The following is a 57671-nucleotide window of genomic DNA, read 5'->3' as shown; positions in this document are numbered from 1 at the left end:
ATCTAAAAAAGTAAATTCTGAGCATAAAAGCCTACTAATCTATTATTATCATTATTTTCAGGGATTATATAATTTTAGTCTTAGGCGGTATGAAGATTCGTTGGCCCATTTTGAAAAAGCTGAAAAAAATTTGCACTTAATTGAAGATAAAGAAACATTGTCTGAATTCTATTTGGCTATTTCAACTGTTTTTTACAAAATGGATTTTTGCAGTAATTCCATAAGTTATTTAGAAAAGGCTTTGATGTTTTTCGAAAGACAAAACCAATATCAAAAGGAATGTACGGAGTGCGAGATACTTATTGCAAAAAATTACGTATCCTTAAATCAGCTGGACAAAGCACAAACTCATATTAATAAGGCATTCGAATACTCTAAGGATATTGAAGAAAATAACGTTGTAAGAAAGGTTTTTTTATACCAAGAGATTCTAAACACGAAATTAAATGGAAATAACAAAACTCCTGATTCGAGTAAGAAGGTTCCGAAACAAAATAAGGCAATTTATTTACTAAAAAGATAGAATTATCTCCTACCGGCATAAGAGGGCTGGTTTTTTTTACACCTTTTTTTATTTCTGTTAAGGTTGGTTTATTACCTAGATTCATGTATAATAATGGTAAGGTTTATTACATTTTTGAAGGGGGTTTGAATAAATTGGCTAGGCAGCAAAACTTAGATATTCCTAATGTTGTAGCAGATATGTACGATCGTTTAAAACATTGTACTAAAAAGAACAAAACAGATTTCTTAATTGAGTGGATCTTAGAAAGTTATAAAAATACATTTCCTGATCATTGCACGGTTATTCAGGATATTGAAATCTGTTTTGTAAAGAAATCTAATTTAGACAACATGCTAAAAGAAATATCTAAACTCGAAAAAAAGGGTTTAATTGTTGATGATATTCTTATCAAAAGCTTAACCGAAAAGTATCAAGGTTATCCTCTTGATTGGATTCGTTAATAGTTTAGAAAGGGGTGGTTGAATTGCCGGAAGCTACTGAGAATCTAGAGGTGCTTTTAAAATCTCAGCTGGATAAAGTCTTTGAAAAAGGAGGTGTTTTAGAAGGATATTTTGATGGTTACGAGCCTAGACCTAGTCAAATAAAAATGGCTAAAACGATTATTGATGCTTTAGTGTTAGATAAACACGCATTGATTGAGGCTGGCACAGGAACAGGTAAATCATTAGGCTATGCAATTGCAGCGGCCTTATATTCGATTTTTGAAAAGAAAACAATCATATTAAGTACACATACAATTACTTTACAAAATCAGTTAATTGATAAGGATCTGCCTCTAGTTCAGAGAGTGATTAAGGATTTAACAGGTGAGGAAATCAAATATGCATTGGCTAAAGGTAGAGGTCATTATTTATGTACCAGGAGGCTAGTCGATTACTTATCTGATGGTTTAGAAAAAGAGAAGCCTCACTTGGAGGAAGCTCAATTAGTAGCTAAACAATTGGGAAACATGAGAACAGGGGATAGAAGCGAAAGTTTAACTGATATTCCTTATGAACTATGGCAAGAGATCAGAGGGGAAAGTGATGATTGTCTAGGAAGTGACAGCCCTTTTTATAATGGCTGCTTTATCCAGGAAGCAAGAAGGAAATTGAAAGAATCTCAGATTATTGTTTGTAATCATGCTTTGTTTTTTACGGATCTTAATTTACGACAAAAAGGTCTTAGTGGGATTCTTCCTGAATATGATGCCGTTGTTTTTGATGAAGGTCATCGAATAGAGGATGTGTTCTCTAATTTTTATCAAAAGAACATATCATTAAAAGTGGTGTCTAATTTATTTGATCGTTTCCTCGATCGTAAATCTAAATGGATGAAAGAAGAAATAGAACCTTCGGATGAAAATGAAGAAGTTATTACTATTCCTGAAACATTCATCGAACGTGTCCAGGAATATAAACAAAAGATCTTGTCTGATTTACTTTTAATATTTGCTGCTGTATCAAAAGAAATGAAAAGGCATAAAAAACACCAGTATTTATTAACGAACTCGATTATTAAAAGTAATAAAAAAATTGATTATGCCTTCAATGAATATATCAAAGAGTTGAAAACACTAAGAATTTCTGAGAATTGGGATCGTCAGATTAATAGAGGGCTAGAAACATACATTGAATCAGTTATTACAATTAAAAAAGATATTTCACATTTACTATTAAATAAAGATTCGGATAAATGGGCTAATTGGGTAACTTATAAAGCCCGAAAAGACGATCCAGAAGAGGAAGATGACTTAAGTCTAGCTGCAAAAATAAAATTCACTGGTTCCCCCATTGAATCAAATACAGTCTTAGAAAATACTTTGTTTAAAGATGTTACTAGTATTATAGCAAGTGCAACTTTAACTACAGCTGGCAACTTTGATTTTATTTCTAAAAGGTTAGGTATCGGCAATGATTATATTGGTGTTCAAATAGATTCACCGTTTAATTATAAAGAACAAGCCCTTTTAATTATTCCGGAAAATGCTCCTAATCCAAAGCCTAAAAGACGTTTAAATGGTACTATGCCAAGGAAGGATCCATATAAAACATATATAACTGAAACATGTAAACAGATACTTGAATTTACAAAGGGGAGAACGTTTATTTTATTTACTTCTTATCGCCACTTACAAGAAACATTTAACGAGTTGCAGCCCTGGTGTGAAGAAAACGGCATAATTCCTATTCAACAAACAAGTGGGACCGACCGAGAACAAATGATACGTGATTTTAAAACAGAAGAAAAAGCCGTTTTATTTGGCGCTGAATCCTTTTGGGAAGGTGTAGATATTCCTGGTGATGATTTAGTATGTGTCGTTATTGTAAAGATTCCTTTTCCTGTTCCTTCGGAACCAATTGCTGAGGCTAGGATGGAAAAACTCAAAAGAGAGGGAAGCGATCCTTTTTATAATTATTCTTTACCTATGGCTATATTAAAAATAATGCAAGGTTTTGGCCGGTTAATTAGGCGTGTTACAGATAAAGGAGCTGTCATAATATTAGACTCCCGTACTATTAATTCCAAATATGGATCTAAAATTATTGATAGTTTACCGGATGTACCATTATCTTATGAAATTAAAGATATTCAAAAAATGATTAAGAAAGGTGATTAAAACTTGGATAAAGTGATTACAAAAAGGTTATTGATAACCATGATTGATAGCCTTATTTCTTCTTTGGAAAAAGAGAATCCAGAGTATTATTTTGCAAGTGGAATAGCAGAGAATCCAATTATTAAAATCATGTGTAGAGAGTTAAATTATAACGGCTATTTTTTTGCAAAACGATTAGATGAGGACGTTGTAACTTTTGATATTGAAAGGCTGGAAGAGGTCAGAGATTTATTAATGGATGAATTAAATATTAGAACCAAGAAAGGTATTTATGATGAAAAAATCAAGAATATCAGCTAGTGAAATAAATGAGTTTAACTATTGCCCTTATAGCTGGTTATATAGTCATAAGTTTGGTAAGAAGCATATTTCAAAGCAAAGTAGAAATTTTATGATGCAAGGTACAAAATATCATGTTAAGCACCAAGAGAAAGTAAAGAAACAACAGCCGGTTACATGGACTATTATAATCCTAGTTATTTTAGCTATAGTTTCTCTATTTTTCTTTCTAATAAATTAACAGAGGGGGGAGGAATCCGCTATTAAGATAGTCCTTTTTTTATTCCTAATTGGTTTGTGCTTTTTTGTATATCATTTGATTCTTAGAAACATTCGAGGAAAGTTAATTTACACAGATGAACCAGGAACAGAATTATTAGTTTCAGAAGTTTATCAAATTGATGGAAAACCGGATTATATTTTTAAACAGCCTTTTGGTCATTTAATGCCCCTGGAATTGAAAAGAAAAAAATTAATTGGTTCAGATCCTTATCTGGGTGATGTTATGCAGATGGCAGCGTACTTTTTATTAATTGAAGAAAATTATAAAAAGAAGCCTAGATATGGAATCATCGAATATAAAAATAAAAAATGCTTAATTCGTAACAGTTTTCTTCTTAGAAAAAGGCTCATACGTCAAATAAACGAAATGAAACAGGTTAAGGAACAAGAATATGTGAAAGGATTTAGGAAAAATAAAAATAAATGTACAAATTGCAGTCATAGGCCGATTTGTAAGGTATGATAAGGGGTGTTGTGATATAAATGGAGTAAGGACGTTTTTTCAGCCTATTGTAGAGCTTGCTAATGGCCGTATTAGAGGTTTTGAGGCATTGTTAAGAGGAAACATACCTACTGATGAAATCATCTTAAGAGCGCAAAAAACGAATGATATAGTTAATCTGGATCGATGGTCAATAGCTAATGCGATTAACAGTATCCCAAAACTAGATCCTGATCAAAAATTATATATTAATTGCCATCCAAAAACTTTAAGATTAACGAATGATTTGATAAATTATGATACGATTCAAAAATCATCCATTTTACCGGAACAAATTGTTATAGAAATTACAGAACATGAATTTTTGGAGTTAAGAACATTTTGGTACCATAAGAAAAAACTAAATGAAATCGGCATTAAAATTGCTATTGATGATTTTGGAAAAAATATTAGTGATCTTCAGTATTTAATTAATCTAAAGCCGGATATTGTTAAACTGGACAAGCTTTTTGCACAAGAGATTTTTGACCCGCTCCCCCAGAAATACATTAAAGAAATCGTACAGCTGCATAACAAGTTAAATTTTGAAATTGTAGCTGAAGGTATAGAAAATCATAATCAAAAATCTATGTATGAAATGTTAGGTATTGAATACGGCCAAGGTTGGCTTTTTGGCAAGGCGCAGCCGGAAATAGATAAACAGAAATATATAAATATATAGGGTATCATAGGTCAAGGACTGATCAGTTTGTAAAGGAGTAGAAAAGATGAGTAAAAATTTTGAAATTCAAGAAAAAATCCTAAATGAAGTAAAAGAGCAAAAAATACCGATTACTTTATTTCTTATGAATGGCTTTCAAATACAAGGTAGGGTTGAAGGGTACGATAACTTTTCAATACTTATTAATAGCAATGGTAAACAGCAACTAATCTATAAACATGCGATTTCAACAATTGTACCTGGTGAAAAAGTAAAAAAGAAGATATAAAACCAGATGGCCCCTTCCGGACTGACTTCCGGAGGGGCTTTTTCGGTCTGTAAGGGGTAGGGTTTGAATTTGGAAACTAGGGTGTAGCTTAAGTTAGAGGGGGAGACAAGTTTTAATGTTTGTCCCGCTCCTTTCTCTTAAAATTTGTTTTATACCTTGGGAACCAGAAAGATAAAAGAAGATTAAAACCAGATAGCCCCTTTCGGACTGACTTCCGAAGGGGCTTTTTAGTCTGTAAGGTAAAAGGGGGAAATGTTGATTTAATAGGCTTTTTAAATGAAATTAAGGTATATTAATCTTGTTTTTATAATGTATAAATGTTATAATACTAAGTAAGGAGGTAAGGAAATAAATAAAGGGCAAATATAAAAAAACGCTCAAAATTAAACAATCAAAACTAAAGAAGAAAGTTGGTATCGAGATAATGGAAAAGAGGATTCTAGCAGACTTACAAAACCCAGAGGAAGAATTTTGGTATGTAACATTAGAGGAAGGAAAGGATTTTCTTTCTAGGCTATGGGTAGATAGTGAAGATGATTTTGAAACTGAAGAAGAGCATGAGGACTTTATGGAAAAGATTGATAAAATAGATAACTGGAAAGAATTAGATGATAGGTTACAAGGTTGTGATTATGGTATTTTTGACAATGAGGAAGAACTAAAAAATTGGACTTTTGAAGAGGTAGCATAAATATAGTTTTAGAGGATGGATAAAAATATTTTATCCATCCCTTTATTTTAAAAAATAATTGAAATTCCTACATGAAATCATAAAAAACTATTGTTTTTATAATGTATAAATGTTATAATTGTATCATAAGGAGGTGAGGGAAAGCAATAAAAATAAAGGGCAAATATAAAAACCGCCCAACATAAACAATCAAAATTAAAGAAAAAAGGATGAAAAAACAATGGAAAAAATAAGAGAAATCGTAAGAATCAAACAAGAGGTAAAAAGAGGGGTTTCAAAATTTGATACGACTAAAATCAACAGTCCGCAGGATGCAGTGAAATTAGTCACACAAGTTATAGGGGATGAAGATAGAGAGGTTTTACTAGTCTTGGTGTTAAATACAAAAAATCAAGTAAATGCCATTCATAGATGTCATATAGGAAGTATAAACGCTAGTATAGTACATCCTAGAGAGGTCATGAAGGCAGCGATACTTAATAACGGAGCATCAATTATAATCGCTCATAACCACCCTTCTTACGACACATTGGAAAGTGAACAAGACAAGGAAGTTTCGAGAAGGATAAAGGAAGCCGGAAAGATACTAGGAATTGAACTACTAGATTCCTTGATAGTCAGTAATGATGAAGGGAATTACACTTCCTTAAAGGAAAAAGGATACATCTAAAAAAGCAAGGAGGAAGGAATCCCCTCCCTTCCTCCTTTATAAAAATTATCTCTTATAAAATTCCATTAGTTTTAATGAATCCTTTAAAAACGAAAAGGAGTAAGTACAATGAAAAATATTAACTTAGTTTTATCTGTAAAAAAAGATGATTTAACTTATGAGGTTGTGGAAGTACCTTTCCCGAATCAAACAGAATATCAAATTTTTACTATTTGGAACGAAACGCCCCACAAACAAACATACAATGGTTATTTTCTTGATAAAGACGAGGCTTTGAAAGAAGTATTCAGACAAACCGGAATTGCTAGAAATACAGATATGATCGGAGCCTAATCTACACTCAAAATTAAGGAAAGGTTTAAGAAAAATGAATGACACGATAAATATATTAGCTTCATTCCTAAATATAAGTGAGAATGATTTAACTTTGTGGAGTGATAATAGCATTACATTAAAGCACAATGATAGATTTGAATACATTGTAACCAGAAAAGAAAAAGATTGTTATATGGAGTTCTTAGGAAGTCACAAGGGATTTAACATTTATAAAAACTAAACATACTAAAATTACCTAAAGGAGATATTTTAAAATGAATTTAATAGATATTATTCAAGATGAAATGTTATCAGATGATGAATGCACAGAAAAAAGGACAGCTAATTTAATACAGCAATATGAAAATGCTACTCAATCAGAAAAAACAGTTATTAATGAATTGTTTATTACTCTAACAGGATGGTCATATGAATCATTAGTTGAAAAGTGCAAAGGATAAAAAATTAGAGCAGCTGTTTTGGCTGCTCTTTTGTTATAAGTTTTTACGAAAAAGAAATAAAAACACATGATTTTAATTGATTTAATGATGTATAAATGTTATAATTGTATTATAAGGAGGTGAGGGAAAGCAATAAAAAAATAAAGGGCAAATATAAAAACCGCCCAACATAAACAATCAAAATTAAAGAAAAAAGGATGGGTTTATAAATGAAGCATACTGTTTTTATTGGTTATGATATACCTGAAGCGTTAGATGTTAAGTATGACAAGGTTTTCCCGTTACTTGATAAAGAATTTAAGCAGATAGAATTAGAGGGTGATTTAGTTCATGTTATAGAAGGTGAATCCAGTATAAATTTTATTGAGGATATATTAAATGCTTTTAATACTTTTTACGATATTGGATTAACTTTAGATATTAGACCACTTTAAGCACCAGTTAAGGTTAGGGCTTTATGCTCTAACCGGTTTTACAAAAGTTCCAGGAGGAGGGAATGAAAATGGCTGTTAAATCTTTTTTTAGAAGAATGATTGAAGAAAAAGAATTGTTAGATGAAGTTATCCCTATTGAACACAATGGTTTTCAGCATATCGTAGAGGTTGGTTACTTACTAGAATTAATCGAAAATGCAAGTGAAAAAGAAAGGGAACAAATTAAAAATGCCTTCAGCTTAATTGATTATAGAAATGGTGATTTGATGCACTATTTAAAGTTTTTGGCCGGAGCGTACATATCTACTAACTTTTAAATATGGGGTACAGCCAACATTTCGGAAATTTTGTACGTTAAGCAAAATTCGACATAGCATAAGCCAAATACCTATACGCTAAGGGATTTGGCTTATGTTATGGATTAGTTTTTATTTAAGGCTCTTAATGAATTAGCTGGTAATCTATTTGAATTAAATTTATATTCTCCAAGGAAATTAATATGTTCCCATCCTAAAGGTGAAATGTGTGGAAGTAATTCTTCTTTTAGGACAATATTTTTCCTAAATTCCTTTGTTACTTCACTTAAATACACAGTATTCCATACGCTTATTGCATTGATTAATATATTTAATGCGCTAGCTCTTTGAAGTTGATCTTGTATGCCGCGTTCTCTGAATTCACCACGTTTACCAAAAAATAAAGCTCTAGCCAATCTATTCATGGCTTCTCCTTTATTTAGTCCACGATGTATCCTTCTTCTTAATGTTTCATTTGTTATATAGTCAAGAATAAAAATAGTCTTTTCAATTCTTCCAACCTCTCGAAGGGCTGTAGCTATTTTATTTTGTCTTGCATAAGAACCTAATTTCCCCATAATTAATGAACCAGAAACTTTTCCTTCTCGAATTGAATGTGCCAGCCTTAATATATCATCAAAATTCTCTTTAATAACGTTTGTGTTAATCTTACCTCGAAGTATGCCTTTTATGTTTGGAAAATCATTAGGAGAAGAAATGGTATATAATTTAGCGTCACTTATATCTCTTAGCCTTGGCGCAAAACGAAATCCTAACAAATGACTCAATCCGAAAACTTGATCCGTGTATCCGGCTGTATCAGTGTAATGCTCTTCAATTATAAGGTCAGATTCATGATGTAATAATCCATCTATCACATGTACGGCATCCCTTGCATTTGTATTAATAACTTTTGCATAAAAGGAAGAAAACTGATCACTTGTAAAACGATAAATTGTTGTACCTTTTCCAGTTCCATAATGAGGATTTGAATCTGCATGTAATGATGATACTCCGACAGGGACACGCATACCATCTGAAGATGATGCTTTCCCATCTCCCCAATATGATGCTAATGATAGACGGTGCTGATAATTTACCAGTGTAGCTTGAGCACGAGTCATAGCGTCTTCATGTAATCTCCATTGCATAACATTGGCCATTTGGCGATATGAAATATCAGGAGTTGCTTCGGCCATTTTAGTTAATCCAATATTTGTCCCCATCGCCATTAACGAAGCCATCGCAATAGACTTTTCTTCACCTTTAGGTGGTTGATTTGAGGAAGCGTGAACAAATGATTCATCAAATCCAGTCCATTCAGCTACCTCCATTAATAAATCAGTGAGTTTAACTCTTGGAAGCATATTATAAAGCGATAAGCTGAAATTTCTAGCTTCTTCAGGAGTATCAGCTTGAAGTCTCTCAACATGTATCTTTTGTTTTTCAATGTTGATACTTTCAACTTTATCAATATTTTTGGAAATCCATTGAAGTTTAGTATTTAAAGTCTCACATCTTTCCTGTATATACTGTTCAAAACTTACATTAACAGCTATATTAGTCCCTTTAATCTTTGCTTTTCCCCAATCATCTTTTGACACTAAATATTCTTCAAAATCCTTATGTAATCGACTACCTTCAACCCAAACATCACCAGAACGGATATAGTTTTTGAGTTCTGTTAAGGCAGCCATTTCATAATATTGACGGTTAATGTTACCTTCATCATCAAAAACATGTTTTTGCCAACGTTTAGGAACAAAACTTAAAGGTGAGCCATCAGGGATTTTCCTTTTTCCAGAATCATTTAATTCTCGTATGGTATCTAGTGCTTTCATTAAAGGTTCTGCTGATTTAGTAGATTTGAACTCTAAAGAATCCAACAGGCTTGGAGTATATTTTCTTAAATAGTTATATCGAGTTTTTATTAAATCGAGATAATCATAATCCATTGGTCTTGATAATAATTTAGCTTCTTCAATCGATTCTACAATTTTCTCCCAAGGCATTACTTGCTCTAGTGCCACATAGGGATCGATTCCTTCCTCTTTGGCATTAATTAAAGCCGTTCCTATATCTGCGTAATGCACAACTTTTTCATTTACTGACTTTCCATTTTGTTTTTGCATCTCCTCTTGAGTTTTTCTGCCTTTTGCTTGTAACACCATCATTTGTCTATCATGAATTTCAATGGCATGGTCAGTTAAGTCTTGGGAAAGAGTGATTAAGTGAGCAACTAATAGTGCATATCTTTTATCTTCTTTAAATCTTCTAAAAGAATGGGGTTCATACCTAGCCCCAATTCGTGCCAATTGTAAAAGTCTATTGGGGTGTATTAATGCCGTATCGGCTGCAATATTTAGTTCTTTAATGTACTTTAATCTTTTTATGACCTTTAAAAAAGAATCTGGTGACGACTGTCCTGGAATTTCCCGAAGCCAAGCTAATTGGGTTTTATTATTATTTACCGTTAGATCGATCAACTTTTCTAGTTCACACTTATGTCTTTCAGAAAGATTATTTGTTAGTATGGCATATATTTTTTTCTCTGCACGCGTTCTTGTTAGCCAAACCATCCTCTCGATTGTTGGTATTGCAGGAAGGATTATTTTTTCCTTTCTTAATAAATCGATTGCAGTACGTACTAGATACATTGAATTTCCATTTTCCAATGCGGACTTTAAAAGAACATTAGAAATCGTCCGATAATCACTGTTATTAAAGTTTCTATATCCATATACTTGACGTATTTCTTCTAAATGCTCACGCCTTGTTGTATCACGTTGAGCATATGAAGAGTAAACCTCAGGATCTACATTAATTTGATTAGCTACATATTTAATAAGGTTATCGGGTATTTCTAATATATTAATTATCGTGCAGCCGGGGTTTCTAAGAATGCATAATTGAAGTGCGAACCCCAATCGATTATGATCTCTTCTATGACGATTTATAACATCAATATCATAGTCCGATAGACTGTAATAAGAAGTAAATTCATATTCCGATAAATTATTAAGGTTTAAAATTTCCTTTCGCTGTTCTGGTGTCAGCAGTTCTTTCACACTCAAGTTAAATCAATCCTTATAAATATTTTTTGTATGAGTCTAATTTACTTTGTCTAAATATCTATACAGTGAAGTTTTGCTGATTCCCGTTGCTTCTGTAATTTCGTTGATTGTATAATCCTTACTTTTATACATTTTTATCGCCATTTCAACTTTGTCCCTTTTCTTCGATGGTCTGCCACCTTTCCTTCCTCTGGATCTTGCTGCTTGAAGCCCTGATTTTGTCCTCTCGCTAATAATATCTCGTTCTAACTCTGCAATATTTGCCATTGTACGAAAGAAAAACTTCCCCATTGCAGTTGAAGTATCAATACTGTCATTAATAGAGACAAAATCTACGTCCATATCATTGAATAATTCACTAAGTTCAATTAGATGTTTTGTAGAACGTGAAATACGATCAAGTTTATATACAACAATTTTGTCGCCACTGCGTAAGACTTTAAGAAGCTCTTCTAATTGGGGTCTATCTTTTCTAGTTCCAGTTAATTTTTCTTTATAAATCTTTTCTACTCCAAACTGAGTAAGTGTATCAATTTGCATATCCAAGTTTTGTTCTTCCGTACTCACACGCGCATAACCAAATATCATCATTCATCACCTGCTAAAAGTTGTTTATAACCCTATATTAGCACCAAAAACGATGTTAGTTATCATAAATGTTACTTTGTTTTTGGGAATGGGTTTTGGTTCTATTAATCAGCAAAAATAGGTTGTTTTCTGATAAAGTGATTAGTAGTACCGTAAACGACCGTTTATGGGGCCTTTTAGTCATAATACACTTGGAGATTGGTGGTGATTTAAAGAAGAGCTATAACGGAATGACTTAAAACATTAATAAAATAATAAAGACATAAAAAGAAGCTCGGTAATACCGAGCCCGTTTTGCTATTATAGTTAAGATTTTTCATCAAGGTTATGAAGAGTAGGCAATGTTTCACTCAATCGTATTGCTGCTATTAGACCTGCACTTAATGGTAAGAGAGCTACTAAACCGATTGCCCAATTAACGTTTAGTATATCAGTTAAGAGACCTGCAAATAATGCTCCGAAGGCATATCCACTATCTCGCCAGAAGCGATAAACACCCATTGAGGAGGCTCTCCATTCTGGTTGAGCCACGTCACTGATAGCTGCTTGTAAAGTGGGATAAACCATAGCAGTTCCTAAACCTAGAAGAATAGCTGCCACTAACCACATGCTATATTGACCTACAGATAAAATCATCCATAGTGAAAGGGCCTGAAGCCACATCCCACCAACAATTAACCACTTTCGTCCGATTTTATCGCTTAATGCTCCAGTGAATAGTTGGAAAAATCCCCATGAAGCTGGATAGATGGCAACCAGCACTCCAATTTCTGATACAGTTAAGCCAGCTCCAGTAAAGAACAAGGGAAATAACCCCCAAGCCATTCCATCTTTAAGGTTTGTGCTTAATCCTGCGAAAGTGATGCTTGATAAACTTTTATTTTTAAACGTTGTGTTTTTGAATACTTCTTTTGCCGATAAAGTTGTGCCTTTATTAGATGAGTTTGATTGTAGTTTAATATGTGCTTCTGTATCTTTTACAAGCAATGATAAGATAAAGCCTATTACCACAATTACAATCCCTATATAGAATGGTTCTGGACGATTTGAATAAGTGGAGGCAACAAAACCAGAAACAGCCGCCATAACTGCTACTCCTGTGTATCCTGCAAACTCATTTAATCCTACCGCAAACCCTCTTTGTGTAGGCTTAGAAACATCAATTTTCATATTTACGGTCATAGACCAAGCTAACCCTTGGTTTATACCTAAGAAAATATTTGCCACTACAATCATCCACCATGAAGTTGCGAAAATAACCAGTAATGGAACGAGTAAACCAATACCCCAACCAATAAGAAGGACTTTTTTTCTTCCTAATCGGTCAGCAATGGACCCTGCGAAATAATTAACAATCGCTTTTGAAAAACCAAAACTAATAATAAAAGATAATGCTGCACTTGCAGATGCTAATCCAAAGTCTTCTTCACCAATAATTGGGAGGATAGTTCTTTCCAAACCAACCATCGAACCGACGAAGAAATTTGTAACAACTAAAAGGATAAAGTTTAGTAAATTTTCTTTAATTCCAATTTGTACTTTATTCAATTCTGTTCACCTCCAAAAAGGAGAACCAAAAGAGGTTCTCCACTTTATTATTTTCCTTGATTTGTTTTTCTCATTTCTTTAAATCCTTCTGGTTGTGGTGGTACGTCCGTCGTCATGAATTCAACAAATTCCTTCTCGTTATCGAATTTCATTGCTTGATTGTTACGTTTTTCAAATCCAATGGTTGAAGAAGGTTTACCACTTAGTCCACGTCCGCAAACAGAACCCGAAAAAGCCCCCGGATACAATTCAATATGGTCATCTAATTGAATAATCTTTTGTAGACTTTGATATAAGTTCTTTGCACCTTCTTCTATAGAAGAAGCTAACTCAGTCCTACCGGCATCTCCAACCATTAACGTGTGTCCTGTTAAGACAAACCAAGGATCATCTATTCTGCTCTTATCAGAAACAACGATTGAAATATGCTCAGGGGTATGGCCAGGTGTATGCATAAATGTTAATTTTGTATTCCCTGCAAATAATTCGTCTCCATCTTCCACCGGAGTAAAGTCATAACTTGTATCTGCGGAAGAGTGAAGGACATATTTTGCTCCTGTTTTTTCAGCTAACTTTCTTGCACCTGATACATGGTCTGCGTGTAAATGCGTATCGATAACATAGACTATATTCATTCCTAATTTTTGAGCTTCTTCTACATAAAAATCAACTTGATCTTCAAGTGGATCAACGACTACCCCTGATGATAGGCTTCCACAACCAAATAAATATGATGCTGCTACTGGATTTGTATGCAAATATTGACGAAATAACATGTAAAATTCCTCCTTAACTTTAATGAATGTATTCAGATTGTTTCCACTCATTAACCCCTTCTTCAATTCGATAAGCATCATATCCAAGGGAGTTTAGAATTTCAACGGCTTGCGTAGCAAATATACAATATGGACCACGACAATAAGCAATTATCTTTTTATCTTTTGGAAGGGAAGAAATATGTTCTTCTATATTCTGAATAGGAATTGACATGGCACCTTCAATATGTTGATTTTCATATTCCTCTTCAGCCCTAACATCTATTAAGACGGCTTTTCCATCCTGTATCTCCTGTAATATATCTTTAAGTTCTACTATTTTAATTTTTTCATTTTTTCCAATATAGTCTTTCCTCCAATGTGTAATATCGGTAAAACGCATTTCGGCTACATTCCTAATTGAATGAATGACTTCAACCACATTGTCGTCTGCTAAAGAGTAATACACAAAATTCTTATCCTTACTAAATTTAACAAGCTTGGCTTCTAACAACGATTGAAGATGTTTTGATGTATTGGCTACAGACATCTTTGTTTCTTTGGATAGTTTCTCTACAGTTTTCGGGCCTTGTGATAAATAATCTAAAAGCTCAAATCGTTTAGGACTAGAAAGAGCTTTACTAATTCGAGCAAATTGCCCATATATAAGGTCTTTAAATTCTCTAGGATCCAAATTTATCACCTCTATTCTGTTCAACTAATTAGTTGAATAGTTGTATTGTATATTGTAGAATAAAAATTGTAAAGTGAATTGATTAAGACAAAAGGTGTTGATTGGCTTAGACACATCTTATTGCAATATTATTAGTTATTGATTATCGAATAAACTTGGAATAATTTCCATGGAAAGATGGGGTGATTGATGTGAATACAGCAGATGATTCAACCCGGAGTTACTTAGACTCCCCTGATAAACTACAAAAGTTATATAGACGCGTATTAATTGTAGTGAGTTTATCACAAATTTTTGGCGGAGCAGGTTTAGCAGCAGGAATTACTGTAGGTGCCCTTTTGGCTCAGGAAATGCTTGGGACAAATGCGTTCGCCGGAGTACCAGCTGCTTTATTTACTTTAGGTTCTGCAGGGGCAGCATTAATAGTAGGAAGGCTTTCTCAACGGTATGGACGTAGAACAGGACTTACAGCAGGATTTATAACTGGTGGGATTGGTGCGATTGGTGTTGTAATTGCAGCACTGATAAATAGTGTTTTTCTTTTATTTGCCTCTCTTCTGATTTATGGTGCAGGTACAGCGACTAATTTACAAGCCCGTTACGCAGGAACCGATTTAGCAAATAAAAAACAGCGAGCAACTGCTATTAGTATTACCATGGTTATGACAACATTCGGTGCAGTTGCAGGCCCCAACTTAGTAGATGCAATGGGGAAGTTTGCCCTTTCTATTGGAGTTCCGGCACTTGCTGGTCCGTTTATTTTGTCAGCGGTAGCCTTTATCTTAGCAGGTCTTGTACTTTATATTATGCTTCGTCCAGACCCACTCGATATTGCAAAAAGGATAGAAGTTTATAAGCAAGAACATCAGTATGAAGATGATTCAGAACCCGTTGATATAAAAAATAAAAGGGGCGTTATTGTTGGTGCCAGTGTTATGGTGCTTACCCAAATTGTGATGGTTGCCATTATGACAATGACACCAGTCCATATGAAACATCATGGTCATGACTTAAGTGAAGTCGGTCTTGTTATTGGTTTTCATATTGGTGCAATGTACCTTCCATCACTCTTCACGGGGATCCTTGTTGATAAAATCGGTCGAACAGCTATGAGTTTTGCTTCTGGGGTTACATTACTACTGGCTGGTTTATTAGCAGCTCTTGCACCAAGCGATTCTATGATTCTCTTAGTTATTGCTCTATCTTTACTTGGATTGGGATGGAACTTTGGCCTAATTAGTGGGACAGCACAAATTGTTGATGCAACAGAATCTTCGACACGTGCAAAGACTCAAGGTGCAGTGGATGTTTTTATTGCATTAGCAGGGGTTTCTGGAGGAGCAATTTCTGGAATGGTGGTAGCTAATTCAAGTTATACAACATTATCATTAGCAGGAGGGATTTTATCCTTATTACTTATTCCAGTTGTTATATGGTCTCGTGGAGGTAACAAAAAACCGAGTAATAAAGAAAGCAAAGCTCAAATTTAATTTTAGCCTGAAATTTCATAATTAATTTTGAGGCTGAATTAAAAATAAAAAATTAAGTGGAAATGATCATGACGAAAAATTATAAAGGGTTTACGTCGAATTTAATCCATGTAGGGTAAGCCTTAATCAACCAACGCATATAAACACGAAGCGCCTCCTGGTACGATGAACGTATCAAATTAAGGAGGTGCTTTTTCACATGTCGAAACAAAGACTGACAATTGTCCCCGTTACAATACATTCCGAAAATAAAGGCACATTTAATGCCTCTTCCTCAACAACCACTTCCAATAGCGCTTGCACTATCAAAACGGCAAACGTGGAAATCTCTTTCTTCAACAGCGTGGATGAGCAAAACATCCAAACGGTCATGAAGGAGTTGAAAAATCTATGAAACACGACTAAGTGTAAAAACTACAAGTTTTTATTCTATTAAAAAGTTTAATCCTTTACAAAAAAGATTCTGAAAGAATGTTCTTAAACAGGTGCTTTAATTTAACAATCCAACCTAAAAAAGTCGGTTCCTTAGCGTACAGGAATTCGACTTTTTTAGGTTAAGATTCCCTTAACGTACAAAATTTCCGGAATGTTGGCGGTACCCCAATATGGGAGATTTTAAATCTCTCCCCCAACGGAGGAATAAGGATGAAAGAAAAAGTGTTAACTCTTCAAAATAAATTGAATGAATTAGTCGATAAAGCGAATAACAATGAAATTCCATATGAAAACATTTTTAACCATATTAGAATTCGTGATTTTTTACCTGAAACAGAAATGATTGCTACTATATGGAACATCGAGGATCTTAGAGAAAAGTTCCCTGAAGATACACCGGATCATGTTTTAATTTCTGCATTACGTCAAATTTCCGGAATGTTACAAGATGTAGCTGTTACGGCTGGACATGAAGTAATAGCCGATAACGTAGAGCCTTCCTCATTCCTGGATGATGATTTTATTCCTGAAGATGAAAATGCGACTTGTGGGAATTGTGGAAAGACTTTTCATGAAAATGAAATTAATATGATTGATTATGACATTGATGTTTGTGGAAAATGTGAAAAGGAATTGTATCTTTAAAAGTAGGTAGGCAGCCATAAAAAGGCTGCTCTTTTTGTACTTTCCTAGATGCTAAATAAAGTTTTAACTAAAAAACAAACAAATATACTAATTTTCTATTGTATTTATAATGTATTAACGTTATAATTACATTATAAGGAGGTGAGGGAAACACAATAAAAAATAAAGGGCAAATATAAAACCGCCCAACAATAAACAGTCAAAATTAAAGAAAAAAGGATGAAGAAAATGTCAGGAAAAGTTTACGAGATCGTTACCAAAAAGATTATAGAGCAATTAGAAAATGGCGTAGTACCTTGGAGGCAACCTTGGACAAACTTTGGACGTTCGGTAAATTGGGTCACTCAAAAAGCATATCGAGGAATTAATGTTTGGTTGCTTCCTCCTGGGGAGTATGCTTCAAAAAAACAAATTCTAAAAGCCGGAGGAAGAATCAAGTATGAAGAAATGAAAAAATCAAAAATTGTGGTCTACTGGCTTTGGAAGGAGATCGAGGACAAAGAAACGGAGGAAAAGAAAAAAATCGCAACACCTTTCTACTATCAAGTTTGGGAAATCAATACACAGGTTGAAGGGTTACAGAGTAAAAGAAAAAATGAAACTTTTGAACATAGTCCAATAGAAGAAGCTGAAAAGATTTTCAAGGGATTTATAAACAGCCCAACCTATAGCTTCAAGCCTGAAGGAGCCTACTACCAACCAGGCCGGGATCATATCAATGTACCACCATTGAAAGCCTATAAAAATCCTGATGAATATTATTGTACTTTGTTTCATGAAATGGTCCATTCTACTGGTCATAAAGATAGATTGAACCGTACAGGAATAACGGCTCTAGCAAGCTTCGGTAGTGAAGTTTACAGCAAAGAGGAACTAGTTGCTGAACTAGGCGCATCGTTCCTATGTGGAATCAGTCGAATTGATAGCAGCACAATTGAAAATAGCGCCTCATATATTCAATCCTGGTTAAATGCATTAAAAAATGATAAACGATTAGTTGTACAAGCAGCTAGTCAAGCCCAAAAAGCAGCTGATTATATTCTTGGAGTGAAATATGAGGAAGGAGGGGACGCTTAAAGCGTCCACCCCTTTTCGAAGGGGCGAACACAAATATGAAATTAAAAATAACTCCACCAAGAGAAATAAATGAACTTATAAGTAAAGGCGCTATATTTTATATATCTCACTCAGGCGGGAAAGATTCTCAAGCAATGTATATACTACTTAAAGATTTAATTCCTGAAGAACAAATAGTTGTAGTTCATGCTGATCTGGGAGAGGTAGAGTGGTTAGGGGTTCAAGATCATATTTTAAATACTATAAAGCATGATTTAAACGTTGTAAAAGCTGTAAAAAGGAATGGCGAACCGAAAACGTTATTAGGTATGGTAGAGGAACGTCAAAAATGGCCGTCTAGTAGTTGTCGACAATGCACCAGCGACTTGAAACGTGGACCTATTATGAAATTTATTAGGAACGACCTTAAAAAGAAAGGGGCAACTCTAGCTATAAACTGCACAGGAATTCGAGCAGAAGAAAGTGATGCACGAGCCAAAAAAAATCCATTTGCTTTGAATAAGCGAGAAAGTGTGAATAAGCGTGTTCAACGTACTGTATTTGATTGGATGCCGATATTCGACTTATCAAAGAAAGAAGTGTTTCGTTTAATCGAGGAAGCGAAACAGAGACCTTTCTGGGCTTATAAGAAAAACGAACGTTTAAGTTGTGTATTTTGTATTATGGGCAGCATAAATGACTTACGTCATGGGGCTGAACAGCGACCTGAGCTTTATAAAAAATACGTTAATCTAGAAAAGCAGATTGGACACACCATGTTTATGAAGGCTAATGAACCTATTTACTTAGAAGATCATATAGGAATTAAAGTAACAGCATAAATTTTAAAAAAAGAATGGAGGTTTTTCCTCCATTCTATAAAACAAGGAGGAACAAAAAATGAAATTTAAAAATCTAATCAATGACAATTTATACACAATCCTATACAGCATTTTATTATTTTTATTCCTATTAATTTTGATTTTTCAATATAAGCCAGTAAATGAAAGTAATTATGTGAGGGTAACTGTTGAATATGGTGATACTGTTTGGGGATTTGCTAAAGAATATAGGGAAAATCATAACCTGGATTCTTCATCTTTCGTTGAATGGGTAGAAAAAAATAATTATATTGATGCAGCTGATATTAAGCCAGGTCAAGAGCTGTTTATACCTGTAAAACCAAAAAAAACTAATTAATTGTAATGTATATAGTTTATAATAACATTATTAATATGTTAATATCTTAGTGAAAGGAGGTTTTAATAATGGAATATCCAGTAATCGAAGAGCAAGTAATTGTACCGGATTTAGAGCGTGAAGAAATATATAAATAAATTTTATTTATATAATTGGTTATGCTATAATTAGTTAAATCAAAGGACTTTTTTCTTTTGATTGATTGTTTATAAAACTTTTATTCCTGAATGAAATTTCAGGACTTTTTTTCTGGTATATATAATGTACTTATGTTATAATTACACTATAAATATTAATAGGAGTGAAATTTATGAAAGAATTTTTAGATTTTGAACATGACATGAGATTTAACAAGATTTATGATGAAATACCTTTGGAATCAAGAAAGGATCCAAAATGTTTATCTTTTGCTTATTTGATTGCTGGAAATAAAGAATTGGGGAAAGATCTAATACCTTATATTTCACCTAATTGGGAAAGACTTGATTATGGACCAGAGAAAAGTATTCTATCAAAAGAAGATAGTGTTTTATGGGATCTTGCAAAAGAACTTCTAGAAGGCTATACCTCCTTTGATTTTAAGGACATATTTTTTCACTTAAACGAAAGAAATCTTGATTTGGCCTTAAATGCTTTAAAGTATAAGTACAATAAAAGGGTCAATGAAATTTATGAAGCAGGGGATTACAATTCATATTTAAAATAGAAAGGTGTTCTTGAAATGAAGCTTTATTCCTTTAGTTTAGTTCCTGGTGAGGTAGAAGAATTTAAAAAAATAATTCCACCTTTCAAAAGCAAAAAGATATTTAGAAATTTTCTATTAAATGAATATGTATTACCAGAATCCTTAGTAGAGCTACAGAAAGAGACTTCAAATCCTGTAGTGCAACCATACAGAATGACAGATGCAGAAATTAATAAAATTGATTTGCTTATTGGACAAGCAAAAGCAAAGGGACATAACCTTAGTAGATCTGCCGTTATGCGGAACATAATTCAAAATTTAATTGATCGTTATAAGGATAATCCTATCCAAAAAAGTGAACAAGTTAGGCAAACATTTAAACTTCCAAGTGGAACAAAGGCACGAATTGAAAAATTAGTTCAAGATGGAAGTCTTACTTATGAATTATCAAGTTTTATCATGGATGAATATGTACCTTCAAATGATTTTCCTTCTATGAGAAACCAGGAACAAGAAGATCTAAATTTCAAATCAGATAAAGAGGTATTTGATAAATTAGACGAAATTGCTTCAGAATATGGATTTAAAAAAGGGGGTAGAGCCAAAATTTTCAGGGATGCTCTAAGTCAGTTTGAAAGCTCGATGGCTGATAATTCACCAAAGAAAACAATCCTAGAACAGCAGTTGCAAAAGGTTATAGAAAATTATAAGGAAATTGAGAACTCAGAAGTAATCAAAGAATCAATCAATAAATATTTAAACGACTAGTTATTGATTGTTCGTTTAATAACGACTTCCGGATTTGCTGGTTGTTTCGATTGTTCGGATTTAGGAGAAAATTCCTGGTGTGATCTAGTCGCTGCAGCTGTGATTTTTGATCAAAAACACGAACAATATATTATTTTGGATGTTAAAGGGAGAAATCAATGATTGAGGTTAGGATTGCCAGTATTGAAAATTGTAGTGCTGACATTATTGTTAATGCTTCTAATGGAATTGGTTATATGGGTGGTTTTATTGGTCGCTTTATAAAGCTAAAAGGCGTTGCTGAATCTTTACATTATGCTACAAAAGGAGCGATCGAAAGAGAATCTAAAAACCTTTTGAAAAGGGAACCAATAGAAGTTGGAAAGGTTTTTATTACATCAGAAGGGAATTTAAATGCCAAAAAGATTATACATGCAGTCACAATGAAAAAGCCTGGTCAAAAATCATCAATTGAAATAGTGGAGGAATGTTTAAAAAACATAATACAAGCAGTTAATTCCTTAAATGCTCAAACTGTTTGTATTCCAGCGCTTGGCACAGGAACAGGTAAAGTAAATAAAACAAAGGTAGCTGATTTATTTTATAACTATTTAAAGGACGAGAAGGTTAAGTATATAATTATTGATCCTAATGGTGATTTTTCTCGTTTGTTTAATACTGATAAAAGGAGGTTTTAAAATGGATGAAGTGGGTTTCAAAGTTGGTATTATAGCGTTTAGTATACTTCTAGTAAGTAGCATTGTTTCGTTGTTTTTTTATTAATTAATTCCGAGTTCGGCCAGTCGGAATTGTAAAGGGAGTGGTGATTTTGGAATCAAAAGCAGTAGTATCATTTGAAGAGTTTTTAAGTAAGCAGCAAGAACGATTTTCAGCACCAGTAATTATTACAAAAGATGATTGGTCCCAAAAAGAAGAATGGATTTATTCGGAATCATTCTTTGATAGTTACTATAAGTACCCCTACTATACTGCTAAAAAGAGCAAGGCAACAAGGACAAAACGTCTTAAAGAATTATTGTTGATGTACCATGAAGGGAAGCTATCAATTTCTATCGTTCATTTAGGTATAGTCCATATTTATGGTCAGAGTTTTCATATGGATTTATATTCTGAAGAATTCACAGAAAAAGGGATAGGAAAACGAGGTTTTGATATTTATAGGAGGATCCCAGGATTTCGGGTTGTTTCAAATGATGAATTTATAGCTTACCAATGGCAGCAGATGATTTCAGAAAACGGTGCTGGATCAAGAAATCCGAGGTTATCTAATATCCGATTAATGTTTAATCCTGAATTATTCGAGCAATACACGGGAGTATACTATACAGACTCAAATTTAAAATGGGTAGAACCGTTATCCGGAAGATATGATTTAGAGTGTCGTTTATGGGTATCTGATACTGAAATAAAAATTAAGAGGGATTAATTAACCTGGTAGGAGGGGAAGAATATGGACTTTCAAGATCGGTTTGGATATGTAAAAAATCTGGATGTAAAAGAGGGTGATAAAGTAGAAATAATTATAAGAAGCCCTTTATATTGTAGTGAAAATGAGGACCCAGAGTATCATTCTGGAACAGTAAGTGAGATTGTTTTTAAAGATTTTAAAGATGGTACCTATCCAATTGGAATATATGTAAAATTTGATAAAGATTCTTTATATGAGGATCAGGAAGAAGAACTTGTTCCTTTTTCTGAAATTGAAGATGTATTCGTTAAAAAATATGAGGTATTTGGTTATGGGAAATTGAACGAAGGAATGACCTTGAGTGTAAGAGGGGCTGGCATAGGGAAAATAATTTGGTTTACCTATAGAAATGGTAGTCTCATTCCTGAAAGTATTAGTAATGGATCTATTTCTATCAAAGAACCTGTTAGAGAAGAAGACAAAGAGTTTATTCGAGAAGTATTAAAATATGGAGCTGCACAGAAATTTTCTCATTTTGTTCTTTCTAAGTCCAATGAAATGTTTGGTTTAACTCCGGACCAATATGATCTATTTATGCGTGTTCATAAGCGCCATATGAAAGCAATGGGTACGGAAAACCAAAGGAAGTATGCAATAGAAAATATAAAAAAAGTTGTATGGGATAAGAAAGAAGATTGCTTAAAAGTTTACTATGATGATGTTTGGTGGCATTACGATAAACGAGAAGACTGGTATTGATGGTGTGATCAGTATGGAGCAGAAATATGAAATTTAAAATTACAGAATCAGCATTCGGTGAAATGTTTGTAATCGAAATCCGGACAGAACTTTATAGATATTTTAGAAATACTGAATTTTATCATTTAGCAAGAAAGGTAAAAAGCCTAAACCATGAAACAAACACAATAACAAATGATTTAATGAAAGCACTAGAAAAAGGAAATCTTCATAATTTTTTATTAAAAATCTCGAATGAGGAAATATCTTTGTTTCTTGAACAACAAAATAAATTAAGTCCTTATAATGTAGCTGTATGGATATACTTTTTTCATAAATTAATAGGACCTTTAAACTTCCCTGTGATTGACAGATATTTAGTACCTGTGGAAGATGGTATTCCAATGATTATAACAGATCTATTCAATTTTTTAGAAAAAGATATTGAGGAAGCATTATTTGAAACCAACTTGGTTTCTTACATGAAATTAGAACTAATAAAACGGCAACCGTATATAAATGGAGTAAGGCCTGATTTATTAGCATTTGATCATTACATAAAAGATTATCTATATATTGAAATCAAAAAAGGTTATCTTAAAGATGGATTTGGACAGGCCTCTAGGTATCAAAAAATAACAAATAAATTTATCCTTCTTATCGGTATTGGATATCCATATGAATTATTATCTAAACGGGGCTTATCCAGTATTGGCTTAATCTCATATCTTATTATTGAAGAAAATCTATATTTAATTCCGTGGAGTACACATCTTAAAAATCCTATACATTATCAAAGAAAAATCCATCAGTTTTTTTCTTTGCCTGATTCATAGCCCATCCATTTTATGATGTAAGAAGATATTAAGTAGTGAGGGGAAATTATGACGAAAGTTTATTTATTCCTAATTTTGTTCTTATTAAATGGTTGCTCAAATAGCGATGTTGAAAAAATAACTGAAGCGATCGAAGCGACTGAAAAGGTTGTTAATGTAGCTGTTGATATTAAAGAGAATATAGAACATTTAAATAGTGGTGAATCTGAAGAATATTTACCTGTTGTCCGTATAGTGGACGGAGATTCTCTTATAGTTCAGGAAGAGTCAAATAGAGAAATAAAAATAAGGCTATTAATGATAAATACGCCTGAAGTGCATAATGTGGACAAACCTGAACCATATGGACCAGAAGCTTCAGCATTTACAAAAGAGCTACTAAATGGACAAAAAGTAAAGCTTGAATACGATAAAGAAAAAACAGATCCTTACGGCAGAACCCTTGCTTATGTTTATTTGCCGGATGGCAGGATGGTTAATGAGGAAATCTTACGAGCTGGCCTTGCTGAAGTTGTAGTTTATGAACCAAATGATAAATATGAGGATGTTTTTAGAAAAATTGAAAATAAAGCTAAGTCAGAAGGTTTAGGGTTATGGAGTAATTAATACAAAGATGGATGGGGTGATAATTTATGAAGGTAAAAGATCTTATTAAACATTTACAATCTTTAAAACCTGAAGCAGAAGTTTTTGTTGCTGTCCGTAAAGGATATAGACCGATAGCTGATTTGAAGCCTGTAAAAGAGCTAGAGATAGCTTTTGAACAGGATTCTAAAGAATTAAGATACTTTATCGATGTTGATGTTGAACCAATGTATCGTATTCCAGGAATATATGAACCGTACAAAGAAAAGTAAAAAATTTATTCCGGAATATGTAGATGATATACACAAGAGTAACGTTGTTTTATAATTTCCATAAAGACATAAAGATTGAGGGAAAGGGAAATGACAGATAAAAAACTTGATATGATTCTTACTGCTTTAAGTGAGTTCAGAAGTGGTTTTTATAAATTTAAGAATGAAAGTCAGGAGCAGTCGGAAGAAAATAAAAAGCGATTTAAAGAGATTAAGGGACAACTGGAACGCATAGAAGAAACAACTCTTCGTTTAGAAGCAGAACAACCGAAAGATATTACTACGATCTTAAATCAAATTAGTAAAAAGCTAGATGAACGAGATAATGATCTACAAGCTTTAAATAAAAGAGTTTTTAGAACTGAAAGCGAAATTGAAAGGCTTGCTCGCCAATAAATAAAAACCACTATTAAACAAAGTTAATACCTTGTTAATAGTGGTTTTTTCTTGTCATCCAGTTTTTTGTTTTTGTATTTAATTATTAACTATAGAAAAATTGAATTTTATGTTTTGCTGATATACTAATTACTTTAACTTTACCTTAACTAATTTAGCACCGGTTTTTTTTGCACCCTCATTCATAAGCTTGCTAAATGTAGTAGCTGTTTTTTTAGTTATGGTGTTTTTTTTCTTCATAATATCACCTCATAGTCTATTTATACTAGCTTAATAGCATTATGGACAAGGTTTCATGAAAATAAACATTAAGCTTGTTCTATACCTCCATCCTCCCCCATATAAATCTATTAAGAATGGAAAAGTGGAAAAGTGACTCTGACTTAACATAAAAAAATTAGGTTGAGGGAGGGAAGAGAAGATGTTCGATAATTTAAATCCAATATTTAATAATACAGATCCTAAGAGCAAAAAGGATAATTCTAATACCAAGGAAGTTCAAAAGAAAATTACAAGGGCTTCTCGATCAGACAAGGGGCATTCTGTTAAGTTCCCTGTTACGATAGAGCAAAAAATAAAATTTAAATTATCATTGAAAAGATTCAGGTTTCATTTTCCCGATATAGAAATAAAACAAACTAAATATAATACTTTACTTTTGTGGTATGCCTTAGATCATTTACATATCATCGATTGGGAAATGGACTATATAGGAACTTCTGAGCATCATATGACAACAAAGCTTCCGGAATATAGGTATCTTGAAATTGGAGGCGAAAATGGTTTGGCCATTCAAAAAGGAGGATTATCAGAAAGAGAAACAGTATTTAAAATGACAATTTCAGCACTCAAGTATATTGAGGAAGGGGCGTATTATAGTGAGATCCTTCAGCAAATTAGAATTGCTAAAAGATAAATTTCGAGCAGAGAGTAAAACTTTTTGGCAGATAATTAAAGAACCACATTATAGATATTTGGAACTTGAAATTCCTTATTATGATTACTTACGGGGTAATGTGCTAATTTCAGATATGAAAGCTGTAATGGATGATTGTCCAAAAAATATAGACCTTGGGACATTGATTAATTTGCTATATCTGCAACTTCTTTATCAAGTTCGGAAGGGGATAACAACAGTAAACAACAAGAAACAAGGGTTGGATCTGCAAACATTAGGATATAAATTAGCTTCAATAAAAGACGGAACAATTTTTCCAAAAATGGTTGAGAAAATACGTATAGAAGAATTTAATCAACTTACTCCTACTACTTGGGTGCTGGAAGAACGTGAAGAAGAGGTTGAACACCAAAAGAAAAATAGACCTCAAAATGCTTATCTTACAATTAAAATGAAAACCGAAGATGTATATAGGGGAGAAGTTTTACTAAATGACCTATATAACATAAATGAAGAAATAGACTTCAATGTGGAAGAACTGATGACCATGTTATATGTTGATTTTATAAAAAAAATAAAGGACGAAGGAAATGATGAAAAGGTAATGAAGTCAATTATTGCTGCTTTTGAATATTTTGGTTAACTAAAAATATGTAATTGTTTATAAATAAGTCTAACGCTTTATCTTTGTCCTAGACTAATGGTGTTGAGGGAAACAAAAATTCGTAATAAGTGGATATCTTTAATAAAATTGTTTATACTAAAAGTAAGGAAGTAAGGAAAAATGAAAGGGTGAGAATATGGGGATCTTTAAACAAAAATCAGCGAGATTAACATCTAAAGGGCAAATTACGATTCCTAAATCAGTTCGACAAGCACTTGATCTAAATGAGGGCGATCGTGTTATTTTTGTTGAAGAAGAGGATGGAAAAATGGTTGTAAAAAAAGGTGCGCTAGTGGTCTTTGATGAATTTGCAGATGCCGTTAGCCAAGAAGCAAAAGAAAAAGGGATAACAGAAGAGGATTTATTGGATGATTTGAAACAGGTGCGAAAGGATTTATGGAATGAACGAACCAAACAATAAGCTTCGTGTATTCATTGATACAAATGTTCTAATATCCGCGGTTATCTCAGAAACATCACCTTGTAGAAATTTAATAAGAAATCTTATTCAAAATCATGTGCTTATATTATGCAGCTATTCATTAACTGAAGTTTCACGTGTTCTAAAGAATAAGTTTCCGGGAAAAATGACTCATTGGGATTACATGTTAACAAATATGGAATTTGAATTATCTTATACACCAGAAGACCTTTCTATGTTCGATGCTCCATATATTCGAGATCCGGAAGATTTACCCATTTTAATATCTGCTATTATTGCTGAACCAGATGTATTTGTAACCGGTGATAAAGACTTTCATACGAAGGAGATAAAAGATTACTTAGTCGTTTATACTCCGGCAGATTTCCTTCGTGACTTTACATAAGCCATTATTAGATTAACAGGGAGAGATTCCGTTGTGAAACCAAAAGGGAATTCCAAATATGTAGGAAAGCCAAAATTTTGGCCTAAAAACGAGGACAAAGTCCCATCTGAAATAAAAGAAATGATATTTCAGCAGTACTACAGTAGGGATACCTTGTTTATTTACTGTGATATGTCTATGAAGCATAATTACCCTACAATGGCAGTAGCATGTTCATATATAAAAGATAGTCTGGTTCAAGTTAAGCAACAATATGTACACCCACCTAGAGAAAGTGTATCAAAGAATATTTACGGTGAGCTTAAAGCCATTCTATTTGCTTTAACTCATTTTGAGAAGTACATAGGTGATTGTTCAACTATTATATTTTATTCGGATGTTCGGGATATAGAAAAATTCTTAACAAAGGAAATAGTCTTTAAAAAAAATGATTCTCTAAGCCAACTTCAAGAAGAAATACATTTAATGTTCCGTAAAATAAAAAACAAGCACACTAATAAAAATATAACCGTTTGTTATTTGTCTCATGAGCTAAGAAAATATAACCCATTTTATAAGAGTGCACATAATGCAGCAAAAAGAATGTTAAATGGTTAGAAAAATAGTTTTTAAGGAGTTAACTATGTATACACCATCTATAGAGGAAAGAAAAAAGAAGTCTAAAGAGCTAGCAAATGATAAACAATTGTATGACTTACTTTTATGTTATTTACGTCTAGCTATAGATATTAGAAGAATTATGGAAGAAGAAAAAACTATAAATATTAATGAACAGTACATCATGGATAAGAGCATTAATAAATATTTATCGATTTCAAATTTAAAAACGCACTTACTTGATCAACAACTTAATTATTTTAAAAATTTAATCATCAAGAAAATAGGTGTCTCCATAAACGTACTTGACGAGTGGGGAGATCTAACAGGTAACCATATTTTTGAAACTTGCATTAACCAATTGATAGATAATGGTTATAATTATGAAAACAATTTTATTAACAAATTTTATATAGAAAGGTTAGTTTCTTCACTAGTTAATTTAGATTTAAACTAAAGAAAGTTTAAGAAAAAACTTTTTGTGTAAAGAGTTTTGCTAATGAGCAAGGCTCTTTTTTATAGTTTAAGGTAGGTATGTGAATTATCACATTTGTTAATAATAAAGATAACAAATAACCAGTTAACCGTTATCTGAAAGGAGGCCAGGGGTAAAATGGGGAAAGCACAATTTGCACAAAAAGTGGAACCGGTATTAAACGAACAACTTAGTCAATTAATTAATCGCTATACAGAAGAAGGAAGGATAAAAGAAAAAGGAGAAATTCTAGCCCTTATGTATAACGATCATTTAACGTTAGAACAAAAACGGCAAGCCAAAGAATTAATGTTTAATACAGATGAATTAGATAACCATTTAAGAAGGATTGAAGAGATCTTTTTACAATCCTCAAAAGGGTATCATTCTAAGATGGAGATTATGACGAAAAGATATGAGGATCAAAAAAAGCTACTGGAAGAAAAAATAGAGGAATTAGAAAAAGTAATCCAGGTCCAAAAAGAACATCTAAATGAAAAAATTATTGCCCTTTATGAAGCCAATAAACAGCTTGAAAAACTTCAGAAAAAATTAAAAGGGTCTGAGAGTAAAAATTTTCAGCATTAAATCCCCAGGAGCACAGTCGAGAGTAGAGTATCTTTACAAAATTAGAGAGTTGTTATACTATTTTAAACGAGAGTGATTGGAACGGCAGAGTAGAGGGAGCACCTACTGCCCATAAAACTCTCCTTTTTTGTGTTTATATATTTAAATGTATTTATAATGGTATAGCAAAAGGACGGTTCAATTAGAGAGCTGTCCTTATTTTTTTTAATAACTTGTTTATAAAAGTATACTTTAAGGAATCTAAGAAATTATAAGATATCTTCGTTTGTAAAATACACCTTTTTATTTTTTAAACGTTTTTAAAATTGTAGTGACTTTTTAAACTAATTGTATTATAATTACATTATAGGGGGTGAAAATAATCATTTGGCAAAGTTAGGTTATGTCCGTGTGAGTTTTAAAGATCAAAATGAGGAACGTCAAGTTCTAAAAATGAAGGAATTAGGAATTGAAGATCGATTTATTTTTATCGATAAAATGTCTGGTAGTAATTTCGATCGTCCTCAATACCAACTTATGAAACGTTTTATCCATGAGGGAGATTTGATTTATATAGATGCTTTGGACCGGTTAGGGCGTACATATGACGGTATTATTGAAGAGTGGAAAGAAATTACACGCCAATTAAAGGCTGATATAGTAATTTTAGAAAATGCTGAGCTTTTCGATAGCAGAAAATTTAAATCAATGGGCGATATGGGAAAAATGCTCGAAGATCAATTCTTAAGTTTGCTTGCTTATGCAGCTGAACAGGAGAGGAAAAAAATAAGGCAGCGTCAAGCTGAAGGACTTGCTATAGCAAAGGCTAAAGGTAAAAAATTAGGCAGACCAAGTATAAATTATGATGACCTTACGAGAGAACAAAAATATCTAGTCGAAAGAAATTATGAAAGATGGAAAAACGGTGTGATTACGGGAGTTTCATTTATGGATCTGCTAGGACTTAAGAAAAATACTTTTTATAAAGTGATTAAGCAATATGAAAGCAACATTAAAAAGGGAGAGTAAGGTCCATTTTTTTTACTATAAAATGCAATTAAAACCGAAATAAACATTGTTTTAGAAATAAAAATGAAAAGGGGAATATCCAATTGAATAATATTTTTCTTATAATTGGTCTGCTTTTAGTAAGTATTTTTGGATTATTAAGTATTAAAAAAAAGGAGGGAAATGTATACAGGTATATTCAAACTGGAATTTTCACTTTATTTTTATTCCTATCTCTTATGTCTTTAATTTTATATAGTTATCCAGCTAAAGAGGAAGCTTTGATGAATGGGGAAATGATTAATACTAAAGAGATTATTCCAGGTGCACAGCATGATAATTTTAATTTTGTAACAGTAAAATCGGGATTTGTTAACAATTTATTTGATCGTTGGTTTATCCAGTCGATGTTTTGGAAAGAGCCTACTTTTTATTCAGCACAAAATACTACACTAGAAATTAGAACGAGTGATGAAGAAAAAGAAGTCTCAAAATCATTCCTGGATGAAGGTATGGATAAAGTCTATTTAGGTGTATTAAACAGTTTGGATGAACAATTAAAATACGAAAAAAAATTGGTTGTTACAAGTGTGTTTAGCAGTAATAAGTTTAAGGCAGCCGATTTAATTGAAAAAGGTGATGAAATTTTATTAGTTGATGGGGTTGCCTTTACCAGTCGAGAAAAATTGGACCAATATTTAAAAGAAAGTGATGGTACCGAAGTAAAGTTAGTTTTAGAACGGAAGGAGAAGGTGCTAGAGATTAATTTAAAGAGAAATAGAAATTATGTAGGGATACATTCACTTGGATTCTGGCCTCGTGAAAAATTCAAATATGATTTCCCTGAACAGTTGTTGACCATAAAGAACTCTAAGCTAGATGGAGGGAACTCAGCAGGGCTTCTAATAGGATTACAGTTGTATTATGAGGCTAAAGACAAACAAATCGATAAAAACCTTGTAGTGGCTGGTACGGGAGGTTTAGAGGAAGATGGAACTGTCTCACCAATCGGTGGAGTTAGTTATAAAGTAAAGGCTTGTTATGATGCTGGGGCTGATATATTTTTTGTTCCTGAATTGAATGCAGCTGAAGCACTTGAAACACAAAAGAAGATAGGGGCAAACAGCATGAAAATAATATCTGTTAAAAATCTAAATGAGGCCATTAAATATTTAGATAGCTTATGAAAGGAGTAAAATGATTTGGCTTTCTATCCAAGAGAAGTAATCGATCAAATAAATGATGAAGTCCAGGTGTTAGAATTAATGGAACGTATGGGTGAGTCAACGAAAGGCAAGGGTAAAACAGTCTTATTTCTATGCCCTATTTGTAATGGAGACTGGAATAACAGTAGGATAAATACCATCCATAATTACTTTAAGTGCTATCGGTGTGCATCGATGGGAAATAGATTTCAAGGGAAGGCAGTTAATTATATTCAAGGGAAGCTAGGATATAACTTTGTAGAAGCTATAGAATTTTTAATAAATTTATATAGTTTGGATATTCAGGTTAACCAGGGTTATTCAGAAGAAGAATTGAAGAGATTTGAAATCTATAATGAAGTAGTTCAATTTTATAAATCTCACCTTGAGGATTCTGATTATCTTTTAAAAAGAGGCGTTTCAAAAGAGATACAAGAAAAAGTAAATGCTGGTTATGCTCCTGGTGGATCCGTGTTAAAAGAATACTTATTGAAAAAAGGATACTCTGAAGAGCAATTAAAGACTTATAGATTAGTTCACTCAAAGGGATTAGACATGATGTATCAAAGAGTTGTATTACCGTTATACAAATATGGAAAAACAGTAGATTTTTATACTAGAAGAACCGATGATGTTAATTATTTAAAGCACGTATACATGAATGGTGATGAAATTATTTACGGCCATGATTTTATTTCGGATAATCAGGATTACCTAGATATATATGAAGCTCCCATTAATCAATTAGTAGCCTGGTCAAAAGGGTTTCCAATTGGCTTTGCGACAGGGGGCTGCACAAAGTTTAGTAATGTTCATATTAGATTTATTAAAAAGAAAAAACCTAAAAAAGCTGTAAGAATAATATTTGATAGTGATTTAAATGGACAGGGCCAAAAACAGGCATTTGAGGTTAGTAAACTTTTATCAGAAAACAATGTAAAACACCAAGTAGTATTACTCCCAAAAGGTATGGATCCAGCCGATGTTTTAAACCAAAATAACGGAATTGAAAGATATAAATATTGTTTGGATAAAGCTGTACCAGGAGAAGAATATCAAGCTCATTTTCAAATGAAGGATATTCCGATTGATGTTATAAAACAACATATAGAAAAGAGGGAAAATGGATGTTCCAATACGATTTATTCTTCGCTATTTTTTTAATTATTGTAGCCGTTGGACTAGTAGCGTTGCTTTTGTTCTTAATTACCGCACTTACTGGAAAAAAGTCAGCATTTTCTTATTTAACTATTTTGATAGCTACAATCTTAGCAATATTTGTTATCAATTATATATCTGGTGAGAATTACTTTATTACTTTAATTAAATTAATAGCTGAAAAGATAAAGGGGTGAGTTAAATGCTAACAAGGCGTTCCAATTCAAAGAAAAAACTAAAAAGATTGCTGATTGTAATTTTTGTACTTCAGACACTTTTCTTTATTATTCCTGGTGGTTCATTTATGTTTATGAATGTATTTCATACAAAAGAGGGAACTGAAGAGAGTTACGAAAGACTTGAAGAACAAAAGGAGCTTTTCACTATGCCAGCTGCATGGATCTTGTTTGGTCCTTGGAACGCTGTTATGTTAGCTCAAATAAACCATGAACAAAAGTTGATCCTAAATAACGGTTTCAATCCTGAAAAAGAAGATTTACCAATTGGAGAACAGATAGAAAATTTATTAGAGGATATATTTAAAGAAGGATCTTCGGAATAAACAATCTTTACTTATTTTAGACTTAAGAAAGGGTGTTTTTATTGGATCTAAGTTTAGTGAAAAATGTTAGTCACAATTGCTGGGATGATTAAGTTATAAAGTGGATTTCCGAGAATATAACTACTGAAATGATGGAATTCCAACCGTATAGTTTTTGTTTACATTGTGATGTTGAGGATGATTTAACTTTATTTATTGAATATTGTGACTATCCATTTGTTGATTCATATTTAGATAGAGAAGATAAAAATAAAATAGGAGTCTATTATTGCCCTTATTGTAAGACGTGGGCGGTAGATGATGATTGGTAAACATTGCGAGAAAAATATAGGAGATAAAATTAAGTATGATTTATTATTTTTTAGTATTAATATTATTTGTACTATCTTACCTAATTTGCACAGCTATTCATGAAATGGGTCACTGGTATTTTGTAAAATATACAAACAATGAACTTATTGAATTGCGCTTGGGAAAAGGTAAAAAAAACGAATATTTATTTAAAATAGGTGATTTAGAAATAAAAAAGCTTTTTTTCTTTCCAGGAAGTCGGTGTTTGTGGAAACTTAAGAGTTGGGACAATTATAAACGGGATGGTATTCTTATAGGTCTAGGTGGATGTATTGCAAACCTAATAACAGTTATTGTAACCCTTCCTTTAGGATTAACTTTGATGTTTCTAAATCTTAATTGGTTAGCTTATTTCTTTTTATTGATGGCTTTTGTTTCAGCTTTTCAGTTCTTTTTTAACCTCTTGCCAATAAAGGGTCATGATGGTGATAAGATTATACGATATACCACTATTTCAAAAGAATTGCTTATAAAGGAACATGTTGAATTTGATAAACAGTATAAAAAAGAAGAATAAACAGTATCAGCATAACCGTCATAACGATAGTTATAACGATCTATTACATGGAAAGAAATCTAGAGAGGAAATTTTTAAAATGAACTTTTTATTAGGCGGATTAATAACTTTTGTGTTAATTGGATCGAGTTACTTTGACATTAAAAAAGGTATTATACCGAATAAATTGATATTGCCGGCATTATTGATCATTTTAATTGTTAGAATTTTTTATCACCCTAATGGTTTGATTTATTACTTATTTGGTCTAATTCCGGCAATTGTATTATTTATTGCAGCAATGGCCTCTAAAGGTGAAGGTGTAGGTGGTGGAGATATTAAGCTTATGGCCTTTATAGGACTTACGTTAGGTAGTTATTTAAGTGTTCTAGCCTTTTTTTATACCTTGGTAGTTTCCATATTAGGTTATTTTATCTTGTGGCTGCTTAAATATAATAGAACCAAAAGTATTAGAATGGCACCTTACTTTGCAATGGGAACATGTTTAAGTTTATTACACATATTTCTTTTATAGTTTGAATTCATAATCGTCATTAATTACTTTTGATAATCTGTCATTCAGTTTTTTATCCAGGGATATACCCATTAATTTTATAATATATACAATAGGTACAAGGTACTTCCGGTCGAATTGATAGGCTGGAAGTTCTTTTTGTTTTATTTTACTATGTAGAGTTCTAGGTTGTAATTCTAATCCGTATAATTTCATGAAATCTGAAGCTTCTTGTGTAGAGAAAAACTGACGAACTATTGGACGTTTGGTGTTTGTATATTTTTGAAATTCGGGAATCTTAAAATTCCAACTTTTTTTACTGTTTAAGAACCTTTCAAAATCACTACAGGGAAGAATTTTGAAAGGACGGTTAGTTTCCGGATGATTTCTACTTTCTGTATAAGGTAGATCTAGGTGGTGAATCGTATCTTTATTTAAACCTGTAATGATCGTTAATTCCTTAATCAAATAGAATTTTTCTTCCTGGTACATTGCCTTTACCCCTTTATCCATTTCGCATTCTTAGAAAAAAAGTGCAACCTAGATTTTCCTAGGTCACACTCATATATTTTAGCAGAAACTATCCTCTATTACTATAACCTACTTTTTTATTCCAGAGGATATGATCGAGTATGTCTACTTTTAGGATTATTTCTTTTGTAGTTCCATTTAGATATGTTGCTTTTACTTTTACGTTATATTGGCCGTCAAGAATCATAATCCAATATTTTTTCCATGCAGTTAAATTCCAATTTACATAGTTTAATGTATCAGCATTAAAACTTGCTGCAAAATCTGGGTAAGGATCATCCCAAGGATTTTCTAGAAATGCTTCTGGAACTTCTTTTGTTGCTACCGGAAAGTCAAAAGTGACTTCAACTGTTTTGCTATTTGAACTAGTTTCAACTACTACATCAAAAGGTTCACCAGCTAGAAAAGTTCCTAAATCTCTTCCGATTTCATAATAGTAATCAGTCCACTTTTGAATGTGGTTAATTTCGGCTGTTAAATAATTAGCTTTTACTTCTATATTTTTAGTAATTGAAACTGAAGAATTGTCAGGATCGGTTACTGTTAATGTGACCTTGTAAATACCAGGAATAGCGTTTGTGATAGTTGAATCCCAATTAATTTGAGAAGTGCTTACGTTATTTGGATCTACAATAGTCCATTTTGCAGTTAAAGAATCTTTATCTGGATCCGTAGAGATATTATCTAAAACAAATGTATCTCCTTCAAAGATAGGACTAGGAACCATAAAATCTGCTACAGGTGGACGATTTATAACCACAGGACTTTTAATTATGGAATTTGTTGCCCCGTCTTTATCCGTAACAGTCAGTCTTATTTTCCATGTGCCTTTTATATTTAATATCTTTGATGGGTTTTTTACTGTAGAGAAATTCACCCATGTACTAGAATTAGGTGTCTGATAAGCCCATTGATAGGTTATAGGGTCACCATCAGGATCACTAGAAGTATTAGTAAACGCAACTGTAGTGTCATTGTAAATCGTTGTAGGACTCCACGTGAAATTTGCTACAGGTGGATTGTTGAAATTATAAGTACCTTTATATGTGGTTGTAATATTTCCAACATTATCCTCGGATTGTACGTGTAAATACCATTGACCATAGTTGGTTTTTGAAACCGTATAGTTTGAGCTTGTCGTCCAAGCTGACCATGATGTAGGTGTACTTGTTGATTGTGTCCATGCATAACGAGAACGCTTATAGCCTGAATGTGGATCACTAAACTTCAAACGAACGTCTACGGAAGTTGTTGACCAACTTCGACTGAAATAATCACTTGTATCAGCACTATTTCTAAATTGAATACTAGGACCAACTCCATCTACCCATAAATCCTGGTTCGTATCAATATAATCAGAAGGAACATTATCTGCATTATCTCTGTAATAATACATTATGTTATATCCGTGGCCATGAGTTTTGGGAACAACCCCCCATTTTACCTTACCGTAAGCTGTGTTTTCCTCTCTAGTGGCTGAATTTATTACTACATTAGAATTTGTCCACCAATGATTATTATGATTATAGGCATTGAAAAAATCATGTTGAGATCTTGCTTCTTGGCCTGATCCATACAGTTTTAAGTATTGATACCTGTTACCGGAGTGAGGATCATATTGTCTTAAACGAATATAAACTTGATCTCCTGGCTTTACCCACCAATCGTTACCATTTCTATATCGATAGTTTAATATCTCCATAGAATTGTGAGAAGGCTCAACCCCATCTACTCGTAATCTCATTCCAGTATTATTGTAACCTATTACATTATTTTCTGTATCTCTATAATAATACTGAACATCATAGGTGTGTCCGTGGGTGTACGGTATTACCTCCCAAGCTACCCTACCGTATTTTGTAGCTTCCTCTCTTCCTGCTGCATTAATCTTTACATTAGGGTCTGTATACCAATGATTATTATGTTGCCATCCTTGACGAAAATCATGCTGAGATCTTGCATCCACTCCACTTCCATAGAGTCGAAGGTATTGGTATAAGTTACCTGTTTCATCATACTGTCGTAATCGAATCCAAGGACGATCATTCGGCTGTACCCAATAATCGTTACCATTTTGATAACGAGCACCAGACAATGAATGAGCTATATGTGATGGTGGATCAGTATCCGGTGGTGGAGTGTAGTTAATTACTGCCTGATCGCCTCCGAATCCCCAATATGCTGTACTAGCCCAACGTGTAGCATAACCATCTTCCGGAGTACTCACGCCATACCAAACTGATGTGGCTGTTTCATCATGAGAAACTCTTTTATAAACTTTAGTAGTTGTAAAATAGTAAGGTCCAATTGTATTTGCAGGTTGTCTAGGGTAAGTTCTTCTAATTACACCCGAACCTACCATTACTAGATTATTTGCATTTACACCGCTTGATAGGGAAAGTGTACCACCATTAAAAGAACGATTATCAAATTGAAATGGTAAAATAAGTTGAGTATAAACAATGTGTGAATCAACACGTTTTACAATGTACAATTGCCATTTAGCATTTTCTTGTTGATTCGGAAACAACTCGTTTAAAGGCAAATAAGCATTAAACCCCACGTTGTCGTATCGCATATTACAGTCTTCGTTATTTTTATTAGTTTGCCAAGAAGCACATTCGTTCCATACACCGGCACCTTGATTGTTATACTCTAGATCCTCAGTAGCTGATATATTGATAGGTAATGTTCCATAAACATAGGTGGTTCCAACCCCACTATCACCTGAAATTTTTTTGGCTACAATATACGTTTCATGATTTGTCGATGTATGTCTTTTGTGGCCAAAGAGGACTCCCCATCCTTGAAAGTTTAAATAAGGTTGATTTCCCTTTCCAAAGTCTCTCCAAGTAACTTGATATCCCCCACTGGTGTACTTGTTTGCGTACACATCGTAAACTAGTTTTCTGGCAGAAGTCATGTCATAGTTTTTACCACCATAAGTAGAGTTCCAACCACTTCTAACACTTGATTCAACATCATAAGGGGTACTTGCTGCATTTGAAGATGATGGATAAAACAAGGTAATTCCAACTGTTACTATAAAAAAGTATAAAAATATCTTACAAATTAATTTCAATCACTCACCTACTTTCAGATACTGCCAGTTGCATAAACTAAGAACACAAGATTAAAACAAGTTGGTGAAGAATGAACCGACAGATTTAAAGAAGTTACTTACAGATTCAGCCATTTTAGTGAAAACACCTTTGTTTTCATCTTCTTTTACTTTTACTTCTGCTTCTTCTTTTACTGTTTCTTTTACTCCTGGTTTTTGAGTTAACTTATTGTCCTTAATATCTTTTAGCTGTACTCGAACTTTGTCTAATTCTGTTATATCTTTTAATTCTTTTTGCTCAAAGAATTCATATATGTCATTAAACTTTTCTTCATCTTTAATAAGGGATTCAATGATCTCTTCAGGAATATCTTTATTTCCTATTCCAATATCTATTAATTTTCTAATTTCTTTTTCTACTACTAAATCCTTATTAGTTTCAAGCCATTTCTCTAGTGTTTTATTAGCTTTTTCAAGAGGCTTTTCTTCAAGGTTTTCCTCAACCTCTTTTACCTCTTTTTCTACTTCAGGTTGTATCTTTTTTATCTCTGAAACTGTTTCTTTTGGTTTAATTTCAGTTTTTGGAGCTGGCTTTGGCTCAGGTTTAGTTTCAACTTTTGGAGCTGGTTTTTGTTCTACCTTTGGAGCTGGTTTCGGCTCAGGTTTCGGTTCTTCTTTTGGTGCTTCAGGCTTTGGTGCCGGCTTTGGAGCTGGCTTTGGTTCTGGTTTCGGTTCAGGTTTTGGCTCTTCTTTTTTAACTGTATAAACTGTTAAAATAGCCGTTGTATATCCATCATAAGGAATACCGATTTCAAACTGTTGTCCGCTGTAATTAACGGTATAAGTTGCCATTCCTATAATTCCAAATTGCCCAGTATCTTTTGAATAATATCCTTCTATTAAGTCTGTACATGGATAATTAGGTCGTACAGGATTATTAAACGAATGTTGATCTGATACTATGGTCATCTGACATTGCGCTTTTTTTGGTTCTTCAGCAAATGTTTTACCAGGTAATGCGAATGGCAAAAGTCCATTTAGCAACAATACAAAAGATAATACTTTTGCAATTTGAACTATTTTTTTTCTGTTTTTTAGAAGTTTCATTTTATCCTCTCCTTATTTTGAGTTAAAGTTTAAACTGACTTATCTTGTATTCCTCAATTTTTGATTCAGGACCCTAAAGTCCTTGACCTGTTTTATTTTTTCTTTCTACTAAATGTACCTTTTTCGATTTCTCTATTAAGAATATAGATAGGAACTCTGATTGCTGCACCAATTCTGATATGTGTGACGTTTTTACTTTTAATTCGCCTCCATACTGTAGTGTAATGCACATGAATACCTTCTTTTAATAACATTTCATGTGCTTCTGGAATTGATAAAACCCCTCCTTCGGCTAACAAATTTACATCAATTTTTTCTTTTGGGATATTGGATGCTGATTGTGGATATGTATGCAGCTCAATAAATTGATTGAGATCATACTTTCCAAAGACGGAATTGAATCTTTCTGATTCCTTTTTTAGGTACTTTTGAAGAAAATCATAATCCACCTCTAGCACCCTCGCTAGATCTACAATTTTTAAATATTTCATATAACTCCCCTTTTCGAATCAAAAAGAAATCAGCTCCTTTCTTTATTCTACTAGAAATTGCCTGTGTATCTCTATTTTAACAAAAAAGAATTGCAATGTAAACCGTTATTTGATACTATAGTAGACATAGAGAGGGAAGGAGGTAAGTTGAGTTTGAAAAAAACACTAACTGTTTTGGTCGTTATGTTACTTTTTTCAGTAACAATCTATATGTTTTTGCCTACTTCAAAAGGGGCGAGTACATATGAAGTTTATTACGTAAAGGAGGCATTACCAGCTGGCGAATATGTAAGTGAAGATAGTTTGGCTAAAAGAAAAGTTTATGAAAAATTTGATTGGATGATAGAAGAATTAGATGATGTTGAAGGTTTAGTCCCTCAAAGATCAATTCCTTCAGGTAGGTTCGTTGATATAAATGATTTTGATAAAAATCAACCTCTTACTTATAAAAAGGGAGAAGGCGAATATACCATTAGAACAAAAACTGAGTATGTAAACGGTGGGAAAATTGAAGTGGGTGATGTAGTTGATGTGATTTTCACTCCACGACAAAGCCGAGACGGTGATAGTGATAAAAAGGGTGAGGTAATTTCCGAAAAATTAACGGTAATATCAGTAAGAACATCGCAAGGAGAAGATATTGAAGATTCTGAGCGAAACCAAACTCCTTACGCAGTTACTTTAAAGGCTCAATCAGAAGATGCTGTTAAGTTAGCTTGGGGGCAAGAGAACGGTGCATTATCTTTATTTTTAATCAAGACAGGAGGAAAATTCTAATGGCCGAGAAAATATTTTTTGCGATTCCTAGCTATGACAATTATTATTCGGAAATCGCGAGAGAACTTGAGCCGGAATTTTTGGTTTACAAAAATGCTTCTACCCAGGAGGAACTTCTTGCCCTATTGGTTCAAAATACTCCTGAATATTTGGTTTTTGAAAATCAGTTAAATGGAACAAGGAATAATAAGGATTTTCTAAACCTTCTCGTTAATCAATACCCAACAATTACTTTTATTTCTTGGAAGGATAATCCTGAAGAAATAATAAAAATGCTTAAGGGTGAAATGGAACCACCTGAACTAGAAATTGGCCAGGAAGAGGATCTTGAATCAGAAATCGAGGAAATTGAAGATATCAAGGTAATAGAGGAAAGTAATAATTCCTATAGTGAATTAGAAGAAGAGATTAAACGAGAAGAAGAAAGAAAAGCCAAAAAGCAAGAGGTCTGGAAGAAGATCACAAACGCAAAAATTAAAACAGATACTTTTCTTAATCGAACCATAGCCTTAACTGGGTTTAATGGTGGGAATGGGAAAACGGAAGTGGCTATAAATTTTTCTGCATGGCTAAGTAATAACGGATATAAAGTCGCTTTACTAGGGTTTAATTTACAAAACGATGATTTAGGTGAAAGATTGGGAATAGAACGTGAGAGAAGGAAGGGTTTAGTTGCAGCACATGAGCTATATGTTGTGAAGGAAATGAGCATAAAATCCTTGCAAGATGTAATGTGTCAATATAGCGAAGGTTTTGATGTGTTAATAGGTAACGAGTACCCTGAAGATTCAGAACAAATGACAGAAGGCTTTTTTGTGGAAATTATCGAGTTATTAAAACTCGAATATGATTTTGTCATTATTGATACTGAAAGCAATAACTATTCTATTGCTTGGTTACCAGTATTAAATACGGTTGATAATATTCTTATTCCTTGTACTTCTCATATATCTGATCTTTATCATTTACAAAGAGGAATCACCAATCTTAAGGATAGGTATAACATCCCTATTTCAAAATGTGATGTTATTCATAATAAAGCCGGTGAAGGTGGTCATATTGATGACTACATCATTATGAAAAATACAGGTCTTGAGTGTATTGCAATCCTACCATACTCAAAAGATGTTTTGCGTGGTGCAGAAAATGAGAAGCCAGCTGTTTTAAAACCGAGTGCCTATAAAGTCAAAAAGGCTATGGATCAATTAATGTTTCGTTATGCAGGGAAGAAAAACAAACGTAAGGATTTTGTCAAACCAGCAATCCTTCATTATAAGAAGGAGGTAATGCGTGGTGCGAAGCGTATTAACCCGTTCAGCGAATCTAACTAAATATCAAACTGAATTAAGTAAACATAGACAATCATTAAAAGACCACCAAACATTTAGTTATATTGTTGATACAGTTAATGAAATTCTAATTGATCGATACAATGAGAAAATTGAACGTAAAAGATTATCAATTATACTTCCTAAAGTAAGACAAATCATTGTAGAAAAAGGATTTTATATACCTGGAATTCCGGTAGATGCATTAGCACAGCATACTACTGAAGCGTTAACTGGATATGGCCGAATTCACCAGTTGATTGCTAATAAAGAAATTAACAATATTACGATTCACGATTACCGGAAGACATATATCATGCAAAATTTAAAATGGCGTCCTCTTCATATAGATTTTGGTAATCCCTCAAATTTAGATAAATACATTCGGCGTGTAGTAAGTCGTTTAGGCGGAAGGTTTACTTTAGCGAACCCGATTGCAAATGTTGAAGACGAGGATTTTAACTTAAGAATTCGAGCAACCGGATTCGATATTAGTCCTGATTCTCCAAAGTTATATATTCGAAGACTTTCAAAAGATATATTGAAGCCAGATCAAGTAAGGTATGCCATGTCTGAATCCGTTGAAGAGTTTTTAAAGTTTTGTATTAAATCTAGGTTTAATATTGGTGTTGCTGGTACTTATGGAAGTGGAAAAACATCTATTTTAGCTTTGTTACTTAGCTGGGCAAGTCCCCTATCTCATATAGCGTTGATTCAATCAGCGAATGAAATACAAAATGTACATCCATATATGAGTAGATTGTTTACAAGAGATCTGGTAGGTGAAAAGGCAAATGCAATTAGTGAAAGTAATCTGTTAACACTTACTAAACAAATTACACCACAGGTTTTAGCTTTAGGAGAACTACTAGACGAAGCAGCTCATACTTTGTTGCATCTGTTACAACAAGGTGTTCAAAGTTTGTATACGTATCATGCTGACGATCCAACAGGAGCGATTAATGCCTACAACTATATGGTCCAAATGGCAGCAAGCAATCAATATTCAGAAGAAAGAATTCTAATGGAATCAGCAAAGTACAATGACATTATGATTATTATGGATCGGCTAAGGGCAAGGGAAATCGTTCAATTTACAGGTGAAATTAAAAATGGAATGCCTCAATATGAAACCCTATTTTCCTTTAATATAAGCGAAGAAACTCAATATGAGTTAAAGGGAGAATGGAAAAAGGAACCTGGATCAGTATTGTGTGAAAAACTACAAAGAAAAGCATCGTTAGCCGGCGCTAGGATCCCTTCGGAATTTAAACCAAGGGTGGTGGTCTATTAGTGCTTGATATTGAAAAATTGAAACAGATTTTTTTAGTTCTGGCGGTGTTATTGGTCTTTTATTTCTTGCTTAGTCGCTGGCTTGAAAAAAAGACCGGAGAAGCAATTTATGATGACTATATAAAAAGCAAACCTCCTTTGTATGTGTATTACATGACAAGTGGAATTAAAGTTCCGATGACGATCTATTTTGTTATATCAGCATGGGTTTCTTTACTCCTGGGTCTATGGTTTGCAAACCTAATGAATAATCTACTTGCAGGAATGATTTTGGGTGTAATGCTACTTTTTCAGTTTAAACAAATTGTTCAAACTAGGAGCATTAAGCGAAGTCAGATTATTGATGAAAGGCTTCCAGAATACTTCCATGCTTTTCATAATATCTATCAGCACAACCGAGATCCATTATTCGCTTTAGGATACGCTAATAAGTACGCACCAGATGTATTTAAAAGTGTTTTCGAAAAGCTTCATATGAAACTTTTAAATAATGCGGATCCTAGTATTGAAATTCAAAAAGTGAAGATTCAATTTAAGAATCCAATAATTAGAGATTACTTAGATGCTTTTGAATCTGAATTATATGAAGGATATGGCTTTGACGAAAGGCTTGAGAGGTTAATCGAAAGGTCAGAAAGTAGAAAAGAAATGGCGACCGAAAGGCGAATTGATACTTTCGGAAACATCCTGTTAATTAGATCCGGTACCATTATGTTTTTCTTAATTGCAGCTATATTTTTGTATATTAATCCGGATTATTTAATAGCATTTCAGAATCATATAATTGGTAGAATAGCAGTTGATTTTATAGTTATTTCAACAGCATTTATGACACAAATATCGCAAAGTTTAATCTTGTTATCAGAGGGGTGACAGTAGGTAATGCAAACTTTTTTATTGGTTCTAATTTATTCACTTATTGTCATAGCAGCACTAATGGTTGGTAAAAGAGTGTATGCTTATTCCCTTCCTGGTATGAAGCGTTTTAGAAAAAATTATAGAAAGCAAATTGGTTTACCTGTTACTTACAAAGATAAATCGAATAAGCTTATTAAAAATCTTGTGCCTAAGAATATATACGATAAGTTAAATGATTTGCTTTATCAAACAGGTCAAATATCGGACGATTGGACGGTTGAGAAATTAATAAAAAATATGGCGTTTATGGTGTTTTTTGGAATAGTCCTTTCATTCGTGTTTTTATCATTGTCAGACTTCCATCCAGGAATGATATTGATAAGCTTTGTTCTAGTTTTGTGTTTACCTTTTGGACCAATCATTATTTTTTATTCAAAAAGGAATGAATATTTGTCCCGAATGCTTTATGCTGCACCTGACTTTATTGATGTATTAGAAAAAGAAATGGTTAATGGTACTGGAAATCCCTTTAAAGCCCTAGAAATGGCTGAAAAGGAGCTTATAGGCGAATTAAAGATAGTTTTACAAGGTATGAACAAAGCTTTAGAGAAAGACAAAGGGAATTTAAATGGTGCTATTCACCTTTTAAAACGAAGGGTAAACCATCAGTTATTCGATCAAATTCAACTAGTTATTACTACCGGTTATGATTCCGGAAGATATATGAAGATGTTCACTTCTCTTCATAAAAGCAGTAAATCTGCCATAGAAGAAGTGGTTAGAAAGCAAACCGCACGAAAAAATCTATTATTAGCTTGTGTTGGTATAGGCTTGGTTTTAAATTTTAGTTTATTGTTTTTAGTACCTTTCGTCCTAGATATTTTAGGTCAATTAAAAGTGTTTAGTAATTTATAAAATATAAAAACTATTAGGAGGAAAATTAATATGATGAAATTTTTAAAAGAAAAACTTGGACAAGCAAAGGCGGTTTTATTGAATCAAAAAGGTAACAACGAAATTGCAGTTAATCTTTTGCTTATTTTAGCAGCAGTAGTTATTTTGGGTGGTGCGTGGATGTTATTAGATCCGGAGATCGATGCTGGTTTAAATACTCTTATTACTGCTATTCGAGATACATTCGAATCGATTTCTGGATTGTAAGACTTAGAGAAGGGTCCCTCCCCTTCTCTTTTCTATAAGGAGGAAAAAATAATGGAACATGAAAATGACATAACCGGTTATTTAGCGAGTTTAGATATAAAAAATCGTGGTGATCTAAAAGTAGCAAATTTTGAATTGCGTTCAGGTGGTTCATATATTAAGGCAACTGAAAAATGGGAGCCGAATTATTTTCCTATGGAAGCCTGGTTAGATGACCATATTAAAAAACTTGAAAATGCTAAACTTGGTGATCTTTTAACTATTAAATATAGAGCTGTTCCGAGGAAACTTGATCTTGGAGATTTTAAAAAGAAAGTAATAGTTTGGAAGACTATTAAAATTAAAAATTGGAGCGAAATTGGAGGTAAAAAGGATGTTGCAGATTCGGTCCAAATTGCTTTTAATGAAGAAATCTTTAAAGGATGAAAAAGGATCTATAGATAGTTTAATTGCCTTTATAGGAAGCTTGCTCATGGGAATAACATTTACGCTAGGTGTTGTTACTCTATACGATTACATAGTACATGCAACAGAGTTAAACGATCTTGCTGATACGACTATAAAAGATGCAATGCAAGCAAACGGTGGCTTGACTCCTGAAGTTGAAACGTATGTATTTCAAGTTCTAGAAAATAAAGGATTTGACGTTTCTAGAGTTACTTTAACTGGAACTCAAAAAGGGAGTGTAAATTTCGGTGAACCAATGACAGCGAATTTAGAGTATCAATACAATTTTCCGTTTTTTCAACCATCGGCCTCCCTCCTACCTTTAATAGAAGTTAATCCTATTCCAATAAGTGCTGATATATACGGAATTTCATTGGAGGTTGTACGATGAAGAAAGTTCTTTTTAATGAAAATGGAACAGCTGGGGTTGGGATCCTTCTTATTTCTTTAGTAACCTTGTTGCTTTTTATTCCTATCTCCATGATTCTTTTAGACAACGCTTATATAGGTTTTATAGAAAGAAAATATACTGAAGGAATTGATGATATAAACCGTGACATATACCAATTGATTGATATCGAGAAAACAGCCTTTTACGTTGATATTGAAGTTACAAATAAAACCGATGCAGAAAAGCTATTCACCGATATGTTACAAAAACGCTTTAATTTAGATTCTAGTAACACTCCAATTGATAATGAACTTATTACTGGCCCAATAATCATTGAGCAGCTGCATGTTGTTGACCAGGACGATTTACCTTTTGATGATGGCTACGGAAATACAATGAATTACCCTGGCGTTGTTGCAGAAGTTGTTTTACCTATTAAGACTTTAGCGTTAGGTATTGAAGCTGATAAAAGAATCTTAGTAACATCCGAAATATTTAGATAAAGGAGTAAACCATGAATAGACGACAAAGGAGAAATTTATTAGTTGTATTGTTGTTTGTATTTCTAATAGGAATATTACTTGCCTATCAATTTTTTATTCTCCCAAGTATGAGTAACAATAAAGAGCATCAACCAGCAGAAAATACTAGAATACAAGATATTGTTCCTGAAAAGACAGTAGAAAAAAAGGATTCTGAAATAATTAAACAAACAGAAGATAAAACAATTAATCAGCCAGAAATTGATGTTAACGAGGTTACTAAAAATATTGCAGAAAGCTTTGTAAAATCTTATATGACTTATAATGCAAAAGAACCCTTGTCATATTTAGAAAATAGTAAACAGTTTATGACGGACGAATTCTATAATGAAAAAGTAGAGAATCCTCGAAGACAAGAGATTTCAAGACCTTATACAAAATATTTATCAGGAGAATTCTTTCCGGTACAAAGCAGAACAGAAGATGAAAGAATATGGAATATGAGTGTTAGTCTAGAAGACTCAGATGATAATGGAAATAAAAAGCTGTATAAAACTTGTGTCTGGGTAACTCTTCAGGGAAAAGATGAAAATTGGAAAGTTAGTGATTTTATGAATGATGGTGGTTGCCCGTGATAAAAGCAACTGCACAGACTACGATTGATTTAGCTATATGGAAATTCAGGAAAACGATACTAATTGCTGGCTTAATATTTGCCCTTTCTTTGGTAGCTATGTTTTTTATTTTATTCCTATTTTTCGGTTCGATGGAGGAACAGCAAACAGGATTTGGTGATGGAATTTCTGAAATAGGAGCAAATGAAATTCCTGCTGAATATTTACCGATCTATAGAGCTGCACAAGAAGAATTTGGTGTACCTTGGAATCTGATTGCTGCTGTTCATAAAGTAGAAACTAATTTCTCAACTATAGATATTATGGAGAGTTATATGGGAGCAATCGGACATTTCCAATTTATGGATTGTACGTGGATTGGCTGGGCATATCCCTCTTGTGGTGGATATGGGGATGGTAATATTCCTCAGTCGGTATTAAGTAACCCTGCTATGATAAAGAAATATGGAGGATATGGATTAGACGGTAACGGTGACGGAATAGCATCACCTTGGGATCTTTATGATGCAGCATTTAGTGCAGCAAATTTATTGGCTGCTAATGGAGCAGCTTCAGGAGATTATGAAGGTGCTGTATTCGAATATAACCATGATACCGGTTATGTAAGAGATGTTCTAAACTACGCCCAACAGTTTGTTAATTCAGGAATGATAATCAGAGGTAGTGGAGAATTTTTATGGCCGGTTCCATTTACAACTAATATTACCTCCCCTTTCGGTATGCGTATTCATCCGATAACAAATGAAGCAAAGATGCATTCTGGAATTGATATCGCAGCTAATGGTGTTGGAGGAAAACCCATAGTTGCTATTGCTCCTGGTAAAGTTATTGTTTCAGATTTTTTAGGTGGGTACGGAAATGTGGTATTTATTGATCATGGTAATGGTATTACATCTAGATATGCTCATATGAAAACAAGTGGCGTACCAGCAGGTAAAACAATTCGAGCTGGTGCTGTTGTTGGTTATGTTGGAAGTACAGGAGATTCAACGGGTGATCACCTTCACTTTGAAGTCAGGGTAAATGGAAATCCTGTAGATCCTGCTAAGTACTATCAAAATGTTCTTAAATAAGGATGATTTTTATTATGTTAACTATTAAAATTATGAAAGATATAACCGATATATAAAAAGACCCCCTATAAAAAATATAGAGGGTAAAACAGGTCAAGGACGGATCCTGAATCAGAAATCGAGGAAAATCATTATCCGTCTTGTTAATAAAGATATCAGATTTTACCTAGGTAGTAAATCTGTATTTGTTACCAGATGAAAGAGTTTCCAAAAATGGAAGCTCTTTTTTGGCTCACCAAAATTTATACCATTTTTTCTTGTTTGTATTTTCTTCTTTTTCTTCCTTGGCAGCTGCTATTTGTTGTCGATGCTCCATTGATTGTTTAATGGCGTTTAACAATCTTTCATCACGTTCATTTAATGAGTTTTTGATGTACTCATTTTGTTTATTAAGTTGATTTATTAACTCCTTTTGAAATACTTCTTGTTGTTTTTGGTACTCCTGGAATTCCTTCCGAAATTGCCCTATGCTATTATCGTCATCACTTGTGTTATGTTGGTTATATGGTGATATGTCGGTTGTATCATGCTTCGTTCCACCACTTTCCCTAATCCATGAAATCACAGCGTTACAGGCCTGTTCTAACGTCATATCAGGGTGTTTTTTTATCTCTAGTAGTTTTTTTAGTGTTATAACGTCTTTGTCATAGAAACCTCTATGTCCGTGTTCATTCTTATGGATTTTATAACCGGCTTTTTCTAGCATAATGCAATATTTACGTAAGGTAGATTCCTGAATCTTTAGGATAGTTGCTACATCCCCACTACTATAGATACTTTGTGAGCTTTCCGTATCATTTGTCATAACGTATCACCCCTGGTTATAACATTCGTGACAAGGTATAAAATTCCCTCTGTTATGTCAGGTGATCTTTAAAAAATTAAAAAGGCCCAGAATAATCTGGACCAATACTTCAAAAATCTAAATCGATGTCTTCTTCTATTTTCCCTTTTACTTCGTCGCCTTCAGTAAATTCCGGAGCAATTGAAAATCCAGAAGCTTCCTCAGTATCTTTCAGTTCAGTTCCAGGAACAGCAACCTTGATATTACTAATTTGTTTGCTTACTTTGGTAATCTCTTGTAGTAGCGTTTTCTTCAAGGTCTCAATTTCATTTTTTAATTCGGCCAATATTTTTTCATGTTGATCTTTGCTTTCAAATAGATCAATTACAGCTTGGGAAAAAAGTCTTTTGTTAACAAGCTTCTCCATTTTCTTATATGTTTCATCGCTCATTTCATTTGTTACTACCGAGAATTTCGGTTTTCTTTTAGTCAATGGTACCAATCCTTTGATTATTTTTCACTAGCAGCCAATGTGTTTTGTTTACTTAGAATTTCTAATCCATAGAGATTTAAGAAACGAGCTGTTTTATCCGGTTCAATGTGATGATATTCTCTGACAATATGATCACTAAATTTATCTTGTAAGTGGTTTAAGATAAATTCTTTAAGGATTGGTGCATTGCCACCGAAGTAATTAAATTTATAAAATTGGCCGTTTTCTAATCGAGGATATGAATTTAAAATAATATCCATGATTTGATCGGTATAATCCGTCAAAGCTCCTTTTATTACTTCTGTTAGATTAACCTGGTTGCCATTTAAACCATCCACCCAAATATATTCATCGTTGGTATGATTAGCAACTATAAAGTCCTCTAATTCTCTTGCTGATTTAAAATATGAACGTAATCTTTCCCTTAAATCCTTAATCATTCCAAGGTATGGAACTTCAGTAATTGTTTGAAAGTCGTCTCTAGATTTAGGTGGTTTTAATCCGATTTGAAGAAGTACTTCATCTATTGTTCCTCCGCCTATATCAACCATAACCGTATTATGACCAGCAAATTTACCTGAAACAGCATTAGGAGTTAAATCAAAGTTATACTGAAGGCCGTATTTAGCTGTAAGCCCTTCTTCATAACATTTACTTTGCTCTATATTAATTTTAATGGTTTTAATGCAACCAGGAGTTAATACTTTGAATTCATGTTCTCCTTGGAATCGAGCTGCCATTTGCTCCTTAACAGTTGAAAACTTTTCAGCTGACTTTAGTTCAAAGATCGGAAGCATTGTACTGAAATATTTAATATCCAATTGAGTATCTTCGTTGGAATCGTAATTTTCTTCAGCCTCATAGACAGATACGCTTGCCAAGAACATTATATATGGAATGTCTGAAGTTAGTTTGCTATGTAATTCTTTGTTGATATGAAGATCGTTACCAGCCATGCTCTTAGCAATCTTACCTACTAGATAAGCTTGTCCGTTTACTTCTATTAAAATAGAATCTTTTAAATCTGACTTAGCAACCTTTTCTGTAATGTAATCTTTAGCTTTTGAGTTTGATAGCTTTACTATCGCTGTCTGAAGCTCCAAAATATCCTTGCTACCATTAATAATACTTGCGGTAATAGAGTTACCAGCATCCATGTTAAAGCGTTTGATTTCTAATTTGTTCACTGTTAATCCTCTCCTTAAAAGTTTAATATCTCCATGTCTATATATTAATACCTATATCCCCTATTGTCAACATAAAATATATATATAAAATATATGTTGTTAACCTTTATATTAAAGGGTTTTAGGAACTTTTCATTTATTATATATAGATATATTTTTTCGTATATATATATAAATACGTTCAAAGTAACTGGAAATAATATTGCAAGGAAAACCGTAAAAAACACTTTATTTATATTTTTAGATGAATTAAAATAATAAAAGAAAAAGAGACGAAATTTGTCATAATTTCAACCTCTTTTTGGTCAAGTATTCCATTTTTCTAAAAAAATGATAGAATGAGTTTAATAGATTTAAATAATCGGTTCTCTGGAAGGGAGACTCCAATATATCCTAGTTTTACCTTAAAAATTGCATAAAAAAATAGTAGCCGGTTCCAACACCAGCTACACACACAGGTAGGATGGAATTATTTTCACCTAAAATAGATTAGATAAAAAAGTTTCACCCAAAAGAGATATTAAACTTCCGGATATTGCGCTCCAACGCACCGGACAAAAGTAAACGCTCCAACGTTTACTAAATAAACATATTTACTTACTTCCATTTTACCCTATTTTTTAGATATATACAACATTTTCAATGATTTTTTTCCTCGAAAATAATTCTGTCTATCTGTGTGTGTAAACGGTGTTGGACCCTGCTCCAATACCGTTTTTATTTTGAAAGGAGACACACTTAGACATGAATCTTACCTATGCATATTCTTCAGATATGCTTTCTCACCAAACGGAATTTACCGAACTTTCTAGTACTTTAAAATTTGATAGAGTCGTAGGGATCCATAACGGACAGAAACTATATCTGTCTGAAGTTCTTTATTTGATATTCCATGATCGTATTGCTATTCAGGCTACAAAGGGCAAGAAGGATGCAACTGGCCGTAAATTGATGCAGCCTGGTTGGATCCATCTTGGAAAGGATAAGAACGATTTACAGAGTCAAAATCAGACTACCTGGGTGCGATCTGTTAGCACTATTTTAAAATATGTTCAATCTGGCTATGAATACATGACTTATGGAACTTTTAACGTTAGCAAAAAACGTGCAGCTTGGGAACGTCGTAAGTCTGCTTTAAATAGCGTTCATTCGTTTGTTATTGATATAGACAATCCTGATGTTTCAGTAAGCGAAATCGTGGGCTTCTGCGCTGTAAAAGGGCTAGAACCGACGTTTATTAATGCTACTCCAAATGGGTTTCATGTTTGGTTTGTTTTTACTCCTGAAGGTGAAGCTTTTGGTCCCCATAAAACAAAAGATGATTTCACGAATACAGGACGGTTTTACAACGATTTAAACAGCTGGCTAGTAGATTTGTTTAAAGAAGGATTTGAAAACCAAGAAGACAAGCAGAGAAAGACTGTAGATTATGTATTTGGAGGCGAAAGATATATTCGTATTCCTACAAATATTGTCTATTGTACTAAGACGAAATATTCTCTTTCTGACTTTGTGGAATTACGAAAAGAATTAGGTGGAAATCGCCAAAACACGAACATTAAGAGAAATGGTACTTATATTCCTAAAGTAGCAATTTATAATGATCCAGCTTATAAAAAGCTCCTAACAAAAGAGCCTCAAATTGGCCTAAGAAGGAAGACTGCTTTAACTATTTCTTTGTTATATAAGGAGTTAAATTATAACCTTGGAGAATGTATAACAGCACTTGAATATTGGTATAGTACAGTTTGCAAAGATACTTCGGATTTTCCATGGAAAGAAGTGGAAAGACAAGCCCGTTCTGCATATTCCGGAACCTGGGGGCTTTCTTCAACGTGGGTTAAAAGAATAACTGGTTTATATCCTAGAAGATATACTAGAAAAAAATCTCCAGAAGAAAGAATGAATAAAACATTAAAAGATGCTTGTGATAAATTCATAGAAAAACTAAAAGAAAATGATGGTGTTTGGGTTGTTTCTAATCGATCTGCATTAGAAGAGTTAAATGAAACATCTAAATGTAACCTAGATCGGACTGTCAAAAAGTTAATGGAAGAAGGGATTATTTCGAAAGAAGTTTCTGGCCGAGGAAGAGCAGCTGAAACAAAATACACATTGTTAACAGATCCAAGCGGACCAGAAAAAGAAGAGAACAAAAACAAAAACTTAATACAATTTCCAGCTGATAAAATGGGAAATAATGGTCCCGAAATAAATGCCCCAAAACCGTATAAGCAATTAAGTAGTTTTAAAGGAGGGGTGGGAGGGCCGCCAAAAAATTTAAAAATTAGAGGTAAACCAGGATAAAAATAACTTATTAACAGTTGAAATGGTAACCGTGTTTTAGTATCATATTAGATATAAGTGCAAGTGTTGTTAAAATATCTTAAATTATGTTTCTAATATGTTATTAAAACTGAATTAAAAGTGTTTATCATGACAACTACCCGCCCACCACCCATTTTCAACTAGTGATCCTGACGGAATCGCGTTATTTGCCCTCTTTCTTTGGGTCGTCCACCTATAGGGGTCACGGCTCTCCACTACGTTACAACCCGTGACCCCTATAGGTGGACTTAAGAAATACAGGCAAAGAACGCTCATAGGTGAGTGTAAGAGTGAGAGGGGTTGAGGGTGGTGGGCGGGTAGTTGGTAGTGAGTGTAAGAGTAGAGTGAGAGAGAGTAGAGAGAGTGAGAGAGTGAGAGAGAGTAGAGAGAGTGAGAGAGTGAGAGAGAGTAGAGAGAGTGAGAGAGAGTGAGTGAGAGTAGAGAGAGTGAGAGAGTGAGAGAGAGTAGAGAGAGTGAGAGAGAGTGAGTGAGAGTAGAGAGAGTGAGAGAGAGTGAGTGAGAGTAGAGAGAGTGAGAGAGTGAGAGAGAGTAGAGAGAGTGAGAGAGAGTGAGTGAGAGTAGAGAGAGTGAGAGAGAGTAGAGAGAGTGAGTGAGTGAGATCGGGAAGAGTTGGGGAAGAGTTTTGAAAAATATAAGGTGGAGTTTTTGAGGTTATTAGAGGGGGTGTGAATTGTGAGGTATCATTTGTTTCCGTTAATTGGTCCAGGTGTTAGGTATAAGATGTTGGCGCATAGGGATCATAGTTTGAATTATTTTAAAGATGAAACATTAGCTGGTGAGGTTATTGAATCTTTGATGCGTGAATGGTATCGAAAAATAATAAAATGGCCTTGGATTAGTTGGGAAATTGAAGCAGATGAAAATGAAATTGGCTATTATTTTTGGGCGGTTAATGAATCTGTAGGGGATGAAATTAGGCGTAAAATTATTGGTGAGCATCCAGAAATGGAAATTCATAAGGTGGAGGATACATTAGTACAGGATTGGGATCGTTTTGTAACAGGTACTTCTTTAAAGTTAGATAGAGATTATCCTGTAAAAATTAAAACGTTTATAAATGACATTGTTGATAGCCAAAGTGCAATAGTAAATTCTTTATCTGATTTGGATTCTAATGAACGAGCTATGGTTCAAATTTTGTTGCAGCCTGCTACTAAATATCAGAACAATTTCGATAAAGCATTAAAGATTGTTAAGAATTGGGATATGGAAAAGGAAAGGGAAAAGGTTGAACTTTTTGAATCAAGTGTTTACTCCAAGCAGACAAAATTGTTAGGTCATTGTGTTATTCGACTTATGGCTCAATCAGATAATGAAGAACGAGCCAGGACAATAGTTAAAGAGTTAGGGCGTAGCTTTGGTCAGTTTACTTCGGAAGCTTTAAATAAATTTACAGCTAGGGAACGTTGGATGCATATTAAACCATTATTAATTTCCGATTGGAAGAAACGTAGATTTCCTTTTTACGAAAGAGGATTAAAGAGGGTTATTTTAAACATTGAGGAATTAAGTGGATTAATGAGATTGCCTTCTAGAACTGTTAATAATAGTCGTTTAACCAGGCTTGAATTGAAAAATCTTGAAGCACCGAAAGAGATCATTAAGTTAGCTAATGAAGTAAAACAAAATGGTCAAGGACGCTTTTTAAAAATTGGTACTAATACATACAGAATGAGGACAACTAACATTTATTTGAATCCTGATTATTTAAGTACTCATTTGTTGGCTCTTGGGGGATCTGGATCCGGAAAGTCGGTTTTCCTTCAAAATTTCATGAATGATATTTCAGAATTGAAGTTAAATGAGCTTAAAGCTAAAGGTGAAAGTAAAATTGGGTTTTATTTAATTGATCCTCATGGGGAGCTGTCTAAGTTACTAGTTTCGAATCTTTCGGAAGAATTAATTGATCATGTAAATTATATCTGTCCAAACAGCAAAGATGATCGTTTTTATCCTTTCAATGTTTTCGATGTAGATTTTGATTCTACACCCGATTCAGTAAGTAAAAATATTGCTGAAGTATTAAAAAGGATTTGGCCTGAAGGTTGGGGGGTAAGACCTGACCGGAATATGTTACATGCTGGTATTGCTCTTCAATATTGTGGTGAAGCTTCAATCATTAACGTTAATCGGATATTTAGGGATTTTAGTTATTGTTTGACCATAGCTGAACAAATCAAGGACGTTCCGCAATATGAAGAAATTTATCATACATTAATGGAATTAGCAGAAATGATGAATCCAGACTCTAAAAATGTGACTCAAAATCGAAGACAACATCGTGAATTAACAGATAGTACAAGAAACAAACTAGAACATTTTTCTTTATCAACTTTGCTGAGTAAGGCTACTGGTACTTATACGTGTGGTTTCCGTTGGCGTGAGTGGATGGATGAAGGGAAAATTACAATTTTAGATCTTTCTAAAATAAAAAATGAAGCTGAAAAGAAAATGTATGGATCTATGGCTTTAACGATGATTTACCAGGCTGCATTAACAAGGGAGGAACTAATTGAGCAAGGGGAGGATTTAGCAATCCATCCAATAATAGCTGATGAATTACCTTCTTTTATAAGTACTAATGCTCAAGTAGTTTCTGATATGGCCGATAGAACACGTTATGTAAAAGTACCTTTGATCGGTGCAGCTCAAGGTTTGGTTTCGCAAATGCCAGTCGAAGCAGCACAAGCGATTTTGCGTAATTTTAATTCTTTAATTGCGTATAAAGTTAAAAATCCTGATGATGCATCTACTGTTCAAAGATATTTTAATCACGAAGATTTATTTGAAGAAAATTTAAAAAACACTCCTGAAAACTATGCGTATATGAGATTAAGTACAGGACGTTCTGCATCACGGGCTTTTTCTGCTCTAATGGATGCTCCTAGACATAAGAAGATTAATCCAGAAGTTATTGAAAAGGTTTTAGAACGTACATGGAAAGAGGCAATGGACCGAGAAGAAAAGGTCAAAAAACAGAAAGGGATACAAGATTTAAAAATTAACTTTGCATTACCTGAAGAAGAAATAGTTAAAAAAACAACTCAGGAGCTTGAAAAGGTAGCGATCTCTGAACCAGAAGAGCTTGTTGTTAAAGAAGTTTTTGAAAAAAAAGAAGAGATTTTGGAAGTTTCGGAACCAGTTTCGAATGAAGTTGTGAGGGCTTCAGAACCTGAAGAAATAGCTTTGGAAAAAGAGAGTTCCCAAACAGTAGAGGAAGAAGAAATAGTTTTTCAATTTAAAATTGATAATGAAAAGAAGGAAAAAAAGGAAGTTAAAGCCTCAGCTAATCCTTGGGATAGTCTTTAAAATAAGATTGAATAGGTTGTGAAGTAGACTATGGCAATTAATATAACTGAAAGGGAAGAGCAAATATTTTTAGATATTTATGATTTTGGTTACGTTGATTTTAAATATCTTTGGAAAATGTACTGGAATGACATTAAAGATGAACATGTTGCCAGGGTTAGTATTAATCGAAGAATGAAAAAATTAACCGATGCAAATTATATTTATCCAATTCCTTTTCGATCGATTAACAATGAATCATCTAAAGGAAGAGTTGGTAATGTGTTTACCTTGGCTGGTAAAGGCATTTCGCATGTAGAAGGTCTGTATGGAGAAAAAGAAATAATTTGGGACCCTAATAAAAAGTATCGGAAGGGCGCATATATTGAACATCATTTGAGTGTTGCTCATTTGACGAAGCAAGCAAAAATTAATTGTCCTGAACATTATGAAATGGATTATAGAGGGGAAAGGGATGCTGCGTATCGTATCGATATGGAACATTCATTCAAGAATGTGTTTTTACCAGATTCTCTTTGGTTTTTTAAAAAAGTTCAAGTAGCTGATTCTACTCCTGTTTTTGTAGAATATGAAAGAACAATTAGACGTTCTGAAAAAAAGATGATTGAAAAGATAAAAGGGCAAAACGATTATTTCATAAAAGGTTTTTATAAGGAGCATGATGTTTTAAGAAGTTATCCAACTGATGTTCCACCTGTCTTAATTTATATTTCTAATGAGAATCGAACAAATATTTCTTATCAAAGATTGATAGCTACTAAATATCAAACTTGGTATCAGAAAGGTTTTTACTGTAGTGATCTTTTATTTGCAACATTAGATGATTTTTCAGAAGATCCATATGGGCTGATATTTAAGGATTTTGGTAATCGAAAGAAAAGTATTTTACAGGCTGTAAATTTGGCAGCTTACGGACACAATTACGTTGCAAATATGCCTGGTAGCGTAAAGTGGCTTCCTTCTTATCTTGCATCACAAAAAGTTAGTGAAAAGCAGTTTTTAAATATTGATGGATTAGTATTAATTAAGAAAAATGAAGCGATTAACCAGGCGGTTTTAGTCTCATATATTTCAAAGTCCGATTTTAAAAAAGTTGAAGAACTTTCCGGAGTAATAACTTCAAATGATTTAAGTAAACACCAGCTGTTGGTTAATTCAATTCCTGGAAACAGTGAAGATAATCCTAAACTAGTATTTTTAATTGAGGATGAAGAACAAAAAGATAAGTTTTCCTCATACATTAGAGGATTAGATTGGGGCGAACAAATAGGACAATTATTAATTGTTAATGTAGGTGAAGCAATAGAGGATCCGGTCAATGCAAAATATTTAGATGTTATGAGACAACAAGAAACATTTAATCTTTAAAGGGGGTGATAGTGGATGAAGTTGGACAAGCAATCTGAATTAAGAAAAAAACTGAAGAAGATGCTAG

Annotated in this window: 68 protein-coding genes (1 of these 68 running past the window's edge); 56 read left to right on the top strand and 12 right to left on the bottom strand. The window is 33.2% G+C overall.

Annotated elements, in window-relative coordinates; all coding sequences use genetic code 11:
• The 13 genes from ACH0QE_RS25245 to ACH0QE_RS25185 all read left to right on the top strand — a co-directional run.
• Positions 1–523, top strand: the 3' portion of a protein-coding gene (locus ACH0QE_RS25245) for a hypothetical protein (RefSeq protein ID WP_415779256.1). Its footprint begins 197 nt before the window's first position; the window shows 523 of its 720 coding nt (coding positions 198–720); the start codon falls outside the window, past its left edge; its stop codon occupies positions 521–523.
• Between the two features lie 134 nt (positions 524–657).
• On the top strand, positions 658–966 hold the full coding sequence (locus ACH0QE_RS25240; RefSeq protein WP_415779255.1) for a hypothetical protein: 309 nt from the start codon (positions 658–660) through the stop codon (positions 964–966).
• 23 nt (positions 967–989) lie between these two features.
• On the top strand, positions 990–3125 hold the full coding sequence (locus ACH0QE_RS25235) for an ATP-dependent DNA helicase (RefSeq protein WP_415779254.1): 2136 nt from the start codon (positions 990–992) through the stop codon (positions 3123–3125).
• Between the two features lie 3 nt (positions 3126–3128).
• On the top strand, positions 3129–3425 hold the full coding sequence (locus ACH0QE_RS25230; RefSeq protein ID WP_415779253.1) for a hypothetical protein: 297 nt from the start codon (positions 3129–3131) through the stop codon (positions 3423–3425).
• 295 nt (positions 3426–3720) lie between these two features.
• Positions 3721–4149, top strand: coding sequence for a CRISPR-associated protein Cas4 (locus ACH0QE_RS25225; RefSeq protein WP_415778747.1), 429 nt, complete (start codon positions 3721–3723; stop codon positions 4147–4149).
• Positions 4100–4849, top strand: a complete 750-nt coding sequence (locus ACH0QE_RS25220; protein WP_415778750.1) for an EAL domain-containing protein — start codon at positions 4100–4102, stop codon at positions 4847–4849. Before ACH0QE_RS25225 ends, ACH0QE_RS25220 begins: the two co-directional genes overlap by 50 nt.
• A 46-nt stretch (positions 4850–4895) precedes the next feature.
• Positions 4896–5117, top strand: a complete 222-nt coding sequence (gene hfq / locus ACH0QE_RS25215) for an RNA chaperone Hfq (protein WP_415778746.1) — start codon at positions 4896–4898, stop codon at positions 5115–5117.
• Between the two features lie 424 nt (positions 5118–5541).
• Positions 5542–5808 carry a hypothetical protein gene (locus ACH0QE_RS25210; protein ID WP_415778745.1) on the top strand — a complete coding sequence of 89 codons (267 nt, stop codon included), beginning with the start codon at positions 5542–5544 and terminating at the stop codon, positions 5806–5808.
• Positions 5809–6028: 220 nt separating this feature from the next.
• Complete coding sequence (locus tag ACH0QE_RS25205) at positions 6029–6478, top strand: JAB domain-containing protein (RefSeq protein WP_415778744.1); 450 nt, start codon at positions 6029–6031, stop codon at positions 6476–6478.
• A gap of 108 nt (positions 6479–6586) precedes the next feature.
• Positions 6587–6811 carry a hypothetical protein gene (locus ACH0QE_RS25200; RefSeq protein ID WP_415778743.1) on the top strand — a complete coding sequence of 75 codons (225 nt, stop codon included), beginning with the start codon at positions 6587–6589 and terminating at the stop codon, positions 6809–6811.
• A gap of 257 nt (positions 6812–7068) precedes the next feature.
• On the top strand, positions 7069–7254 hold the full coding sequence (locus ACH0QE_RS25195; RefSeq protein ID WP_415778742.1) for a hypothetical protein: 186 nt from the start codon (positions 7069–7071) through the stop codon (positions 7252–7254).
• 209 nt (positions 7255–7463) lie between these two features.
• Positions 7464–7688: a hypothetical protein gene (locus ACH0QE_RS25190; RefSeq protein ID WP_415778741.1), complete on the top strand. Its 225-nt coding sequence runs from the start codon at positions 7464–7466 to the stop codon at positions 7686–7688.
• Positions 7689–7756: 68 nt separating this feature from the next.
• The gene (locus ACH0QE_RS25185) at positions 7757–8005 is read left to right on the top strand and encodes a hypothetical protein (protein ID WP_415778740.1); all 249 of its coding nucleotides are present in this window, start codon (positions 7757–7759) and stop codon (positions 8003–8005) included.
• Between the two features lie 104 nt (positions 8006–8109).
• Here the strand turns inward: ACH0QE_RS25185 and ACH0QE_RS25180 are convergent, their stop codons facing one another.
• The 5 genes from ACH0QE_RS25180 to ACH0QE_RS25160 all read right to left on the bottom strand — a co-directional run bounded on the left by ACH0QE_RS25180 (position 8110) and on the right by ACH0QE_RS25160 (position 14652).
• Positions 8110–11058 carry a Tn3 family transposase gene (locus ACH0QE_RS25180; RefSeq protein WP_415803131.1) on the bottom strand — a complete coding sequence of 983 codons (2949 nt, stop codon included), beginning with the start codon at positions 11056–11058 and terminating at the stop codon, positions 8110–8112.
• 36 nt (positions 11059–11094) lie between these two features.
• Positions 11095–11646, bottom strand: a complete 552-nt coding sequence (locus tag ACH0QE_RS25175) for a recombinase family protein (protein WP_415778748.1) — start codon at positions 11644–11646, stop codon at positions 11095–11097.
• Between the two features lie 306 nt (positions 11647–11952).
• A complete protein-coding gene (locus ACH0QE_RS25170) occupies positions 11953–13194 on the bottom strand; it encodes an MFS transporter (protein WP_415778739.1) in 1242 nt (413 codons plus the stop codon).
• Positions 13195–13241: 47 nt separating this feature from the next.
• A complete protein-coding gene (locus tag ACH0QE_RS25165) occupies positions 13242–13970 on the bottom strand; it encodes an MBL fold metallo-hydrolase (protein WP_415778738.1) in 729 nt (242 codons plus the stop codon).
• A gap of 19 nt (positions 13971–13989) precedes the next feature.
• Positions 13990–14652, bottom strand: a complete 663-nt coding sequence (locus ACH0QE_RS25160) for an ArsR/SmtB family transcription factor (RefSeq protein ID WP_415803130.1) — start codon at positions 14650–14652, stop codon at positions 13990–13992.
• A 182-nt stretch (positions 14653–14834) separates the two neighbouring features.
• On the opposite strand from ACH0QE_RS25160, the gene ACH0QE_RS25155 reads away from it, so the two are divergent.
• From ACH0QE_RS25155 to ACH0QE_RS25015, 29 genes are all read left to right on the top strand, one after another.
• Entirely contained in the window at positions 14835–16133 is a 1299-nt protein-coding gene (locus ACH0QE_RS25155) for an MFS transporter (protein ID WP_415778736.1), read from the top strand.
• Between the two features lie 199 nt (positions 16134–16332).
• A complete protein-coding gene (locus tag ACH0QE_RS25150) occupies positions 16333–16527 on the top strand; it encodes a hypothetical protein (protein ID WP_415803129.1) in 195 nt (64 codons plus the stop codon).
• Positions 16528–16778: 251 nt separating this feature from the next.
• Positions 16779–17213, top strand: coding sequence for a hypothetical protein (locus tag ACH0QE_RS25145; protein WP_415778735.1), 435 nt, complete (start codon positions 16779–16781; stop codon positions 17211–17213).
• Positions 17214–17441: 228 nt separating this feature from the next.
• The gene (locus ACH0QE_RS25140) at positions 17442–18290 is read left to right on the top strand and encodes an ArdC family protein (RefSeq protein ID WP_415778734.1); all 849 of its coding nucleotides are present in this window, start codon (positions 17442–17444) and stop codon (positions 18288–18290) included.
• A gap of 35 nt (positions 18291–18325) precedes the next feature.
• The gene (locus tag ACH0QE_RS25135; protein ID WP_415778733.1) at positions 18326–19111 is read left to right on the top strand and encodes a phosphoadenosine phosphosulfate reductase family protein; all 786 of its coding nucleotides are present in this window, start codon (positions 18326–18328) and stop codon (positions 19109–19111) included.
• Positions 19112–19169: 58 nt separating this feature from the next.
• Positions 19170–19469, top strand: coding sequence for a cell division suppressor protein YneA (gene yneA / locus ACH0QE_RS25130; RefSeq protein ID WP_415778732.1), 300 nt, complete (start codon positions 19170–19172; stop codon positions 19467–19469).
• A gap of 310 nt (positions 19470–19779) precedes the next feature.
• A complete protein-coding gene (locus tag ACH0QE_RS25125) occupies positions 19780–20175 on the top strand; it encodes a hypothetical protein (protein WP_415778938.1) in 396 nt (131 codons plus the stop codon).
• Between the two features lie 15 nt (positions 20176–20190).
• Positions 20191–20922, top strand: a complete 732-nt coding sequence (locus ACH0QE_RS25120) for a hypothetical protein (protein ID WP_415778939.1) — start codon at positions 20191–20193, stop codon at positions 20920–20922.
• Positions 20923–21080: 158 nt separating this feature from the next.
• Positions 21081–21599 carry a macro domain-containing protein gene (locus ACH0QE_RS25115; protein ID WP_415778940.1) on the top strand — a complete coding sequence of 173 codons (519 nt, stop codon included), beginning with the start codon at positions 21081–21083 and terminating at the stop codon, positions 21597–21599.
• A gap of 131 nt (positions 21600–21730) precedes the next feature.
• Positions 21731–22348: a hypothetical protein gene (locus tag ACH0QE_RS25110; protein ID WP_415778941.1), complete on the top strand. Its 618-nt coding sequence runs from the start codon at positions 21731–21733 to the stop codon at positions 22346–22348.
• A 24-nt stretch (positions 22349–22372) separates the two neighbouring features.
• Positions 22373–23089, top strand: coding sequence for a hypothetical protein (locus ACH0QE_RS25105; RefSeq protein WP_415778942.1), 717 nt, complete (start codon positions 22373–22375; stop codon positions 23087–23089).
• A gap of 26 nt (positions 23090–23115) precedes the next feature.
• Positions 23116–23904, top strand: coding sequence for a hypothetical protein (locus tag ACH0QE_RS25100; RefSeq protein WP_415778943.1), 789 nt, complete (start codon positions 23116–23118; stop codon positions 23902–23904).
• 48 nt (positions 23905–23952) lie between these two features.
• On the top strand, positions 23953–24510 hold the full coding sequence (locus ACH0QE_RS25095) for a thermonuclease family protein (RefSeq protein WP_415778944.1): 558 nt from the start codon (positions 23953–23955) through the stop codon (positions 24508–24510).
• A gap of 26 nt (positions 24511–24536) precedes the next feature.
• Positions 24537–24761, top strand: a complete 225-nt coding sequence (locus ACH0QE_RS25090; protein WP_415778945.1) for a hypothetical protein — start codon at positions 24537–24539, stop codon at positions 24759–24761.
• 90 nt (positions 24762–24851) lie between these two features.
• Positions 24852–25157 (top strand): hypothetical protein, encoded by a 306-nt coding sequence (locus tag ACH0QE_RS25085; RefSeq protein ID WP_415778947.1) that lies wholly within the window; start codon positions 24852–24854, stop codon positions 25155–25157.
• 421 nt (positions 25158–25578) lie between these two features.
• Positions 25579–26073 carry a hypothetical protein gene (locus tag ACH0QE_RS25080; protein ID WP_415778949.1) on the top strand — a complete coding sequence of 165 codons (495 nt, stop codon included), beginning with the start codon at positions 25579–25581 and terminating at the stop codon, positions 26071–26073.
• Complete coding sequence (locus ACH0QE_RS25075) at positions 26036–26698, top strand: hypothetical protein (protein WP_415778950.1); 663 nt, start codon at positions 26036–26038, stop codon at positions 26696–26698. Before ACH0QE_RS25080 ends, ACH0QE_RS25075 begins: the two co-directional genes overlap by 38 nt.
• A 157-nt stretch (positions 26699–26855) precedes the next feature.
• Positions 26856–27140 carry an AbrB/MazE/SpoVT family DNA-binding domain-containing protein gene (locus ACH0QE_RS25070; protein ID WP_415778951.1) on the top strand — a complete coding sequence of 95 codons (285 nt, stop codon included), beginning with the start codon at positions 26856–26858 and terminating at the stop codon, positions 27138–27140.
• A complete protein-coding gene (locus ACH0QE_RS25065) occupies positions 27121–27546 on the top strand; it encodes a putative toxin-antitoxin system toxin component, PIN family (RefSeq protein WP_415778953.1) in 426 nt (141 codons plus the stop codon). Before ACH0QE_RS25070 ends, ACH0QE_RS25065 begins: the two co-directional genes overlap by 20 nt.
• A 33-nt stretch (positions 27547–27579) precedes the next feature.
• Positions 27580–28143 carry a hypothetical protein gene (locus ACH0QE_RS25060; protein WP_415778954.1) on the top strand — a complete coding sequence of 188 codons (564 nt, stop codon included), beginning with the start codon at positions 27580–27582 and terminating at the stop codon, positions 28141–28143.
• 25 nt (positions 28144–28168) lie between these two features.
• On the top strand, positions 28169–28600 hold the full coding sequence (locus tag ACH0QE_RS25055; RefSeq protein ID WP_415778955.1) for a hypothetical protein: 432 nt from the start codon (positions 28169–28171) through the stop codon (positions 28598–28600).
• Positions 28601–28756: 156 nt separating this feature from the next.
• A complete protein-coding gene (locus ACH0QE_RS25050; protein WP_415778956.1) occupies positions 28757–29206 on the top strand; it encodes a hypothetical protein in 450 nt (149 codons plus the stop codon).
• Positions 29207–29572: 366 nt separating this feature from the next.
• On the top strand, positions 29573–30214 hold the full coding sequence (locus ACH0QE_RS25045; RefSeq protein WP_415778957.1) for a recombinase family protein: 642 nt from the start codon (positions 29573–29575) through the stop codon (positions 30212–30214).
• Positions 30215–30297: 83 nt separating this feature from the next.
• Positions 30298–31380, top strand: coding sequence for a PDZ domain-containing protein (locus tag ACH0QE_RS25040; RefSeq protein WP_415778958.1), 1083 nt, complete (start codon positions 30298–30300; stop codon positions 31378–31380).
• A 15-nt stretch (positions 31381–31395) separates the two neighbouring features.
• Positions 31396–32562, top strand: a complete 1167-nt coding sequence (locus tag ACH0QE_RS25035) for a CHC2 zinc finger domain-containing protein (RefSeq protein WP_415778959.1) — start codon at positions 31396–31398, stop codon at positions 32560–32562.
• Positions 32526–32753 (top strand): hypothetical protein, encoded by a 228-nt coding sequence (locus tag ACH0QE_RS25030; RefSeq protein ID WP_415803128.1) that lies wholly within the window; start codon positions 32526–32528, stop codon positions 32751–32753. The genes ACH0QE_RS25035 and ACH0QE_RS25030 overlap by 37 nt, the downstream gene beginning before the upstream one ends.
• A 5-nt stretch (positions 32754–32758) precedes the next feature.
• Positions 32759–33118: a hypothetical protein gene (locus ACH0QE_RS25025; RefSeq protein WP_415778960.1), complete on the top strand. Its 360-nt coding sequence runs from the start codon at positions 32759–32761 to the stop codon at positions 33116–33118.
• A gap of 346 nt (positions 33119–33464) precedes the next feature.
• A complete protein-coding gene (locus ACH0QE_RS25020) occupies positions 33465–33986 on the top strand; it encodes a hypothetical protein (protein ID WP_415778961.1) in 522 nt (173 codons plus the stop codon).
• A 79-nt stretch (positions 33987–34065) separates the two neighbouring features.
• The gene (locus ACH0QE_RS25015) at positions 34066–34500 is read left to right on the top strand and encodes a prepilin peptidase (protein ID WP_415778962.1); all 435 of its coding nucleotides are present in this window, start codon (positions 34066–34068) and stop codon (positions 34498–34500) included.
• Here the strand turns inward: ACH0QE_RS25015 and ACH0QE_RS25010 are convergent.
• The 4 genes from ACH0QE_RS25010 to ACH0QE_RS24995 form a co-directional block, all read right to left on the bottom strand.
• Positions 34495–34971, bottom strand: coding sequence for a hypothetical protein (locus tag ACH0QE_RS25010; protein ID WP_415803126.1), 477 nt, complete (start codon positions 34969–34971; stop codon positions 34495–34497). The genes ACH0QE_RS25015 and ACH0QE_RS25010 overlap by 6 nt on opposite strands.
• A gap of 88 nt (positions 34972–35059) precedes the next feature.
• On the bottom strand, positions 35060–38092 hold the full coding sequence (locus ACH0QE_RS25005; RefSeq protein WP_415803125.1) for a PKD domain-containing protein: 3033 nt from the start codon (positions 38090–38092) through the stop codon (positions 35060–35062).
• Positions 38093–38143: 51 nt separating this feature from the next.
• On the bottom strand, positions 38144–39178 hold the full coding sequence (locus ACH0QE_RS25000; protein WP_415778628.1) for a hypothetical protein: 1035 nt from the start codon (positions 39176–39178) through the stop codon (positions 38144–38146).
• 92 nt (positions 39179–39270) lie between these two features.
• On the bottom strand, positions 39271–39669 hold the full coding sequence (locus ACH0QE_RS24995; RefSeq protein ID WP_415778629.1) for a hypothetical protein: 399 nt from the start codon (positions 39667–39669) through the stop codon (positions 39271–39273).
• Positions 39670–39822: 153 nt separating this feature from the next.
• Here ACH0QE_RS24995 and cpaB point away from each other — a divergent pair, with 153 nt between their 5' ends.
• Genes cpaB through ACH0QE_RS24940 form a run of 11 tightly spaced genes read left to right on the top strand, consistent with a single transcriptional unit; the run spans position 39823 to position 48114 of the window.
• Complete coding sequence (gene cpaB / locus ACH0QE_RS24990) at positions 39823–40446, top strand: Flp pilus assembly protein CpaB (protein WP_415778630.1); 624 nt, start codon at positions 39823–39825, stop codon at positions 40444–40446.
• Entirely contained in the window at positions 40446–41777 is a 1332-nt protein-coding gene (locus ACH0QE_RS24985) for an AAA family ATPase (RefSeq protein WP_415778631.1), read from the top strand. Before cpaB ends, ACH0QE_RS24985 begins: the two co-directional genes overlap by 1 nt.
• Complete coding sequence (locus tag ACH0QE_RS24980) at positions 41740–43068, top strand: ATPase, T2SS/T4P/T4SS family (RefSeq protein ID WP_415803123.1); 1329 nt, start codon at positions 41740–41742, stop codon at positions 43066–43068. Before ACH0QE_RS24985 ends, ACH0QE_RS24980 begins: the two co-directional genes overlap by 38 nt.
• Positions 43068–43940 carry a hypothetical protein gene (locus ACH0QE_RS24975; protein ID WP_415778633.1) on the top strand — a complete coding sequence of 291 codons (873 nt, stop codon included), beginning with the start codon at positions 43068–43070 and terminating at the stop codon, positions 43938–43940. Before ACH0QE_RS24980 ends, ACH0QE_RS24975 begins: the two co-directional genes overlap by 1 nt.
• Before the next feature lie 9 nt (positions 43941–43949).
• Entirely contained in the window at positions 43950–44840 is an 891-nt protein-coding gene (locus ACH0QE_RS24970; RefSeq protein ID WP_415778634.1) for a hypothetical protein, read from the top strand.
• 30 nt (positions 44841–44870) lie between these two features.
• Positions 44871–45086: a hypothetical protein gene (locus tag ACH0QE_RS24965; protein WP_415778635.1), complete on the top strand. Its 216-nt coding sequence runs from the start codon at positions 44871–44873 to the stop codon at positions 45084–45086.
• A 51-nt stretch (positions 45087–45137) separates the two neighbouring features.
• A complete protein-coding gene (locus ACH0QE_RS24960; protein ID WP_415778636.1) occupies positions 45138–45512 on the top strand; it encodes a hypothetical protein in 375 nt (124 codons plus the stop codon).
• Positions 45460–45924 carry a DUF4320 family protein gene (locus tag ACH0QE_RS24955; RefSeq protein WP_415778637.1) on the top strand — a complete coding sequence of 155 codons (465 nt, stop codon included), beginning with the start codon at positions 45460–45462 and terminating at the stop codon, positions 45922–45924. The genes ACH0QE_RS24960 and ACH0QE_RS24955 overlap by 53 nt, the downstream gene beginning before the upstream one ends.
• Positions 45921–46427 carry a hypothetical protein gene (locus ACH0QE_RS24950; protein ID WP_415778638.1) on the top strand — a complete coding sequence of 169 codons (507 nt, stop codon included), beginning with the start codon at positions 45921–45923 and terminating at the stop codon, positions 46425–46427. The genes ACH0QE_RS24955 and ACH0QE_RS24950 overlap by 4 nt, the downstream gene beginning before the upstream one ends.
• 11 nt (positions 46428–46438) lie before the next feature.
• Complete coding sequence (locus tag ACH0QE_RS24945; protein WP_415778639.1) at positions 46439–47041, top strand: hypothetical protein; 603 nt, start codon at positions 46439–46441, stop codon at positions 47039–47041.
• Complete coding sequence (locus ACH0QE_RS24940) at positions 47038–48114, top strand: peptidoglycan DD-metalloendopeptidase family protein (protein ID WP_415778640.1); 1077 nt, start codon at positions 47038–47040, stop codon at positions 48112–48114. Before ACH0QE_RS24945 ends, ACH0QE_RS24940 begins: the two co-directional genes overlap by 4 nt.
• Positions 48115–48346: 232 nt before the next feature.
• On the opposite strand, the gene ACH0QE_RS24935 is transcribed toward ACH0QE_RS24940, so the two are convergent.
• From ACH0QE_RS24935 to ACH0QE_RS24925, 3 genes are all read right to left on the bottom strand, one after another.
• Complete coding sequence (locus ACH0QE_RS24935) at positions 48347–48919, bottom strand: hypothetical protein (RefSeq protein ID WP_415778641.1); 573 nt, start codon at positions 48917–48919, stop codon at positions 48347–48349.
• A 109-nt stretch (positions 48920–49028) separates the two neighbouring features.
• Complete coding sequence (locus tag ACH0QE_RS24930) at positions 49029–49391, bottom strand: hypothetical protein (RefSeq protein ID WP_415778642.1); 363 nt, start codon at positions 49389–49391, stop codon at positions 49029–49031.
• A gap of 17 nt (positions 49392–49408) precedes the next feature.
• Positions 49409–50578 carry a hypothetical protein gene (locus ACH0QE_RS24925; protein ID WP_415778643.1) on the bottom strand — a complete coding sequence of 390 codons (1170 nt, stop codon included), beginning with the start codon at positions 50576–50578 and terminating at the stop codon, positions 49409–49411.
• A 744-nt stretch (positions 50579–51322) separates the two neighbouring features.
• Between ACH0QE_RS24925 and ACH0QE_RS24920 the strand changes: the two genes are divergently transcribed.
• The 3 genes from ACH0QE_RS24920 (at position 51323) to ACH0QE_RS24910 (ending at position 57604) form a co-directional block, all read left to right on the top strand.
• A complete protein-coding gene (locus ACH0QE_RS24920; protein WP_415781362.1) occupies positions 51323–52885 on the top strand; it encodes a hypothetical protein in 1563 nt (520 codons plus the stop codon).
• A 714-nt stretch (positions 52886–53599) separates the two neighbouring features.
• Positions 53600–56236, top strand: a complete 2637-nt coding sequence (locus ACH0QE_RS24915) for a helicase HerA domain-containing protein (RefSeq protein WP_415781363.1) — start codon at positions 53600–53602, stop codon at positions 56234–56236.
• A 30-nt stretch (positions 56237–56266) separates the two neighbouring features.
• Positions 56267–57604: a hypothetical protein gene (locus tag ACH0QE_RS24910; RefSeq protein ID WP_415803122.1), complete on the top strand. Its 1338-nt coding sequence runs from the start codon at positions 56267–56269 to the stop codon at positions 57602–57604.
• Positions 57605–57671: the final 67 nt, after the last annotated feature.

The organism is Mesobacillus sp. (genome assembly GCF_047739415.1).
GTDB lineage: Bacteria > Bacillota > Bacilli > Bacillales > Cytobacillaceae > Mesobacillus.
Note: the sequence above shows the minus strand (reverse complement) of the source record. Positions and strands in the feature narration are given on the sequence as shown.

What these genes read in the sequence shown, in the direction of transcription:
- hfq (WP_415778746.1), top strand. Translation starts at nt 4,896, where the DNA reads ATGAGTAAAAATTTTGAAATTCAAGAAAAAATCCTAAATGAAGTAAAA.
- ACH0QE_RS25210 (WP_415778745.1), top strand. Translation starts at nt 5,542, where the DNA reads ATGGAAAAGAGGATTCTAGCAGACTTACAAAACCCAGAGGAAGAATTT.
- ACH0QE_RS25205 (WP_415778744.1), top strand. Translation starts at nt 6,029, where the DNA reads ATGGAAAAAATAAGAGAAATCGTAAGAATCAAACAAGAGGTAAAAAGA.
- ACH0QE_RS25200 (WP_415778743.1), top strand. Translation starts at nt 6,587, where the DNA reads ATGAAAAATATTAACTTAGTTTTATCTGTAAAAAAAGATGATTTAACT.
- ACH0QE_RS25195 (WP_415778742.1), top strand. Translation starts at nt 7,069, where the DNA reads ATGAATTTAATAGATATTATTCAAGATGAAATGTTATCAGATGATGAA.
- ACH0QE_RS25190 (WP_415778741.1), top strand. Translation starts at nt 7,464, where the DNA reads ATGAAGCATACTGTTTTTATTGGTTATGATATACCTGAAGCGTTAGAT.
- ACH0QE_RS25185 (WP_415778740.1), top strand. Translation starts at nt 7,757, where the DNA reads ATGGCTGTTAAATCTTTTTTTAGAAGAATGATTGAAGAAAAAGAATTG.
- ACH0QE_RS25175 (WP_415778748.1), bottom strand. Translation starts at nt 11,646, where the DNA reads ATGATATTTGGTTATGCGCGTGTGAGTACGGAAGAACAAAACTTGGAT.
- ACH0QE_RS25165 (WP_415778738.1), bottom strand. Translation starts at nt 13,970, where the DNA reads ATGTTATTTCGTCAATATTTGCATACAAATCCAGTAGCAGCATCATAT.
- ACH0QE_RS25150 (WP_415803129.1), top strand. Translation starts at nt 16,333, where the DNA reads ATGTCGAAACAAAGACTGACAATTGTCCCCGTTACAATACATTCCGAA.
- ACH0QE_RS25145 (WP_415778735.1), top strand. Translation starts at nt 16,779, where the DNA reads ATGAAAGAAAAAGTGTTAACTCTTCAAAATAAATTGAATGAATTAGTC.
- ACH0QE_RS25140 (WP_415778734.1), top strand. Translation starts at nt 17,442, where the DNA reads ATGTCAGGAAAAGTTTACGAGATCGTTACCAAAAAGATTATAGAGCAA.
- ACH0QE_RS25135 (WP_415778733.1), top strand. Translation starts at nt 18,326, where the DNA reads ATGAAATTAAAAATAACTCCACCAAGAGAAATAAATGAACTTATAAGT.
- yneA (WP_415778732.1), top strand. Translation starts at nt 19,170, where the DNA reads ATGAAATTTAAAAATCTAATCAATGACAATTTATACACAATCCTATAC.
- ACH0QE_RS25125 (WP_415778938.1), top strand. Translation starts at nt 19,780, where the DNA reads ATGAAAGAATTTTTAGATTTTGAACATGACATGAGATTTAACAAGATT.
- ACH0QE_RS25120 (WP_415778939.1), top strand. Translation starts at nt 20,191, where the DNA reads ATGAAGCTTTATTCCTTTAGTTTAGTTCCTGGTGAGGTAGAAGAATTT.
- ACH0QE_RS25115 (WP_415778940.1), top strand. Translation starts at nt 21,081, where the DNA reads ATGATTGAGGTTAGGATTGCCAGTATTGAAAATTGTAGTGCTGACATT.
- ACH0QE_RS25105 (WP_415778942.1), top strand. Translation starts at nt 22,373, where the DNA reads ATGGACTTTCAAGATCGGTTTGGATATGTAAAAAATCTGGATGTAAAA.
- ACH0QE_RS25100 (WP_415778943.1), top strand. Translation starts at nt 23,116, where the DNA reads ATGAAATTTAAAATTACAGAATCAGCATTCGGTGAAATGTTTGTAATC.
- ACH0QE_RS25095 (WP_415778944.1), top strand. Translation starts at nt 23,953, where the DNA reads ATGACGAAAGTTTATTTATTCCTAATTTTGTTCTTATTAAATGGTTGC.
- ACH0QE_RS25090 (WP_415778945.1), top strand. Translation starts at nt 24,537, where the DNA reads ATGAAGGTAAAAGATCTTATTAAACATTTACAATCTTTAAAACCTGAA.
- ACH0QE_RS25085 (WP_415778947.1), top strand. Translation starts at nt 24,852, where the DNA reads ATGACAGATAAAAAACTTGATATGATTCTTACTGCTTTAAGTGAGTTC.
- ACH0QE_RS25080 (WP_415778949.1), top strand. Translation starts at nt 25,579, where the DNA reads ATGTTCGATAATTTAAATCCAATATTTAATAATACAGATCCTAAGAGC.
- ACH0QE_RS25070 (WP_415778951.1), top strand. Translation starts at nt 26,856, where the DNA reads ATGGGGATCTTTAAACAAAAATCAGCGAGATTAACATCTAAAGGGCAA.
- ACH0QE_RS25065 (WP_415778953.1), top strand. Translation starts at nt 27,121, where the DNA reads ATGAACGAACCAAACAATAAGCTTCGTGTATTCATTGATACAAATGTT.
- ACH0QE_RS25055 (WP_415778955.1), top strand. Translation starts at nt 28,169, where the DNA reads ATGTATACACCATCTATAGAGGAAAGAAAAAAGAAGTCTAAAGAGCTA.
- ACH0QE_RS25050 (WP_415778956.1), top strand. Translation starts at nt 28,757, where the DNA reads ATGGGGAAAGCACAATTTGCACAAAAAGTGGAACCGGTATTAAACGAA.
- ACH0QE_RS25030 (WP_415803128.1), top strand. Translation starts at nt 32,526, where the DNA reads ATGTTCCAATACGATTTATTCTTCGCTATTTTTTTAATTATTGTAGCC.
- ACH0QE_RS25025 (WP_415778960.1), top strand. Translation starts at nt 32,759, where the DNA reads ATGCTAACAAGGCGTTCCAATTCAAAGAAAAAACTAAAAAGATTGCTG.
- ACH0QE_RS25020 (WP_415778961.1), top strand. Translation starts at nt 33,465, where the DNA reads ATGATTTATTATTTTTTAGTATTAATATTATTTGTACTATCTTACCTA.
- ACH0QE_RS25015 (WP_415778962.1), top strand. Translation starts at nt 34,066, where the DNA reads ATGAACTTTTTATTAGGCGGATTAATAACTTTTGTGTTAATTGGATCG.
- ACH0QE_RS25010 (WP_415803126.1), bottom strand. Translation starts at nt 34,971, where the DNA reads ATGTACCAGGAAGAAAAATTCTATTTGATTAAGGAATTAACGATCATT.
- ACH0QE_RS25000 (WP_415778628.1), bottom strand. Translation starts at nt 39,178, where the DNA reads ATGAAACTTCTAAAAAACAGAAAAAAAATAGTTCAAATTGCAAAAGTA.
- ACH0QE_RS24995 (WP_415778629.1), bottom strand. Translation starts at nt 39,669, where the DNA reads ATGAAATATTTAAAAATTGTAGATCTAGCGAGGGTGCTAGAGGTGGAT.
- ACH0QE_RS24985 (WP_415778631.1), top strand. Translation starts at nt 40,446, where the DNA reads ATGGCCGAGAAAATATTTTTTGCGATTCCTAGCTATGACAATTATTAT.
- ACH0QE_RS24970 (WP_415778634.1), top strand. Translation starts at nt 43,950, where the DNA reads ATGCAAACTTTTTTATTGGTTCTAATTTATTCACTTATTGTCATAGCA.
- ACH0QE_RS24965 (WP_415778635.1), top strand. Translation starts at nt 44,871, where the DNA reads ATGATGAAATTTTTAAAAGAAAAACTTGGACAAGCAAAGGCGGTTTTA.
- ACH0QE_RS24960 (WP_415778636.1), top strand. Translation starts at nt 45,138, where the DNA reads ATGGAACATGAAAATGACATAACCGGTTATTTAGCGAGTTTAGATATA.
- ACH0QE_RS24955 (WP_415778637.1), top strand. Translation starts at nt 45,460, where the DNA reads ATGTTGCAGATTCGGTCCAAATTGCTTTTAATGAAGAAATCTTTAAAG.
- ACH0QE_RS24950 (WP_415778638.1), top strand. Translation starts at nt 45,921, where the DNA reads ATGAAGAAAGTTCTTTTTAATGAAAATGGAACAGCTGGGGTTGGGATC.
- ACH0QE_RS24945 (WP_415778639.1), top strand. Translation starts at nt 46,439, where the DNA reads ATGAATAGACGACAAAGGAGAAATTTATTAGTTGTATTGTTGTTTGTA.
- ACH0QE_RS24935 (WP_415778641.1), bottom strand. Translation starts at nt 48,919, where the DNA reads ATGACAAATGATACGGAAAGCTCACAAAGTATCTATAGTAGTGGGGAT.
- ACH0QE_RS24920 (WP_415781362.1), top strand. Translation starts at nt 51,323, where the DNA reads ATGAATCTTACCTATGCATATTCTTCAGATATGCTTTCTCACCAAACG.
- ACH0QE_RS24910 (WP_415803122.1), top strand. Translation starts at nt 56,267, where the DNA reads ATGGCAATTAATATAACTGAAAGGGAAGAGCAAATATTTTTAGATATT.